Genomic DNA, 56,192 nt, shown 5'->3' with positions numbered 1-56,192 from the left:
GACACCCCATCGCGCGCCACGCTCCGCCACCGAGCAGGCGCTTGCCGCGATCTGGGCCGAGCTGCTCGGCCACGACACGATCGGCATCGACGACAATTTCTTCGCGCTCGGCGGCGATTCCATCACCAGCATCCAGATGGTGACGCGCGCGCGACGCGCCGGGCTCGTGATCACGCCGCGCGACGTGTTCCAGCAGGGCACGATCGCGAAGCTCGCGAGCGTTGCAACCGCGGCCCAGCAGGTCACCGCCGACGATCGCGCGGACGGCGGCCCCATTCCGCTGACGCCGATCATGCGCTGGCTGCTCGAGCGCGGCAGGAATGTCGACCGCTTCAGCCAGAGCATGACCGTGCGGCTGCCGCGCGGCCTGACGTCGCAGCAACTGATCGCCCTGCTCGATGCCACGTTGTCGCGCCATGCCATGCTGCGGTCCCGCCTCGCATTCGATCCGATCGATGGCAGGCCGTCGCTGCACATCGCGCCCTCCGACACAGCGCTGGCGCGGCGCCGGCTGCGCCAGATCGATGTCGCCGCGTTGACGCCGGAGCAGCGCGCGCAGCGGATCAGCCAGGAGATCGGCGCTGCCGAGGCGCGTCTCGATCCCGCAGGCGGCGTGATGCTGCAGGCGGTTCAATTCACGGCCAGCGTAGCTGATAACGACGCGCTGCTGCTCGTACTGCATCATCTCGCCGTCGACGGCGTGTCGTGGCGGATCCTGATCGAGGAGCTCGCAGCGTCGTGGCACGCTACGACGGCCGGCCAGCCGGCTCAGTTACCTGCGCTCGGCACCAGCTTCGGGCAGTGGTCGCGGCTGCTTCAAGCGCGGTCGCGACATTCCTCCGTGCAGGCAGAGCTGCCGCATTGGCAGCGAACATTGGCGGCAAGCGCCGCTCCCCTGCGGCTGACGCCGCCCCGCCAGCCCGTTGCGAACAGCGTCAAGCATCTGACGCTGACCTTGCCGGCAGCGGTGACTGCGCGCGTGATGAGCGAGGCGCCGCGACGGCTCGGTGCGCGGGTGCTCGACATCCTGCTTGCGGCTTTCGTCACGACGCTCGCCGATGGCGATGCGGCAGCGCAGACCATCGTGATCGACCTCGAAGGCCACGGCCGCAACGAATTCGACCCTGCCATCGACCTGTCGCGCACCGTGGGCTGGTTCACGAGCCTCTATCCCGTTCGCTTCGACCTTCCCGCCGGAGATTCCACGACCACCGCCGGCGACGCCGAACGCCTGCTCGGCGCGCTGCACGCCGTGCAGTCCGGTCTCGCCGACGTCCATGACGACGGGCTCGGCTTCGGCCTGCTGCGCTACCTGGACGAGGACGCGGCGCGGACGCTCGCCCGCCTGCCGACGCCGCAGGCGGGCTTCAACTATCTCGGCCGTTTCTCGACCGATCATGTTGCGGATTGGAGCATCATCCCGACGGCACTGCCCGGCGACCTCGTCGAGCAGGCCGAGTTGCGTCCGGCCCATGCGATCGAATTGAACACGGTGGTGATCGGCCAGGGCGCCGACGCCCGCCTCAGCGCCATCTGGTCCAGCGACCGAAGCCTCGTCGATGACGACGTCGTGCAGGTGCTCGCGACGCGCTGGTTCGCCCTGCTCGAGCGCCTTGCCGAACTGACGCCGGCCGCGCCGCATCCGGCCGCAAAGCCGTCGGTCCGTCAGCTCCGGCTGTCGCCGTTGCAGCGCGGCCTGCTCTACGAGAACCTGTCCGATCCCGTCCGTGCCGACGTCTATGTCGTCCAGCTCGAAGTGGAGTTTGCAGGTGAGCTCGATCGCGACCGGCTGCGCGGCGCGATCGCCGCGCTGATCGCGCGGCACGACAATCTGCGCGCGGCGTTCCGGGCCGACGACAGCAGCGGCTTCACACAGAGCGTCGTGTCGGCGGTCGATCTGCCCTGGCGTCAACTGACGGTCGACGCTGATAGGAACTTGCAGGCGGCTCTGGATCAAGTCCGCCACGACGACCTGACGCGCCGCTTTGACCTGGCGGCTCCGCCCTTGCTGCGCAGCAGCCTGGTCAGCGCCGGCGCGACCAACGTGCTGATCCTGACGCTGCATCACATTTTGATCGACGGCTGGTCGATGCCGATCGTGCTGCGCGAGCTGATGCAGCTCTATCACGGGAAGGCCGAGCTGCAGCCGGCGGTGCCGTTCAGCCGCTATCTCGACTGGCTCGACCGTCAGGATCGCGCCGCGGCGCTGGCGGCCTGGCGCGCGGCCTTCGACGGCTGGAGCGGACCGCTGCTGGTCGCGCCGAACCTGTCGGGCCATGGCAACGCAACGCAGACCGACGTCGCGCTCGACGAGCACGAGACCCAGCGGCTGGTCGCGGCCGCGCGCTCGCTCGGGATCACGCTGGCCACCTTGATGCAGGGCGCCTGGGCGCTGTGGCTCGCGGCGCGCGCCCATCGCGACGACGTCGTGTTCGGCATCACCGTCGCCGGGCGTGACGCCGCGCTCGACGGCGCCGACCAGATCGTCGGCCTGCTTGCCAACACCGTCCCCTTGCGCGCACGCGTGTCGCCCGCGCGCACGATCAAGGCATTCCTCGGCGAGTTGCAGGACCGTCAGGCCGCGCTGATCGCCCATCAGCATCTCAGCCTCGGCGAGATTCAGCAGATGCTCGGCACCGACGCGTTGTTCGATACGCTGCTGGCGTTCGAGAACTATCCGGTTTCGGCTGATGCCATCGACAATGCCGAAGCGTTGCGCATCACCCGGGTGCAGGGGCGCGACGCCAACCACTATCCGCTGAGCCTGGCGGTGCTGCCCGGACCGCGGTTGACGCTGCGGCTTCACGTCCGGCCCGGTCTGTTCGACGGCGCGTCCGCGACCGAGCTGATTGCGGAGCTGCGCAGGCTGCTCATGGCTCTCGCTGACGATGGCGACATGCCGATCGGCCGCGTGCTGGGAGCCCACGCGAGCCGCGATCCGCGGATTGCGGCCTGGAATATGACCGCGCAGCCGGAGCCGGCGGGCCACCTCCTGGATGGCTTCCTGTGGCAGGCCCGCATCGCGCCGTCCGCACCCGGCCTGATCTGGCGCAACGAGACGTTCGACTATGCGCGGCTGGATGCGATGTCCGGCCGGCTCGCCGGCCAGCTTGCGGCGCGCGGCATCGGCGCCGACGATCTCGTCGCGCTGCATCTGCCGCGCTCCCCCGCGCTGCTGATCGCGATCCTCGCGGTGCTGCGGATCGGTGCGGCCTACCTGCCGATCGATCCATCGCTGCCGCGCGATCGCATCGGCTACATGCTGGATGACGCCCGGCCCGCGCTTGCCATCACTGCCGACGCGTCGGCGGATCTGCCAGCCCCGGTACCAGTCCTCGCGATCGATCTCGGCGCTGCGGCTGCCGCGCCCGCCTTGCATCAGGCGAATCCGCTCCAGACCGCCTACCTGCTCTACACATCCGGCACGACCGGCCGGCCCAAGGGCGTGACCGTCACCTATCGCGGCTTGGGCAACCTGCTGGCGGCCGTACAGTCGGAGCTCAAGCTCACGCCCGACGATCGCTTCGCCGCCACCACCACGGCGGCGTTCGACATCTCGATCGTGGAATTGCTGCTGCCGCTCGTCACCGGCGGCTGCGTCGTGCTGGCGGCCGAGGACGAGGCCACCGCTCCCGACCGGCTGGCGGCGCTGATCGCCGCGGCCGGCGTCACCGCGATGCAGGCGACGCCGACGGTCTGGAACATGCTGACCACCGCAGTGCCCGGCGTACTCGCCGGGCTGAGGGTCGTGAGTGCCGGCGAAGCGCTGACCGAGGCGACATTGCGCCGTCTCGCCACCTGCCGCGTTGCCAGCGTTCATAACTACTACGGCCCGACCGAGACCACGATCTATTCGACCATGATGCGGTTCTCGGCCGACGACGGCGGACGGCCGCCGATCGGCGCGCCGATCACCAACACCGTCATCCGCATCCTCGACGACTGGCTGGCGGACGTCCCGGCCGGCGTCGAAGGCGAGATCTACATCGGCGGCGTCGGGCTCGCGCGCGGCTATTGCAACCGGCCCGGTCTCACGGCCGAACGCTTCATCGCCGATCCCGGCGGCCCGCCCGGCGCGCGGCTCTATCGCACCGGCGACCGCGGCCGCTGGCGCGACGATGGCGTGCTCGAATGCTTCGGCCGCGTCGATCACCAGATCAAGATCCGCGGCCTTCGGATCGAGCCCGGCGAGATCGAGCACGCGTTGCAGCGTCATCCGGAGATCGCCGACGCCTGCGTGATGGTGCGCGAAGCCCGCGGCAATCCGCAGCTCGTCGCCTATGTGGTGCCGCGACACGGCGACTGCCCTTCGCTCGACGCGTTGCGCGGCCATCTCACCTCGTTCCTGCCGGACTACATGGTGCCGTCGCGCATCATCAATCTGCCGGCGCTGCCGCGCAGCCGCAGCGGCAAGGTCGACCGCGCCGCGCTGCCCTGGTCCGAAGCGGAAGCGGCCGAGCGCGCGCGCCGTGCGCCGGACACCGTCACCGAGAAACGCCTCGCGGAGATCTGGGCGTCAGTCCTCGATCAGGATCACATCGGCATCGACGAGGATTTCTTTGCGCTCGGCGGCGATTCCATCCTCGCCATCCAGGTGGTGATGCGCGCGCGCCAGGCCGGCCTCGTCTTCAGTGCGCGCGACATCTTCCGGCAGCCGACGGTCGAGCGCCTGGCGGCCCATGTGCAACATCAGGCCGCAGCGGCGCCGGCGGTCCGCACGCCGGATATTTCGTGGCCAGAGACGGAAGAGCTGCAGCTCACACCGTTGCAGCTCGGCCTGCTGCGCCACAGCCTCGATGACGACGCGGCCGGCGCCTATCGCATGCAGACCGCGATGATCATCACGGGCAGCCTCGATGAAGCGGTCCTCCACGCCGCCTGGAAGGCGGTCGTGGCCCGCCATGCCGTGCTGCGGACGACGATCGGCGAGCGTGACGGCCGCTACGTCATGGTTATCAGGCCCGATGCCGAGGCACCATGGCAGACGCGCGATCTCAGCACTGACGACGATCCCGAGCAGACGCTGCGCGATCTCCTGGCGCATGACATGACGACGCCGTTCCGGTTCGACGGCACGCCGCTGCTGCGGCTGATGCTGCTGCGCCTCGCGCCGGATCGCCACGCCCTGGTGATCAACAATCATCACGTGCTGCTCGATGGCTGGTCATTGTCGCTCGTGCTCGAAGACCTGTTCGTTGCGCGCGCGGCCCTTGCCGCCGGCCGTATCGAGGCGCTGCCGCCGCGCGCGCCGTTTGCCGCGTTCGTCCATTGGCTCGCCCAACGGGATCGCGAGGAGAGCGCGAGCTTCTGGCGCCAGCACCTTGCCGGCGCGACGACGATGGCCCGCATCTCGCTGCCGACGCCAGCCCGAGGCAGCGGCCAGCGCGCCTTGAAGCGGATGCTCGGCGAGGACAGGTCGACCGCGTTGCGCCATGCGGCACGGCGGCACCATGTCAGCGCCAACACGCTGCTCCAGGGCGCCTGGGCGATGATGCTGTCGCGCCTGTGCTCGTCCGAGGATCTGGTGTTCGGGACCACGATCGCCTTGCGCCCGCCGGAAGTGGAGGGCATCGCGCGGATGGCGGGGCTGCTGATCAACACGGTCCCGGCGCGGATCAGGCTCACGGAGCAGGCGAGCGCCGGCGAGTGGCTGGCGCGGCTTCATGCCGAGCAGGCGGAACGGATGAGCTACGCATATGCTGGCCTCGGCGACATCATGCGCTGGACCGAGCGCGCGGAGGGCGAGCTGTTCGAGACCCTGATGGTGTTCGAGAACCAGCCGGCCACGTCGATGGACGGGATGCTCGACGATCTCTCCATTCGCGCGCTGCCCGTGGAACAGCATACGCATTATCCCCTGGCCGTCGCCGTCGTGCCGGGCGACTCCTATGAGCTCGCGTTCAGCTACGAGGCCGGCCGGTTCGCGGCGGAGGATATCGCGCGACTGGCCGACGACTTCATCGCCGTCATCGAGCGCCTGGCCGCGGCGGATCGCGATCTGCCGCTGCATCGCCTGCTCGGTGCCGACGCCAGGGATCTGCAGCAGATCGCGGCCTGGAACGCGACCGCGCCGGTGGTCCTTGCCGAGGAGACGCTGACCGAGCTGCTCGACGAAGCCGCCCGGGACCATGCCGACGAGCCGGCGCTGATCGGCGATTTCGGCCACCTGACCTATCGTGAGCTGCACGACGCCGCCGATCGCCTGGCCGGCCGGCTGCGCGATGACGGCGCGCGCCCGGGTGAGTTCATCGGCATCGCCTGCGAACGCCGGGCCGGCTTCGTGACCGCCGCGCTGGCAGCTCTCAAGGCCGGACTCGCTTACGTGCCGCTGGATCCGTCCTATCCGCCCGACCGCCTCGGCTTCATCATCACTGACAGCCGCGTGCAGCGCGTGCTGACCGATGGCGCGGCGGCCTGGCTCCCTCCGGCAGTCCGCCGCATCGGCATCGACGAACAGGACGTGCCTGCTGCGACCGGCAATAAGCCGCGCCAGCCGCGGCCCGCGATCTCGGCCGACGACCTTGCCTACGTGATCTACACGTCCGGCTCGACCGGACGGCCGAAGGGCGTCATGGTTCCGCATCGCGGCGCCGCTAACCTGATTCGCGCCCAGCGCGCCGCGTTTGGCGCAGGGCCTGGCGATCGCGTGCTGCAATTTGCCTCGCCCAATTTCGACGCCTCGGTGTGGGAGATCTGCATGGCGCTCGGCAGCGGCGCCGCACTCGTCGTTGGCACGCCCGATGACCTGTTGCCGGGTGACGCTCTCGTCGACTTCGCCCGGCGGCACGGCGTCAGCCACGCCACCCTGCCGCAGAGCGCGCTCGGCGTCATGGCACCGCGCGATCTCGACGGCTGCCGCGTGCTGGTGGTTGCCGGCGAGGCCTGCCCGGCCGAGACGGCACGGCTGTGGGCTCCCGGCCGGACCTTCATCAACGGCTATGGTCCGACCGAAACGACAGTGTGCGCCTCGCTCAGCGCTCCGCTCGCCGGCGACCGCACGCCGCCGATCGGCCGCCCGATCCTCGGCCTGCGCTGCCACGTGCTCGACGACAGGCTCACTCCGCTGCCGATCGGCGCCGCAGGCGAGCTCTACGTCGCCGGCCGCGGCCTTGCGCGCGGCTATCTCGATCGACCGGGCCTGACCGCCGAACGCTTCATCGCCGACCCGTTCGGCCGACCGGGCGAGCGGCTGTACCGGACCGGCGATCGCGCGCGTTGGCTTCCCGACGGCAACCTCGAATTCCTCGGCCGCAGCGACGCTCAGATCAAGCTGCGCGGCTTCCGCATCGAGCCGGGCGAGATCGAGGAGGTCTTGCGCCGGCACGCGATGGTGGAAGCCGCAGCCGTCGGTCTCGAGGCCGCCCGCGGCGATCAGCGTCTGGTGTGCTGGTGGTCAGCGAAAAGCGGTATGGATGCAGCACCGTCCGAGCTCCGCCGTCATCTCGCCACGCACCTGCCGTCCTACATGCTGCCGGCACAGTTTATCCGGCTCGACAGCCTGCCGCTCAGCCCGGCCGGAAAGATCGACCGGCGTGCGCTGGCGACGATGCACGGACCGGATGTCCCATCCGATAGTCGCACCATCGCGCCCCGCGACGCCGTCGAGTTCCGGCTGCAGGCGATCTGGCAGGAGCTGCTGCAGACGCCGTCGATCGATGTCACCGCGAGCTTCTTCGAGCTGGGCGGCGACTCGCTGATGCTGATCCAACTGATCGCGCGCTGCCGCAGCGAGTTCGGCCTCAAGCTGCGGGTCGCCGACATCGCCGCCGATCCGACCATCCAAGGCACGGCGCGGCTCTTGCGCGGCACGGTCCCGGCGCAGCCGGCGAAGGCGCTGGTGACGCTGCGCGGCAGCGGCGCGGCAGCACCGCTGTTCTGCATTCATCCGGCGACCGGAACGGTGTTCTGCTATCTCGACATCGTCTCGCGCCTGTCGGTCCCGCGCCCGGTCTACGGACTACAGGACGTCACCGGCCGCAACGCGGGGCCGGCGAGCCTCGTCGATCAGGCGCAGAGCTATCTGCGGGAGATCCGCAGCGTTCAGCCGCACGGCCCCTATCATCTCATGGGCTGGTCCTTCGGTGGCGTGGCGGCCTTCGAAATCGCCCGCCAGCTCGCGGCGGAGGGAGAGACGGTGGCGTCGCTGCTGCTGCTCGACGCGCCGGTCAAGCCCGCGGGCGGATGGGAGGTCAGCAAGGCGGAGATCATTGCCGACCTCACGGGCGAGGCCTCCGACGACGCGACGCTCGACTATGCGAGAGCCGCCGCGGTGCTGAGCCGCAGCGGCGAGTTTCCGCCGGACATCACCGCCGCCCAGGTGGAGGAGATCGTCGAGGCTTATGTCCGCTGCGGAAAGCTGCTCGGCACCTATCAGCCCACGCCCACCATGGGACACGCCACCTTCTTCCACGCGCGCGTGCGCGGCAATCCGGCTGCGCCTGCGGGCTGGCGCGAGCTGATCGGCGGAGAGTTCGAGCTGATCGAGCTCGATTGCGATCATGATGGTCTGATGCGCGGCCTTCATGCCGAGCGCGTGGCCCGGCGGGTGGATCAGTCATGACCGAGCATCGTTCCTCACCACTGTCGCATGTGACGATCGAGGCGCCGATCCTCCAACGCCTGCAGCGCGCCGTGGCCGAGCAGCGCATTCCCGCACCGAGCCCAACCTACGATGAGGCGCGGGCCTGGTTCGCCATCGACACCGGGGCGGATCAGTCGGGCATCGTGGTTCGCGCGGCCCGCGAAACCGATCTCGCCGGCCTTGTCGCACTGGATACGGCCTGCTGGCCGGAGCCGCTGCGCAGCCGGCCGGAACGCCTCCTGCGGCGCATCCACCAGGCTTCTGGCGATCATATCGTGGTGCTGCGGCAGGAGCGCATCATCGGTGCGATCTACACGCAGCGGATCGCAGATGCGCGGGCGTTGCGCGATCTGCCCGCGGAACAGTTCGAGACGCTGCACGCGCCCGACGGCACGGTTGCGCAACTGCTCGGAGTCTGCGTCGATCCTGATCACGCCCAGACCGGCCTCGGCGAGGCGCTGGTGCAGTTGGCGCTGCGGCTCGCCCGCGCCGCCGGCGCGACGACGATCGTCGGCGTGACGCTGTGCCGGGACTTCGCCGCCTCTGACGACGACATCATCGCCGCCTATGTCGCCCGCCGCGATGCCAACGGGCTGCCGGTCGACGCGATTCTGCGTTTCCATGCCGCACGCGGCGCTCGCATCGTCGACGTGCTGCCCGGCGCCTTCCCCGGCTACGCCGCAGGCGGCGAGGCCGGCGTGCTGATCGAATACGACGCGGACCGCCTGGATGCGATCACCACGAGCAGCGCCGGCCAGCCCATCGTCAGCGCGCGCGATCTGCCCGAGATCGTCGCCGCTACCTTGCGCGATGTGCTGGGGCCGGCGCGCGCGAAAGATTTCGCGCCTGGACGCACCTTGCATGCGATGGGGCTGGACTCGCTCGACCTGCACAGCCTGAGGGCCGGGCTGAACCGCGCGCTCGGCACCGCGATCGATGCCACCTTCTTCTTCCGTCATCCGACGCCGGAGCAGATCGTCAACGGCCTGATCGCGCCATCCTCTGCGCCGAAACGTGCGGCCGCCCCGCGCGGCAGCGCCTCATCATCGACCGCTCGCCAACAGCAGACAGGCCAGACCGCGGCGCCGGTGGCGATCATCGGGATGGCGTGCCGCTTCCCGGGCAACGTAACCAGCCCGGAGGAGTTCTGGACGCTGCTCAGCGAAGGCCGCGATGGCATCACCGATGTCCCGGCCACGCGCTGGAATGCGGACGTTCTCTGCAATCCCGCCGGCGGTCCCGGACGCATCACGACGAGGCGCGGTGGGTTCATCGCCGATGTCGATCAGTTCGATCCCGGATTCTTCGGGCTGTCGCCGCGCGAGGCGGCGGCGATGGATCCGCAGCAGCGCCTGCTGCTCGAATGCAGCTGGGAGGCGCTGGAGCATGGCGGCATCGATCCCACCGCCCTCGCCGGTTCGGACACGCAGGTCCTGATTGGCCTGTTCGGACACGACTATGAGCGCATCGCCGGCGCCGCCGGACGGCTCGACGGCCACTACGGCACAGGCAACGCCGGATCGATCGCCTCGGGGCGCATCGCCTATACGCTGGGGCTGCAGGGCGCGGCGCTGTCGGTCGACACCGCCTGCTCTGCCGGCCTCGTTGCCGTGCATCTCGCGGTCAAGGCGCTGCGCGCCGGCGATTGCCGGATGGCACTGGCAGGCGCCGTCAACCTGATCCTCGGCCCCGAGCTCAGCATCGCCTTCTCGCAGGCCAGCATGCTGGCACCCGACGGACGCTGCAAGCCGTTCTCCGCCGAGGCTAACGGCTATGTGCGCAGCGAGGGCTGCGCCGTGCTCGCGCTCAAGCGGCTCGACGACGCGCTGGTCGATGGCGACCCCGTGCTCGCTGTGATCGAAGGCAGCGCCGTCAACAATGACGGCCCGAGCAACGGCCTCACCGCGCCGAACGGCCTGGCGCAGCAGGCTGTCATCCGCCGCGCGCTCGACGATGCCGGCATCGCCGCGTCCGACATCGACTATGTCGAAGCGCATGGCACCGGCACGCCGCTCGGCGACCCCATCGAGTTCAACGCGCTGGCCGCCGTGCATGGCGGCCGCGAGCATCCGCTGCTGATCGGCTCGGTGAAGAGCAATATCGGCCACACCGAGGCGGCCGCGGGCCTCGCCGGGTTGATGAAGGCGGTGCTTGCGCTTTGCCATGGCGCCGTCCCGCCGCAACTGCATCTCGGCGCCATCAACCCGCTGCTCGAGCTCGCCGCGATTCCGGCCAGCATTCCAACGCAACTGCAAGCCTGGGAGCGGCGTGATGGCCGGCGCCGCCGCGCCGCCGTGAGCTCGTTCGGCTTCTCCGGCACCAACGCGCACGTCGTCCTCGCCGAAGCGCCGCGGCCGGACGACCGTCCCGACGATCCGCGGCAGCACCATCTGCTCGTCCTCTCGGCGCGCTCGCCCGCGGCGCTGCACGAGCTCGCGCGCCGCTACCTCGATCATTTCGCATCCGTCGTCGGCACGCAGACGCCGGGCGACATCGCCGCGACTGCGGCCGCCGGCCGCAGCGCGCAGCCGCATCGGCTCGCGATCGTCGGCAGTGGCCCGGGCGACTGGCAACGCGAGCTGAGCAGCCATCTCGCAGGAGAGCCGTATTCCGACGTGATGGCGGGCACGGCCGGCAAGGCGCCCGTGGTCGCCTTCCTGTTCACCGGACAGGGCTCGCAATATCCGGGGATGGCCGAGGAGCTCGCCGGCAGCCATCCGGGTTTTGCTGCCGCATTGCACGAATGCGCTGAGCTGTTTGCGCCGTTCCTCGACAGGCCGCTGCTGGAGATCATGAACCCCGCCCCCGGCGAGCCGGACATGATCGCGCAGATGCGCTACGCGCAGCCCGCGCTGTTCGCGCTCGAATATGCCCTCGCGCGGCTGTGGATCGACTCCGGCATCACGCCGGCCGTGGTGATGGGTCACAGCCTCGGCGAAGTGACGGCGGCGTGCATCGCCGGGGCGCTCGACCTTGCCGAGGCCGTCGAGCTCGTCGCGATGCGCGGACGGCTGATGCAGGCGACGCCTGACGGCGCGATGGGCGTCGTGTTGGCCGACGCCGCCTTCGTCGAGCGCCGCGTGGCCGGCCAGGAGGTCGTGATCGCGGCCTACAACAGCCCGCAGAATTGCGTGATCTCGGGCGCGCCGGCCGCGGTCGAAGCCGCGCTCGCCGATTTCGCCCGCGAGGGCATCGAGGTCCACCGGCTGCATGTCTCGCGCGCGGGTCACTCGCCGCTGATGGACAGCATGCTGGCGCCGTTCGGCGACACCTGCCGCAAGCTGCATCCGCGGCGGCCGCGGATCAGCATCGTCTCCAACGTCACCGGACGATCGATCGATGACGAGCTGATGGACCCCTTGTACTGGGTGCGCCATGTGCGCCAGCCGGTCCGCTTCCGCGACGGCATCGCGACGGCCGCTGCGCTCGGCGCCAATGTGTTCATCGAGATCGGGCCGCGGCCGGTGCTCACCGGTGTCGCCCGCGATTGCCTTGCCGACAATGCGGTCGCGCTGCTGCCGAGCCTGGTGCCGACGGAGTCCGCGTGGCAGACCCTGTCGCGGGCGGCAGGCGAGCTGTTTGTGCGGGGCGCTGAGATCAATTGGCGCAGCCTCGATTGCCGGCCGCCGCGGCGCGTCGCACTGCCGACCACGCCGTTCGAGCGCAAGCGCTACTGGATCGACCCGAGCTCGGACGCAGAACCGCAATCATCCCCACGCGTCGAAGTGCCGACACCCGATCCGGCCACCCTGATCGGTCCGATGATCCCGCTCGCGCTGGACGGAGCGGTTCATGCCACTAGGCTCGGCGGCGGCCGGTGGCCGGCCCTGGAGACGCACCGCATCGGCGAGAGCGCGACGCTGTCGGCGGCGGCGATGCTCGCGATGATGATCGAGGCGCATGGCAGCGGCCCCGGCGGAGCCTGCCCGATCAGCCTCGCGCCGCTGCGCCTGTCGTCGCTGGTCTTTCATCGGCCGCTGCATCTGCCGGATCACGGCGTCGACGTGCAGACCGTGCTGCTGCCGCAGGGCGCCGGGACGAGCCGCGTGCGGATCGCAAGCCGTAACGCTGCAGCGAGCTGGACGGTTCATGCCGAAGCCGAGATCGGCGACGTCGTCGTGGACGGGCTTGGCACGGCGACGGCAGAGCTCGACGCGCTCCGGCATGAACTAACAGACGACACGATCGATCGACTCGCCGAATCGCTGCGTGCCCAAGGCTGCGAGCCGGGCATCTCGATCGCGAGTCTCGCGGCTCTTACGACCGGCCGAGGCGAGGCGCTCGGGCAGATCGGCGCCGCCGACGTGCCGCCAGCGCTCGCCGGTGCGATACGGCTGGACGCGGCGCTGCTGGTCGCACAGGCCGCGCTGCCGGTTGCCATCCCTTGCGGCATTCCGGCCGGATGCGAGCGCATCGACCTGCTCGGGGACATAGGGACCATCGCCTGGTCGCACGCGCGGCTGCGCAGCGTCACGGCCGACGGCAGGGCCGCCGTGGTGAACCTCGATGCCTCCACGGCCGATGGCGCACCGGTGCTGCGCATCAGCGGCCTGACCTTCGTCCGTGCCGTCTCGGCGCGTCCGGCCGAGACCCTCACACGCAACTTGCACGTGGTCGAATGGATCGACGCGCCGCAGCGCAAGCTCCCGCCGCGCCCCGCCGCGTCGATGGTACGGCCGTGGCTGCTGCTGGCCGATCACGCCGCGCAGGCTCTACTGCTCGCGACATCGCTCGGCCGCCGCGGCGTCCGCTGCATCGTCGCGACCGACGATGTCGACGGCTTCCGCCATCTCGACGACGGCGTCGAGGCCGTGATCGATATGCGGGCGTCGTCCGCCGAATTCACGGCCGAAAGCACGCCGGCCGAGCGGCTGACGACGATGGGACCACGCCTGCTCGCATTGTTGCAGCGGCTGACCCGGCTCGCGCGACCGCCGAGGCGGCTGTTCTCGCTCAGCCGAAGCACCATGGCGGCCAGCGCAGAGGACCGGGTCGACGTCGCGCTCGCCGCTTTGCAGGGCCTCCCTCTCGTACTCGGCCGTGAGCAGACCTGGCTCGGCATGAGGCTGGTCGACATCGACGCCTCGGCCCTGAGCGACGCCGCCTTTGCCGACTGGCTGATCGGCGACCTCACCGACAGCGCAGCGGCGGAGTGGCGCATGGCATGGCGCAACGGTCGAGCGCGCGTGCCACGGCTGCGCGCGTCCGGCGCAACGGCCGCGACGAGGCCACTGGATCTTACCGGGCGAACCCAGCTGATCGCCGGCGGCGGCGCGCTCGGCGCCGCACTCGCCCGCTGGCTCGCCACCAGCGGCGCCACCCACATCGTGATCGCGAGCCGCTCGGCCGAGACGGCAGCGCGCGCGCTTGCCGATGAGCTGCGGGCGCAGAACGTCACGGTGATGCTGCGCTCGACCGACCTCGGCCGGCGTGACGAGGTCGCCGCATTGCTCGATGCATGCAGCCGCGAAATGCCGCCGCTCGGCGGCGTCTTCCACACCGCCGGCAGCCATGATGACGGCGTGATCGAGACCCAGAGCTGGGATCGCATCCGCGCGGTGCTTGCGGCCAAGCTCGACGGCGCCTGGCATCTGCACGAGCTGACCCGCAGCCAGCCGCTCGACCATTTCGTGCTGTTCTCCTCGGCATTCGGACTGCTGGGTGCTCCCGGCCTCGCCGGCTATGTCGCCGCCAATGCCGGACTGGACGCGCTCGCCCAGCATCGGCGCGCGGCGGGGCTGCCGGCGCTCAGCATCAATTGGGGACCGTGGTCCGGCCTCGGCATGGTCGGCGCCGGCGAGCGGGCGACGCGGCGTGAGTGGACCCGGCAGGGCTTGCGCGAGATGCCGGGTGAAATCTGTCTCGCGGCGCTCGGCGAACTCATCAGGACCGATCTGCCGCAGGCCGCGGTGCTGGACGTCGACTGGGCGCAGTTCGCCAGCGCCTGCGCCGACGCGCCGCCTGCCCTGGTCGATGCGTTCGTGGCGCCGCAGCCCAAGGCGGCCGCGACGGCCGGCGCCGTGCCGTTGCGCGTGGTCCGGCCGGAGCCTTCGGCGGACGATCGGTTGCGGATGGAGCTTGCGCGCCTGCCCGCACGCCGCCGCCGTGCTGCGCTCGCCGACCATCTTGCCGGCCTGGTCGCCGCGGTGCTCGGCTTCGCCGGTGCTGCCGAGATCGATCGCACGCGCGGCTTCTTCGCGCTCGGCATGGACTCGCTCGCCACGCTGGACCTGCGCAACCGCATCCGCGCCAGCCTTGGCCACCGCATCGAGCAGACCACGCTGTTCAGGCACGGCTCCGTGGACCAGCTCGCAACCTTCCTCGACGCCGAGCTGTTCGATCGGCCGTCAGAGCTGACCGGAGTGCGGGCATGACGCGACGACGCGCCCCCATTGCCATCATCGGCGCCGGCTGCCGCCTGCCGGGAGGCATTGCCGACCTCGACACCTATTGGGATCTGCTCCGCTCCGGCCGCGATGCCATCGGCGAACTGCCGGCGGGCCGCTGGGACAATGACGCTCTGTTCGATCCCGATCGCCGCGCGCCCGGCCGCACCTATGTGCGGCGCGGCGCCTTTCTCGACGATGTCGACGGCTTCGATCCAGAATTCTTCAACATCAATCCGCGTGAGGCGGCCTCGCTGGACCCGCAGCAGCGGCTGCTGCTGGAGGTCGCATGGGAGGCGATCGAGAATGCCGGCGTGCCCATCGGCACGCTGCGGGGCAGCCGCACCGGCGTGTTCGTCGGCATCGGCCAGCCGCAATATGGACCGCGCGAGCTCTACGGCGCCGATCCGGCGTGCATCGGTCCCTATTCCGGCACGGGCGCCCTGCTCTGCTTCGCGTCGGGACGGCTGTCGCACGAGCTCGGGCTGAACGGACCGAGCCTGTCGCTCGACACCGCCTGCTCCTCCTCGCTGGTGGCGCTGCATCTGGCCTGCCAGAGCCTGGAGAACCGCGAGTGCGACCTCGCACTGGTCGCCGGTGTGCATCTGCATCTGACGCCCCAGGTCACGCTGTTCCTGTCGCGCACCGGCGTGCTCGCGCCGGATGGCCGCAGCAAGGTGTTCTCTGCCGACGCCGACGGCTTCGGCCGCGGCGAGGGCTGCGTCGTGCTCGTGCTGCGCCGGCTGGAGGACGCTGCCGCAGACGACGTGCTCGGCGTGGTGCGCGGCGCCGCGGTCAATCACGACGGACCGGCCAGCGGGCTCACGGTGCCCAACGCAATCGCGCAGGAGCAGGTCATCCGTGATGCCCTGACGGCGGCGGATGTACCACCGGAGGCGGTCGGCTATGTCGAGACCCACGGCACCGGCACGCGGCTCGGCGACCCGATCGAGCTTGAGTCGCTCGCCGCCGTGTTCAACACGCCGCAGCGCACGACGGAGCTTCCGCTCGGATCGGTCAAGAGCAGCATCGGCCATCTCGAAGCCGCGGCCGGCCTTGCCGGGGTCGTGAAGACGCTGCTGATCCTGAAGCATCAGCAGCTGCCGCCGCAGCCGGGTGTCGGCACGCCGAACCCCGACATTCCCTGGCACGCCCTGCCATTCACGCTGCCATCGCGTCTCGAGGACGCGCGCGATGAGTTGCGCTTTGCCGGCATCAGCTCATTCGGCATGAGCGGCACCAATGCGCATGTCGTCGTGGAGCGTTCAGATCCCAGGTCGGAAGCGGAGCCCGTCTCAGTTGCGCATGCGTCGACGCTGCTGTTGTCGGCGCAAGGACCGCAAGGGCTGACGCTGCTGGCCGGTGCGATGCGCGACCGGCTCCAGGGCGTCAACCAGAATGAATTCGCCGGCATTTGTTCGAGTATGCTTCGGCACAGGACGCCATTGCGGCACCGGCTCGCCATCGTCACTGATCAGCCTGACCAGGCGCGAGCCGCGCTCGATGCAGCCGTCTCGGGCAGTCGGCATCCGGCGCTGCTGATCGGCGAGGCCAGCCGCCGCAGCGGAGGCGCGGTCGCGTTCCTCTTCACCGGCCAGGGCGCGCAGCGCCCGGCGATGGCGCGCGCGCTGCACGCCTCCGAGCCGGTGTTCCGCGACAGCATCGAACGCTCGATCGCGCTGACCGCGCGCGAGTTCGACGTGCCGCTGCGTGATCTCCTGCTCGGCGACGTCGATCCCGGACAACTGCGCCGCACCGGATGGGCGCAGCCGGCGCTGTTTGCATTTGGACTTGCATTGGCCGAGCTGTGGCGCGCCTGGGGCGTGGTACCGGATGTCGTGCTCGGCCATAGCCTGGGCGAGTACACTGCGGCCTGCGTCGCCGGCGCCTTCAGCCCTGAAGACGGTTTGCGCCTGGTGTGCCGGCGCGCGGCCCTGATGCAGTCGCTGCCCGAGGGCGGCGCCATGGCGGCGGTGCGCGCCGATGCCGGGCGGCTCGGCGCGCTGGTGCAGCGCTACGGCGGCGAGGTCGAGATCACGGCGACGAATGCGCCGCGCAGCGTGACCATCGCGGGGCCGACGCGGGCGATCGAGGATGTCATCGCGCGCTGCGGCCGCGACGGCTTGGCCGCGCAACGCCTCGACGTCTCCCACGCCTTCCATTCGCAGGCGATGGAGCCGATCCTGCCGGCGCTGCGGCAAGCGGTGGCGGAGGTCCGGTTCATGACGCCGACCGTCGAGCTGATCAGCAATCTCACCGGCGCCGCCGTGAACGCCGACGACATCGCTGATCCCGAGCGCTGGTGCCGACACACGCGCGAGCGCGTGCGTTTCGAGGACAGCCTGCGGCAGCTCGCGGAGCGCGACGTCACGGCCGTCATCGAGATCGGCCCGCAGCCGGCCCTGATCGGACTCGGCCGCCAGACCCTGCCCGATGCGGACATCTTGTGGCTGCCGAGCGTTGCGCCCGGCGCCGCCGATGCCTGGCAGATGCGCCATTCGCTGGCCGCGCTCGCGGTCGACGGATCGGCGGCCGATGTCGCAGCCAGCCAGCCTCCGGCGCCACGCGTGCCGCTGCCCAACACGCCGTTCAACCGGCGGCCGATCCGCCTGGCGCCCGCGGCCGCGCCGGCCACGCCGGCACCGAACAACACGCGGGTGATCGGCCGCAGGCTCGCGCTGCCACAGTCGCATGGCGAGGCGCGGTTCGAGACGGAGCTCGCCGGACGCGATCCGTTCCTCATCGAGCACCGCGTGTTCGGCGAGGTCATCGTGCCCGCCGCCTGGCATCTCGCCATGATCTTCACCGGCCTGCGGACACTGTCCGCAGCCGGCCCGCTGACCTTGCGCGACGTGACCCTGGTGCAGGCCGCGCATCTGCCACCGCAGGGCATCGTCATGCAGCTCGTGCTGACGCCGGAGCCTGGCGGCCATCGCATCCGCCTCATCAGCCGGCGCGCGGATTCCGATCCGTTCGACGACGAGGCCTGGACCACCCACGTCACCGGTCGCGCCGATCTGCCTCTCAGCGCTCCCCGCGATTGGGAGCGGCACGGCGGCGCGCCAGCTCGATCCGGCGCGCTCGATGGTAGAGCATTCTACGACGACCTCGTGGCACAGGGCTTCGACCTCGGACCGTCGTTTCAATGGGCCGATGCGATCCACTGCGATGGCCGCGAGCTGACAGCCGAGCTGCGGCGTCCCGCGCATCTGGTCGATGTCACGGATGCCATCATTCATCCCGGGCTGCTGGACAGCTCGTTCCAACTGCTCAGCCGCTTCTGGGACCGCCGCGACACCGACATCGCGCATCTGCCCTTCCGCATCGACCAGCTCCGCCTCTGGCCACACCGCATCGAGGCATCGCTTGCATGCGTCGCCTGGCGCGAAGACGGTCCGAACGCTCAGGGAAATTCTCCGGCGGCGAACGTGCAATTGATGATGGGCGACACGCCGCTGCTCGAAGCCAGTGGCTTCGTGTTCCGCGCCGCCAGCCGGCGCGTGCTGACCGGCGATACCGCGGCCGCATCCGGCAGAGCACCAATCAAGGCTGCGTCCCCGACATCAGCGATGATCTCCGTTGCGGGGCGCCATGCCACCGACCGCAGCCGCGCCGCGATCGAGCGGCATCTGCGCGAGCTGCTCGGCCATGTTCTTGGACTGGCCGATGCCGATACGATCGCGCCGCGGACGCGGCTGTTCGATCTCGGCCTGGACTCTCTTGCCGCCCTGGAGCTGCGCGAAGATCTCGGCGAGCGGCTGGGGGCGCCGCTGCATGCCACCCTGCTGTTCGACTATCCGACCATCGAGGCGCTGCTCGACCATCTCGGCGGCCTGTTTGTGGATCCCGCTGCACAGTCCGCACCTGCCATGCCTCAACCGGTCGCGACGGCCGAGATCGACGATCTGTCCGAGGAAGAGGCCGAGCTGTTGCTGCGTCAGGAACTGGAGCGACTGCAATGACGTCATCTCGCCATGATCAGCCGGTGATCGCGACCTATGATGCCGCCGATCTGCCCGCACGCCGGGACGAATTGCTCGAGCGCCGCCAGCCGGCGGTCATCTCCGGCCTGTTCAAGGGACAATTGCTCGGCGAGCTGACCGACGCGCAGAAGGTGCGCGAGGCGCTCGGCGACCTCCAGGTCATGATCGGCGTCAACTACATCGATGCGCATCTCGCCAACATCCGCAACTTCGTGCAGGGCAGCAGCGCCCCGATCGCAATCGACAAGAAGCCGGGCCTGCTGCGCGACTATCTCGATCTGATCGAGCGCGAGCCCACGACGCGCGCGCTCACCAGCGAGCAGCCGACGCCCGAGAGAATCCTGGACGATTGCAATCTCGGTGCGGTCGGAATCGAGAAAGTGCATGGCGGCTACGGCAATCCGCTCGCGCAGCGCAGCGCGAGCGAGGCGCATTCGCTGATGTTCGTCGCCAATGCCGGCAACGCCTCCGATCTCCACACCGACTGGGACGGCCGCGACGTCCTGCTGCATCAGGTGTTCGGCCGCAAGCGCATCGTGCTGTTTCCGCCGAAATCCGGCTTCAAGCTGTTTCCCATCGACATCTTCTCGACCGTCGCGGTCAACGCGATGGACGATGCCGAGCGTGCGGCGCTGATCGCCTATGCCGGCGGCGTCGAGGTCGTGGTCGAGGCCGGCGAGACCATCCTGATGCCGGCGTTCTGGTGGCATCACGTCGGCTATGTCGATGCCGCGATGTCGGTGAGCTTCCGTTTCGGCGGCGTAACCGATCCCGACGCGGTCGCCCTGATCGGCAGCGTGCACCGCGATTGCCACATCCAGAACATCGTCGCCGGCACGTTGGATCCACGCCGTGCGGAGGCGAGCAAGGCCGCCGCGCGGCGGCTGCGCGCGGCTGCGGCCGAACCGGCGCCGAGCGCACGCGAGAAGTACCGTGCGATGCGCATACTCGCCGCCGAATGCTATCGCAGCACGCTGCTTCCGGGCGAGCAGGCACCGGCCGAGCCGGTGATCACCGCCGAGGACTTCCTCGACGGCGCGCTGTGCGCCTTCTACCGGCGCCCGCCCAAGGGCCCGGCTTGGCGCCAGCGCATCTGGCAGAAGCGCGAGGCGTTCAACGAGGCCGTCCGCCGCTTCGGCCGGCGGCTGGCCTATCAGGCCTGACGTAGCGATGGTCATGAGCAGTCCAGAGCCCAAGGACCCGTCCCTCATCAAGCAGGCGCTGCTGACGATCCGCCGCCTCGAGGCGGAGATCGCGCGCCTCAAGACGCCGGCGCCGATCGCGATTGTCGGCATGGCCTGCCGCCTGCCCGGCGCCGGTACGCCCGCGGAGCTGTGGGACAGTCTCGCCAATGGACGTGACGCAGTGACCGAGACGCCACGGGATCGCTGGGACAACGCCCGCCTCGTCGATCCGGATCCCGCCACGCCGGGGCACATGACCGCGCGCCACGGCGCGTTCTGCGCAGGCGTCGATCGCTTCGATGCCGACTTCTTCAACATCGCGCCGCGCGAAGCCCACGCCATGGATCCGCAGCAGCGTGTCCTGCTCGAAGTGAGCTGGGAGGCGCTGGAGCGCGCCAACCAGGATCCGACCGCGCTCTACGGCAGCGCCGCCGGCGTGTTCGTGGGTCTCGGCACTTTCGACTACGCAACGCTGCAGGCGGCGCCCGAGGATCGCGACCGCGTCGGGCCCTATCATGTCAGCGGCACGGTGCTCAGCGTGGCCGCCGGCCGCCTGTCCTATGCCCTCGGCCTCACCGGTCCGAGCATGACCATCGACACCGCCTGCTCGTCGTCGCTGGTCGCGATCCACCAGGCCTGCCGCAGCCTGCAGCAGAACGAATGCAGCCTCGCGCTCGCCGGCGGCGTCGGACTGATCCTCAGCCCAATCCCGAGCATCGCCTTCTCCAAGGCGCACATGCTGTCGCCGCGCGGGCGCTGCCGCACCTTCGACGCCGGCGCCGACGGCTATGTCCGTGGCGAGGGCTGCGGCGTCGTGGTGCTGAAGCGTCTCGCCGATGCCGAGGCCGACGGCGACACCATCCTCGGCATCATCAGAGGCAGCGCCGTCAACCAGGACGGCGCCAGCGGCGGCCTGACCGTGCCGAGCGGAGCGGCGCAGGAAGCCGTCATGCGCGAAGCGCTCAGCCGCGCCGGCCTCGCTGCGTCGGACGTCGCCTATGTCGAGGCTCATGGCACCGGCACCCCGCTCGGTGATCCCATCGAGCTGCGGGCGATCGGCCGTGTCTATGCCACCGAGCGCAACGAGCCGCTGCTTGTTGGATCGCTGAAGACCAATTTCGGGCATCTGGAAGCCGCGGCCGGCGTTGCCGGGCTGATGAAGACCCTTCTCAGTCTGCGGAACGGCATCGTGCCGCCGCATCTGCACTTCGAGACACCCAATCCGAACATCGACTGGGATCACTACCGGCTTGCAGTGCCGCGCAAGCCGACGCCCTTGCCGCCGGGCCGACGCGTCGCCGCCGTCAGCGCCTTCGGCTTCTCCGGCACCAACGCCCATCTCGTCATCGAGGTGCCCGTGCCCGCGGATGTGCCGGCCATTCCGGCGCCTTGCGGCGACGAGCTGCTGGTGATCTCGGCAAAGTCCGCCGCGGCGCTGCGCGAGCAGGCCGAGCAGCACGCGGGTCTGCTGGACGCATTGCCGGCGGCCGAGCTCCGCGATTATTGTGCGACCGCCGCGACCTGCCGCGGCGCGTTCGGGCATCGCCTCACGGCTATCGCATCCGAGCCCAGCGAGTTCGCGCGGCAGCTACGCGCCTTTGCACGCGGTGACGCCACCTCGCAGGCCGCTTCCGCGGTCGCTCGCAGCGTGAGTGGCGACGGCGAACGAACAACCGACCGCCACGCCGCCGCTGCGGCGTTTCTCGCTGGCCGCAGCGTCGACTGGTCGATGCTCTGGCCACGGCAGAGCTGGCGCAAGCGCGATGTCGCCACCACGGCGTTCCAGCGGCAGCGTTATTGGTTCGACCTCGCAAGCGGCACGCCCCGCTCTCCGATCGGCGCTCTCGTCCGCTCGGCCGCGCTCGACGCGACCTTGTTTCATTTCCGGCTTGGCCCTTCGCTGCAGCCGCTGCTTGACGATCACGAGGTGCAGGGCGCGATCGTTGTCGCCGGCGCCGTATGGATTGCGGCCGCCCGCGAGGCGGCCATGCGCCTCGGCGTCAGCGACCTCAGCGACATCAGGCTGCCACAGCCCCTCACGCTGCCGCGTGGCGCTGACGTGGAGGTGGAAATCGCCGTCACTGATGGCGATGCCGATGGCGGCCAGCTCAAACTGATGGGCCGTGCCGCTAATGAGTCGGCATGGCGGCGGTGCCTGACAGCGCGCTTGCAGGACGTCAGCGGGGCTGCACCCGCGAGCGATCTCGCTGCGCTCCGCGGCGCTTGCCCCGACGCGCTCGATGTCGTCGCGCTCTATGCGCGCGCCCGCCGGTTCGGGATCGCGCTCGGCCCGCGCTTTCGCCATCTGCAGCAGGTCTGGCGCGGCCGAGACCAGGCCCTGGCGCGCTGCGCGCCACTCGATCATCTCACCGCGGATGAAGCAGGTCCGCTGCATCCTGGCTTGATCGATGCGGGCTTTCAATTGCTGCTCGCGGCGCTCGGCGACGACTACAATGCGCCGATCGTCCCGGTGCGTTGCGCCGGCCTGCGATGGACGGGTGGTCCGGACCAGGCGACCGGCTGGTGGCACATGCGCCTGACGCGCCGCGATGCCGACAGCGTCACCGCCGACCTGCGCCTGCTCTCGGACACGGGCGATACGCGGCTCGTGATCGAAGGCTTCGAAGCGCGCGCCATGCCGGCCGACTGGCTGGCCCACGCGGATGCCGCGCCCGACGCCTGGTTCATCGCCGAGCATTGGCGCGCGCAGCGGCTGCACCGGCCCGCCGTCCGCAAGATCGCGGCATCGGTTGCCGCGACAGGCGAACGTCTCGCGGCAACGCCGGCCTACGTCGCCTATCGCGACGGCCAACGGCTGCTCGATGAGGTCAGCCTTTGCTATGCCGCCGGCGCGCTCCATGCGCTCGGCTGGCGCCGTCACCTCGCGCTCGACGGCTCGGTGGAGACGATCGCGGCGCGCTTCGGCATTGCTTCGAACCAGCGCGCCCTGCTCGCGCGCATGCTGTCGATGTTGGCGGAGGCCGGCCTCATCGCCACGACATCCACCGGCTTTGTCGATCGGCCCGACCGGCCGCTGCCGCCGCGCGCGCCCGCCAATTTGCCCGACATCTCGATCGCCGCCGAGTGGCGGCTGCTGTCGCGTTGCGGACCCCGGCTGCACGAGGTGCTCACCGGCAAGCTCGATCCGCTCGAATTGCTGTCGCCCGCCGGCGATCCGCGCCAGCTCGCTGAGCTCTATTCTGAGCCGTTGCCGACGCGCTGTATGAACACGCTGCTGAAGCAGGCGCTGGCGTCCTGGGCCGAACAGGCAGCCCCCGGTCAGATCCAGGTCCTGGAGATCGGTGCCGGGACCGGAGCGACCACGGCCGCTGTGCTCGATGCGCTGCCCAGAGATGCCACACGCTACGTGTTCACCGACATCGGCACCGTGTTCCTGACCGATGCACGCGACCGCTTCGGCGAGCAGATCGAGACGAAGCGTCTCGATATCGAAGCGGAGCCAGCGAGCCAGGGTCTCACGCTGCGAAGCTTCGACATCGTGGTCGCCGCCAACGTGCTGCATGCGACGCGAGACCTTGCCGTCACGCTCGCCCACGCGCGCCAGTTGCTGGCGCCTGGCGGTCTGCTGGTGCTCGTCGAAGCGGTGACGCCGCAGCGCTGGCTCGATCTGACCTTCGGCATGACCGACGGCTGGTGGCGCTTCGATGACGACCGGCGCAAGACCGGCCATGCTTTGCTCGACATCGCCGGCTGGGGCCGGATGCTCACACGACACGGCTTCGACGAGATCTCACCGCTGCTTGGCGCAGAGCCGTTCGGTCAGACCGTCATCCTCGCGCGCGCCGGCCATGTCGTTGCCGAAAGCGAATGGCTTCTCGTGGCCGACGAGGGAGGTGAGGCGGCACGGCTGGCGCAGGTGCTGGCCGAAGCCGGCGCGCAATGCAGCCTGCTGCAACCACCCGAGCTGCATCGCCGTGCGGCCGAAGCGACGGGCCGCGTTCACGTTGTCGACTGCACGGCGCTGGATGCGGCCGGCGCTCCCGACGTCGCAGTCGAAACCATGCGCGCGGCGATCCTCGACACGACGGCGCGCAGTCTCGCCACCTTGCAGCTTGCTGCAAGCCTGTCCTCGCCCGCGCGCGTCAGCATCCTGACCCGCGGTGCGATCGCTGCATCACCGGGCGACCAGGTCGATGGTCTGGTCGCAGCCTCGCTGCCGGGGCTGATGAAAGTGGCAGCGCTCGAGCTGCCGAATCTGGCCGCACGACTGATCGATATCGACGCCAGCACGACCAGCGCCGATCTGCTGGCCGCGCTCGATTGCGACGAGGGCGAAACGCTTAAGGCGGTCCGCAACGGGCGCCGTTTCGTGCCGCGGATTGCGCCAGCCCCGCCGAAGCGGACCGAGGGTTCGCCCGCCACACTTTCGTTCGACGGCATCCAACTGATCACCGGCGGCTATGGCGGTCTTGGCCTGGCGCTCGCGGAAGCGCTGATCGCGAAGGGCGCGCGCAACATCGCGCTGCTTGGTCGCCGCCCGCCCGATGAGACCATTGCGCGGCGTCTCGCAGGCTGGAGCGCCGCGGGAATCCAGATCCATGCGCTGGTGGCCGACGTCGCGAGCGAGCATGCAATGCAGTCGGTGCTCTCTTCATTGCCCGCCGACGTCCCCATCCGCGGCGTGTTTCACGCGGCCGGCGTGCTCGACGATGCGCTGTTGACTGAACAGTCGCCGGGGCGGCTGGCCCTGGCGTTCGATCCCAAAGTGGCCGGCGCGTTGGTGCTGCATCGGCTGTTTGCGCAGCATGACCTCGGCTGCTTCGTACTGTTCTCCTCCGCCGCATCGCTGCTCGGCTCGGCCGGACAGGCCAGCCATGCTGCCGCCAATGCCTGGCTCGATGCGCTGGCCGCCCATCGGCGTGCGCGTGGGCTTGCCGCAATCAGCATCAACTGGGGCGCCTGGTCGGAGACCGGCGTCGTGGCCGGACACGACCATCAAGGCAATCTGCAGCGCCTCGGCATCGGCGGGATCCGCACCGCGCAAGGTCTCGACGCGCTCTGGCGCATCCTGAAAGCCAATCCGGCGCAGATCGGCGTGGTGCCGCTCGACGTCGATCGCTTCCTGGAGCGCCGCCCGGCGGCGCCTCAACTCGCGGAGCTGCGCGCCGGCCGCGAGCGGCACGTTCCAGCAAAGGCTCGGACGGAGATCGCGGAGCCACGTCCTTCGGATGAGACGCTGCTTGCCAGGGTCCTGGCCGATCTCGCCCGGTCGCTCGGGCGTGATGCAGGCGATGGCATCGATCCCGACCGGCGCTTCGCGGAGCTTGGCCTGGACTCCCTGAGCGGCCTCGACCTGCGCAACCGCCTGCAGGGCCGCACCGGCATCCGCCTGCCGGCCACCGTGATCTTCGACCATCCGACACCGCGGCTGCTCGCATCGCATCTCGAAACGATGCGGGCGGATGCGCCTTCCGCCGAGCCCGTTCCGGCAGGCGACACGCCAATCCTGTCCGACGGCGAGCTCGATGCCCTGTCGGAGGACGAACTCGATGCGCTGATCGACATGCTCGCTGCGGAGGGCACCGGCCGTGACTGACAACAATGCCATCAGACTGAGCCCGTCGCGGACCGGGACCGGGATGCCGGATCAGCCTTGCGGACCACAGCTCCATCTGTCCACCCGTGCCGTTCAAGCAACCGCAGAGCGGCAGACTCCGCAGCCCGCGATCCAGCCAGCCTCGACGGTGTTCTTCGACACTGTCGAGACCCTGCACGAAGCCGAGGCCAATCCGTTCGACGTGTTCTTCTATGGCGGCATGGGCACGCCCGCCGTCAGCAGGATCGAGACGGCGGTCGCCCAGCTCGAGCTCGGCGAACGCGCCATCCTGGTGTCGAGCGGCAGCGCCGCGGTGACCGCGGCCCTGATCGCCTTCGCCCGCGCCGGCCAGCATCTCCTCGTCGCCGACACCGTCGCGTCGAGCACCCGCCGGTTCTGCGAGACCGTGCTGCGCGGCCTTGGCGTCGAGATCGAGTTCTACGATCCGGCCGCCGGCGCCGACATCGCCCGGCTGCTGCGGCCGGGGACCTGCGCGGTCTATATGGAATCGCCGGGCTCGCTGTCGCTGGAGATGCAGGACGTACCCGCCATCGCGGCTGCGGCGCGATCGCACGGCGTCATCACCATTCTCGACAACAGCTGGGGCGCGTTCGGCGCGTTCCGGCCGTTCGAGCACGGTGTCGACGTGGTCGTGGTGTCGCTCGGCAAGCAGGCGGCGGGCCATGCCGACCTGATGCTCGGCGCCCTCGTCACCTCGCACCGCCATGCCGCGCGGCTGAAGGACATCGCCGTGCAGCTCGGGCACGTACCCGGCGCGCTGGAGTCGTATCTGGCGCTGCGCGGCCTGCGCAGCCTGCCATTGCGCGGCGAGCGCCAGCTACGCACCACGATCGAGCTCGGCCGCTGGTTCGCCGCACGCGCGGACGTGCGCCGCGTGCTGTGCCCGGCACTGCCTGGCGCGCCGGGGCACGAGCTGTGGCGGCGCGACTGCAGGAGCGCAGCCGGACTGCTGACGATCGCCTTCGCCGCCGAGGCCCGCGACGACGTCATCGCCGCCATCAACCGCCTCGCTCTGAGCCGGCTCGGCTTCGGATGGGGCGGCGCCGAGAGCCTCGTGCTGCCGATCCTGGAGCCGCCGCCGCGGCAGTTCGCCAAACAGCCGGCGGATGAATTCTGGGTGCGGCTCTCGACCGGCCTCGAGGAGGCTGCCGATCTGATCGCCGACTGGTCGCGCGCACTCGATGGAGACGCGTAGCGGTCACGCGCCGAGGTCGGCAAGGCTGCCGCCCTGCTCGAAATGATCGAGGAAGATGCCGCCGAGCACGCGCGTGGTGGTCATCGCCGTCAGCGAGAACACCGCGATCCCGTACAGGTTGGCGCCGGGCACCACACGACTCAGCGCCGCCGTGGTCAGGCCGCCCGCCACCACAGGCGCCGCAGCCGCCATCAGGCTGGCAACGATCGGGCGCGCCTGATCGTATTGGAACGGCACGCTGTACTCCTCGGCGAGCTTCTTCAGCATATGCAGCACGATCAGCCCGACCCCGACGGGGCCGGCGAAGGGAATCGGGATCAGCCCACCCGCGGCGGCATAGGCGGCATAGCGCTCGACGATCAGCTGGCCGCGCTGCCGGTGCGACGGCACGACCGCCGACGACACGCCGGGCACCAGCGCCGGCGCGATCACCTCGTCGACCGGGTCCGAACCGGCATCCGCAGGCGCCGCCTTGGCCTTCACGCTCTTGCCCTCGGCGACCTGCGCGTCGTCGCCATCAGCAGCGCCGGTGCCGCGCATCTCCCCCATGGTCCGGCCGACCGCCTTCGGCAGCTTGCGGCTCATGCCGCGGCCTCGTGGAGGAACAGACGATCAATCTCGTCGGCGATCGCCGCGATGTCCTGCGCCGCGCGCCCCCCCTCGTCGATCAGATCCGGCGTGGCGCCATACAGCGCCGCCTCGGGATAGGCGACGCGGTTCTGCATCTCGCTGTCGAGCAGCGGAAAACCGGCCTTCATGATCTCCACGCGAATGTGCTTGGCGATCACCGACTCCCGCGTCGTCTGCGTCAGCAGGCAACGGAACAGCGGCCGCCAGCCCTTGATGCCGTTGACCAGGATCGCAAGCGTGTCGAGCATGGCATCGACATCCAGCGGCGACGGCTTCACCGGAACGATCACGAGATCGGCAGCGGCCAAGGCGCCGAGCGTCGAGGGCGTGCGGAACCCCGGCGTGTCGATGATCACCAGCGCCGATTTTGCGAGCTCCTTGGCGGTGCGCCAAACGCCTTCGGTGGCATCCTCGACGACGCGCAGGCCGGCGAGCGCACGCTCCCGCTCGGCGAGCCGCACCACCGATCGCTGCGGATCGGCATCGACCAGCACCACCCTGCGCCCGGCGAGGTGCCAATGCACCGCTAGGCAGGTCGCAACCGTACTCTTGCCGCTCCCACCCTTCAGCGTGGCCAGCGTGATGATCCGATTGGTCATGTCAGCTCACCCCGGGAGCCCATGCGCGTATCAGGATAGGAGCATAATGCGATGCAAGTCGATTCTGCCATAACTCCTCGGCTTGTCCAACGCGCCCCCTGCCGCTGTCCCCCGCCCCATGCATCGCCTGGCCGAAATGCGCGCCAACGGGCAGCTTTCGCTTGACGGCGGCGGGCTGCGACGGGACTTATCCAGTCCCTCCGTCCGTCGAAGAAGTGCGTTGCCATGGCCGCCGATCCGCTCTCGATCCTCAAGACCGTGTTCGGCTATGACAGTTTTCGCGGACGGCAGCGCGACATCGTCGAGCACGTGATCGCCGGCCATAACGCCTTCGTGCTGATGCCAACCGGCGGCGGCAAGTCGTTGTGCTACCAGATTCCGGCGCTGGCGCGTCCCGGCCTCGGGCTGATCATCTCGCCGCTGATCGCGCTGATGGAGGACCAGGTCGCGGCGCTCCGGCAGGCCGGCGTGAAGGCCGCGGCGCTCAACTCGCGGCTCTGGGGCGCGGAGAAGGATCTGCTGTGGCAGGACATCGAGCGCGGCGAGCTCGACCTGCTCTACATGGCGCCGGAGACGCTGCTCAAGCCCGAGAACCTCGAGCGCCTCAAAACCGCGCAATTGTCGCTGATCGCGATCGACGAGGCGCATTGCGTTTCGCAATGGGGCCATGACTTCCGGCCCGAATACCGCGCCCTCGACTGCCTCGCCGGGCTGTTCCCCACCATACCGCGCATCGCGCTCACCGCCACGGCCGATGCGCCGACCCGCGCCGAGATCGTCGAGCATCTCGCCATCGGCGACGGCAACAGCTTCATCGCCGGCTTCGACCGGCCGAACATCCGCTATGGCGCGGCCGAGAAGGTCAACAGCATGCAGCAGATGCTGGCCTTCCTCAAATCGCGCGAGGGCGAGAGCGGTATCGTCTATTGTCTGTCGAAGCGCAAGACCGAGGAGGTCGCGGCCTCGCTCAGCGATCACGGCTTCCCGGCGCTGCCCTATCATGCCGGCATGGAGATGAAGGCGCGGGAGAAGAATCAGCGCCGCTTCCAGCTCGAGCAGGGCCTGATCATGGTTGCCACCATCGCCTTCGGCATGGGCATCGACAAGCCCGACGTGCGCTTCGTTGTTCATGCCGACCTGCCCTCCAGCATCGAGGCCTACTATCAGGAGACCGGCCGCGCCGGGCGCGACGGCCTGCCCTCCGAGACTCTGATGCTGTACGGGGCGGAGGACATCGCGCTGCGCCGCCGCTTCATCGACGAGTCCGACGCGCCCGATGCGCGCAAGCGCACCGAGCGCCGCAAGCTCGATGCGCTGCTCGGCTTCGCCGAGACCTGCCAGTGCCGCCGCCAGGTGCTGCTGCGCTATTTCGGCGACGATTGCGCGCCGTGCGGCAATTGCGATATCTGCCTCGATCCGCCGGAGACCTTCGACGGCACCATCGCCGCGCAGAAGCTCCTGTCCTGCATCCACCGCACCGGAGAGCGCTTCGGCCAGGCGCATGTCGTCGCGGTGCTGCTCGGCGAGAGCGACGAGCGCATCGAGCGGCTCGGCCATGACAAGCTCTCGACCTTCGGCATCGGCAAGGAGCACGACCGCAACGCCTGGCGCTCGATCGTGCGCCAGCTCGTCGCCCACGGCCTGATCAGCGTCGACGTCGCCGGCCATGGCGGCCTGTCGATCTCGCCCGAAGGCCGCCAGTTCCTGCGCGACAGGCCGCAGCTCAGCCTGCGCGTGCTGAAGAAGGCCCGGCGCGACCGCAAGGCCCGGGAGCGGCAGACCACGACGGAATTTCCCGACCTCGACCGCGACTTGTTCGAAAAGCTGCGCATCCGCCGGATGGAGCTCGCCAAGGCGCAGAACGTCCCGCCCTACGTCATCTTCCACGACAAGACGCTGGCCGAGATGGCGGCCCGCCATCCACGCTCCGTCGCGGAGCTCGCCAGCATCCCCGGCGCCGGCACGGTCAAGCTCGCGCGCTACGGCGAGGCCTTCGTGGCGGTCATCAACGCGCATGATGCGGGCGATTGAGACCGGCGGCACGTTCGCTGGGCGCGCGCAAGGTTCCTCTTTACCAAGTTCACGGCGGCATTCGAGGTTGCGCAGGGATGGTCATGGTCAGATGCGCCGCTGCATCGACGCGGGTTGGAGATCCTGCTCGCAGCGACAGCTCTTCTGCGCCCTCTCCCGCAGGATCTGCGAAACCATCCGCTCCGTCCCGGTCAGGCCAGTCAGGATCGTCGCACCGACCGCCATGCCCGATCTCAATCCGGCGGGCATCGCCGCCCTCGGCAGGCGGATCTTCAGCGCGATCCGGTCCTCGTCGTCCGAGCCGGACGACGCGCCGATCAGCTCGGCGTCCGCAACATGTCCATACAGTCGGATGGAAGGCAGGCCCGGCACGTCGATCGTGACCGCCTGTCCGATCGCGACATAGGTGATCTCGGAGACCGCGAGGGCAGCGATGATGTCGGGCTCGCCCGGCGTGACCACGGCCATCAACGACCGATCTGCCGTCACGACGTCCCCGACATGGAGACCGCCTGCGGCCACGACGCCGGCGACGGGAGCGATGACGTCGTTCAGCGCGACCGTCGCGGCGCGCTCGTCCCGGTGCTCGATCCGTGCCAGAACCTGTCCCGCAACGATCTCCTGATTGTCGGTCACGAGCAGGTCCCTGACCCGGCCGGACACCGCCGACCTGACCGGGACTTCGTTCATCCTGACATAGGCGTCATCGGTGTGGACGAGATACTGGCCGACGGTCACATATTCGACCATCCATGGCAGCGCGACGAGCATTCCGATCATCAGGCCGAGCCCGGCGAGCGGCCACAGCGCACGTCCAGCGGCCCCCCTGGGTGTGGCGCGCGGGTCCGCCGGCGAACGCTCCTTATGCACAATGCCCGGCCGGGATCCGCCCGGCGCTTGCTGTCCGTCCACCGTTCGCTCCTCACGACCACGGCATCGGGCGCGTTTGCTGCCTCGGCGCCGTCCTCGTGACGTGAGGGTCGCGCCCACCGGATGCTCGTGACGCCGATGTGGCGGCTCGCAGGCCGGTTGATAATGGCGCCTGGACCGAATTGGGTCTTCAATTTCTCGAAACAATGCCCGCATCGACGGCACCGCGACGCCACCTCACAGCTCGACACGAGACGGCTCTGACGGCCGCGGCGGAAGCGACCGGCGCAATCCACGATTTCCGACAGGCGTGTCGCCTTCCCTAATCGTCCGAGTGAGGCAGCATGCGAAGCAGCGTCCGGTCCCGGAAGATCCAGTGATGGATCAGCGCAGCGGCTGCATGCATTGCGGCCACGATGACAAGGGTGTGGGCGAGAATTTCATGCACTTCCTTGACGTTGTGAGCAAACGCGCGATCCTTGGGCCAGGGCGACGCGATCTCGGCGATGCCAAACAGCGGCAAGGACTCACCGCGCGCAAACTGCAACACGATGCCAATGACGGGCACGGCAAAGAGCAGCGCATAGAGAACGTAGTGCGCGAAACGCGCGGCCGGATCCTGCCACTTTCCCATCCATGTGGCGAATTCGGTCGCTTCCGGCGGCGGAGATGGGTCGGCCAGCCGCCAAGCCAGGCGCACCACCAGAAGCATGAGGATCGCGATCCCGGCCGTCACATGGACGAGCAGGCCGGACTCGCGCGGCGCGCCCTTGGGCAGCACGTCACCGAACACCCCAAGCGCCCAGGCGACGGCCACGAGAACGACCGTCAGCCAATGCAGCGTCTGCGGAATCGCGCCGTAGTCCCTCGTCGAGTTGAAGAGCTGCATCTCAGACCTCTGTTAGCAAAAGATGCTCCTGGCGCGACCGTCCCTCGTTGATGTGGATCAAGCCCTTGCAGGTCTGGGTGCTCAGACCGGCGGGACGAGTGCCAGCTCTGCATCGGCCATGACATAGCGGACGTAGCGGTAGTCGCGGATGAAGCTGATCTTGCCGTCGCGCCAGCTCAGCCACATGAAGTAGCTGGGCTGCGGATCGCCCGGGCGTTCGAACACGGCGATCACTTCCCGGCCCTCCAGCCGGGCCGGCGCCAGCCAGACGCCGTCCATCCCGGCATAGATGCTGAAGAACATCCCGACATCGGCCGAGCCGACACGGACGGGATGAGTGGACTGGTGCAGTTTGACGTCGTGCGCCAGCAGCGCACGCAGGCCGTCCCAATCACGCCGGTTGAACAGGCTGACATAGCGTGTCACCGCATCGGAGGCGGGTCTCGCCGCCGGCCGTGCCTCGGCCAGAGCGTTGATCTCGGAGAGCCGCGCCCGGGCGCGGGCGAGATGCGCCTTCACCGAGTCCACCGTCAGGCCGAGCAGCGCCGCGATGTCGGCGAGCGGCTCGTCGAGCACATCCTTCAGAACGAGGACGCTGCGCTGAGTGATCGGAAGCTCCGCGAAGCGCGACACCGCGGTCCGCACCGCCTCCTCGCGCATCATCATCTCCATGGCATCGGGCACGGTGTCGTCGGCGACGCCGTCGGCCGCCTCCATCGGTTCGGCAGCCCGGATCACACGGCTGCGCAGCAAGTCGAGCGCCCGGTTGTGCGCGACCCGGAACAGCCAGGCGCGCAGCATCGCGACGTCGCGCATCTCGTTCACCGCGACGAGCGCTTTTGTCAGTGTGTCCTGCACGACGTCCTCGCCGTCGATCACAGAGCCCATCAGGCGCGCGCAATAGCGATGCAGCTCCGGCCGCAGCTGCTCTGCCAGGGCCACGAGCTCGGCGCTGCGCACGCCGGGCGAAGCATGTCCGCCGTCACTCAAGCTGCCGCTCCTTCCATCACCGTCACGCCGTCGTCGCCATTCAGACCGAACACGACACCATCGGCGAAGCGCTGGTCCTCCAGCACGGAGACGACGCGGTCGCCGAACGCGCGCGGCGGCATCGGCGCGCCGAAACGGGCAACGAACGCTTCCGGCGTGATGCCCATCGCGCCCGCATAGGCGCCCGCGGCCGTATCCCCCACTCCCGTGCCGAGGATCATCATGCGCGGCACGATCGCCTGGAAGCGGATGCCGAGCCTGTCGTCCTGCGACACGCCGTTGGCGTATTTCGCCATGAACCAGAGCATGCGCTTGGCGCCGCCATAGCCGCCTGACATCTGTGAACCGCCCACCGCCGCGCCGCTCGATCCGACCAGGACGCGGCTTCCTGGTTTCAGGGGGAGCTTGAGCGCCGCCTGGATCCAGTACAAGCCCGCCTTGACGTCCGTGTCCCAGGCAACCGAGAAATCCCTCCAGGTCAGCCGATCCAGCCGGTCCATGTGCGGCGTCGTTCCGGCGTTCAAGATCAGGATGTCGGGGCGGATATCGCCGACGATGCGATGCGCGGCGGCCTCGTCGGTGACGTCGGCCGCGATCGTGGCCACGCCGAGGCGGGCGGCGACGGCATTCAACGCGCCGGTTCCACGTGCGACGACGGTCACCTTGGCACCGCGATCGACGAGGGCCTCCACGACTCCCAGGCCGAGGCCGCGGCTTCCGCCGGTGACGACGATCGTCTTGTCTTTCAGGCTCATGATGATGCTCCAATGTCGAGATGACATGAAGACGATCGAGGCATCGGAAAAGAGTCAGGCGGCGAAACCAATGCGAGCCCTCTTGCGCAACCGGCCGCCCGGCTGGATGCTCCGGGCACATCGTTCATCATGGGAATCGCTTCATGTCCGTCGACACCGCCGCCGCCACCGATCGTCTGATGCGTTTTCTCGCCGTGCAGGGCGTGACCGGACAGGAAAAGGCGATCGGGCGCGAGATCATGGCGGCGCTGAAGCAGGCGGGGGTCCCGGCCAAGGCGATGCGGCTCGATGATGCCAACACCCGGATTCCGCTGCCGACCGAGACCGGCAACCTGATCGTCGAGCTGCCCGGCCGCGGCACGATGCACAACCAGCCGCGCGTCATGTTCATGACCCACATGGACACCGTGCCGCTGTGCGCCGGCGCGCAGCCGAAGATCTCCGGCCGCAAGATCGTCAATCAGGCCAGGACCGCGCTCGGCGGCGACAATCGCTGCGGCTGCGGCATTCTCGTCACCCTCGCGGCCGAGCTGATCCGCGAGAGGCTCGATCATCCGCCGATCACCCTGCTGTTCTGCGTGCGCGAGGAGAGCGGGCTCTATGGCGCGCGGCACGTCAACACCGACGACCTCGGCGGGCCCGAGATGGCGTTCAACTTCGACGGCAGCTCCGCCTCCGCCGTCACGATCGGGGCCGTCGGTGCCGACCGCTGGGAGGTCGAGATCTTCGGACGCGCCTCGCATGCCGGCGTCGCGCCTGAGCGCGGCATCAGCGCCACCATGATCCTGGCGCTCGCGCTCGCCGACGTCAAAGCCGGCGGCTGGTTCGGCAAGGTGGTGAAGGGCAAGGGCAAGGCCGCGAGGCTTGGCACCAGCAATGTCGGCCCGGTCACCGGCGGCGAAGGCCGCCCCGCGGGCGACGCCACCAACGTCGTGACCGACTACGTCCACGTCCGCGGCGAATGCCGCAGCCACGATGCCAAATTCATCCGCGAGATCACCAAGGCCTACAAGACGGCTTTCGAGAAGGCGGCCAAGCAGGTCACCAACAGCGAGGGCAAGTCCGGCCGCGTCAAGTTCAAGGCCGAGACCGACTATCATCCGTTCCGGATGAAGGAGACCCTGCCCGTCGTCAAGCGCGCCACCGCGGCCGTCGCCGACATCGGCGCCACGCCTACCTTGCGCGCCGGCAATGGCGGCCTCGACGCCAACTGGATGGTCCGCCACGGCATCCCGACCGTGACCTTCGGCACCGGCCAGAACGAGCCGCACACGACAGACGAATGGATCAACCTCGACGAATACGACCGCGCCTGCGCGCTGGCGCTGCGGCTCGCGACGATGGGCTGACACGACGCCGATGCAGGAAGCCTGCGCAACGCCGGCGCGGGACATCGTCACCACCACTTCCCTCCTTCGGGCGATCGATCTGCAGACAAGGCCGAGCGATCTCGCGGCGGCGTACGCCCGAGTTTTGCATGGAGCTGACCTCTCCTACGAAGAAGAGGCGCAGGGAAGACCGGGTATCGGCTGATACCCGCGGTCCGCGTGCAACAAGAAGCACGCGGCAGAACCACAGGTTCAGCCCAATATCCGGCCTTCCCTGCGCGACGGTTTGACAGCTTATACGTGCTCTCCTCGGGGAACGGCTGTCTTGCCCCCGTCGCCTGCGGATCATCACCGCCGGCTTGGCATCAGCACCGCGATGCCAGGACCACACGATTTCGCCGTCGCATCGCTCCGTTCGTCGGCCCGGCTGTGACACCCGGCTGCGGAGCAACACGCCCATCGCATCTTCCGGCTCGACGCTCGTGACGATCGCGAAACGTCCCTCTTCAGCGAGCCGGGATGTCCGGAAATGTGGAGGTGATTTGCCCGACGTGACAAGGGAGAAGTCCGCGACAATCTGGCACGACGGGCAGTTGGCGCATGGAAGGCATGCGAGGATTGCCCGCCGTGCAGATCGCCTGCGCCCGGCACGACCAGACGATTCCGTTCGGCCCATGTCAGACAGCGGTAAGCTTGATGACGTTCACATAACATGGCGCAAGGCGCAGAGGCAGCTTTGGAGCGAGGAGAGCCTTTGACTCATGACATCGGCGAAAGCCGCGTGACACTCGAGATCGCGGACAACCGGAATCTGCAGGACTTCAAGAGAGAGTTGCAGGAGGCCTTCTCGGCCGCCGTGATGGACGAGGTCGGCTCGGTCCCGGACCAATCGATCCCCTCCGACGACGATATCGAACAGTCATTCAACGCGGCGGGCGCCGTGACGTATCATATCCTGTTGGATGGCACACCCGTCGGCGGCGTCGTTCTGACCATCGATCCGATCTCGCATCACAATTCGCTCGATCTGTTCTACATCTCGATCCGGCAGCATGGCCGCGGCATCGGGCAAAGGGCCTGGCACGCGATCGAGGCGCGCTATCCGGACACCAAGGTCTGGCAGACCTTCACGCCCTATTTCGAGAAGCGCAACATTCATTTCTATGTCAACAAATGCGGATTCAAGATCGTCGAGTACTACAATGCCTTCAACCCGCTGCCGCACCAGCCGCCCCCGCAAGGCATGCCTGACGAAGGTGACTTCTTCCGCTTCGAAAAGCTCATGCAGGACGGTCGGTGAGCGGATGGAGCACGTTGGCGCTGAGCGATCGATCAGTTGTCTTGCGCACGGTATTTCGGCCGTCAACGCATGCTTTGCGTGGGGGCCGCCGGTGTTGCGGCGACCCGTCGCTTCATCCTCACGGCGCAGGCAAGCGGGCCGGTGCCCCGGCAAGCCCATCGCACGTGTCGCGCAAGCTCATCTAAACGCGCATCTGTTCATGGACGAGCGCTCGTGGTCGGGTCGTCAGCTCTTTCGCTCGAGCGTCGAGACGACTTCGTAGAGGCCAGGGTCGGCCTGGCCGAAAGCGTTGTTGCCCTGGATCAGGCCGCGCGCCATGAGGCGCTCGATGACGCGCGCTGCGGCGTCTTGATCCGCGCTTTGCGCGTAGTTCACCACGCGCGTCCCATCCAGGCTGCGATGCAGGCTCGCGGATATCCACCCGTCCACCTCTCGAGCCGCTTCGGCGGCCCTTGCGAGATGGTCGATCAGTGGCTGCTGCTGACGCCGGAGACGTAACGCCGAGGTTCCAGGAAGTCAATCCGCCGACAGGCCCACCTCCACGGCGATTCGACGACGCGCACAAGTTCGGTCGGCGACCCGGAACTCCAAAGGGCAGCAGCGGTTCTAATGCGGTGGACCCTGACATTCACTTTGGGAGCGCCGCTGGCACCTGAAGCGAAGTCGGATCCAGCACGGCAACTGATCATCCGTCTACCGGCATGCCCCGCTTATGACAGTCGTCAACAGTTCTCGGCAGAGCCGGACACCTCAAGACATCCGCCGATCACGGCGCACTTCACTGGAGGCCTGACATGTCGACCAAGAAATCTCTGCTCGGCCGCACGGCCGCAATCGCTTCATTGACCGCGCTCGCCATCGGCGCCTTGACCCCGACCAGCGCCGACGCTCGGAATGGGCGCTGGCACGGCGGTGGTGGCGCTGCCGTCGGCGCGGCGCTGGCGGCCGGAGCCATCGGCACCGGTCTTGCGATCGCAGCAAGCCGCGACGCCTATGATTACTACGATGGTCCGGTCTATGGCGGCCCGGCCTATTACGAGGCTCCCGCCTACTATGGCGTGAACCCGCACGCCTATGGCTACTACCGCAAGGGCGAATACCCCTATCAGGTCTATGGCGGCGACAGCCCGAACGCGGTCTGCGCGCAGGGCACGACCTGGAATTGCCGCTGAGGCCGCTTCTGATTGAAACCTCGGCGCGGCACCGGGCGAGGTCTCGTGGCGCTCGCCCGGCGCTGGACTCCCTTTTCTGCCGTCGTGACCAGTCCCGTAGCCGCCATGAGCGCAGCGACATGCAAGACTGACCTCTCGCCGGGGCGCTTCCCCTGACGCCCATTGAGCCGCGGCGGGCGCGACGCGTCGAACGCGAAGCGGATGACCGATCGCGACCTACTGGCATGCACACCCCTGCCCAGATGCGGCGCGCCAGCCCGCATCGTGATCGCTATGCGCCATCCAGCGGGATGACGCCCTTGCTGAAGATGAAGCAGCCGTAGAACCGGCGCTCGCCGGTCGCGATCACGCAGTAGGCGCTCCTGGCCATTTCATAGAATGCGTAGCGCTCGACGCCGACCAGCGGCCACGGCCTGCCTTCGGCGCTGTTGGTCACCGCCTGGACCTCCTGCTGCACCGGCGTCACCTCCTCCGGCTTGCCGACGACCTCCATCCGGATGGCGGCATCGTCGATGAAGGTGTCGAGCGGAAGCACCGACAGCACCGCCTGGACGGCCCTGGCCGCACTCACATTGTCGATGCGCAGCAACTCGCCGAAGACGGTCTGCCGCGCGATCGCATCCGCCGGAAAGTTGGTGTCGCAGATCACGAGACGGTCGCCATGCCCCATCGCTCTGAGCGCGTAGAGCACGTCGGCATTGAGCAGCGGATCGATCCCCTTGAGCATGTGGTCTCCCTGTCAGTTTTCATGGACGGACCATGTCGGCAGTTGCGACCGCAGCCATCGCATTGCGGGCTACGCTCGCCCCTCGCCGACCAGCCGAAGATCGATGCTGCCAATCAGGTCCGCGCGCAGCGTTTCAGCGGCAGCCATCGCCGCCATGGTCTGTCGCAAGGTGCTCACGTTCGATCCGAGCGAAACGATGCCGCCGAGCACCGCGGCAATCGCCCCGAGGACGACGACCGCATTGGACCCGAGCAGGCCCAGTACCGCCCCGAGCAGCAATGCGGCGCCGCCGGATATCACGATCTTCGAGGCCAGGATGATCTTTCGACACCGCTCGGCCATTTCGGCAAGCTGTTCGATCCGCCGCTCGATGAGGGAGATTTGATCGCTCGGGTCGTCCTCATCCATCAGACCAACTGTTCTCCACGGTGTTTGCTTTGGGCGAATTCCGTCCCGCCCACCAACGTACGGCCATTGACCGGACATTCCAAGAGATGGTTTGCAGCCGTGAGGAATCGACCTTGATGAAGCTCGCGATCATCCGACATGGTACGGTGTTGGATCACGCCAACACATGACATTTGGCTTTGCCACGGCGCGACCAAGGCGAGGAGACTCTCGAGGCTAGGCCGGCACGGGAACCCCGGCCTTCTTCTCCAGCGCGGCCACCCGGTCGCGAAGGCTGCGGATCTCCGCGACCAGGTCGAGGACGTCCGGCGCGGGTTGATGCCCGATCATCCCGACATGGGTCGTGGTCACACGAATGGTCGACGAGTTGATCTCCATGCTGGTGTGGGAGCTTGCAACTGGACCCGGTTGCAGTGCAGGCGTTGCGGGGACTGCGATCGTAACGCCACCGGCCACAATTCCGTCTGGAGCGGCAACAGTTTTCTCGAACCGCGCGGCGCCTTTGACGGTCACGTCTTCGAGTTTCGCAGCACCGTGAATCGAAACGCCCCCCGCGTAATGCTTGCCATCGTTGAGAACAAGCTCGTCTGCCTGGGAGTGCGAGAGCGCCGCGCGCGCCGCCGGGGGCACTTTCGGGCTCTGGAGCTGCACCGTCTCGACGTTGCATACCATCATCGCTCGCCCCAGCCAGGCCGGAGCCAGCAAGAGACGCCCCGCGTGGGCCTCCGCGCCGTCAAACTCGATTCTGAGCATGCCGGGATAGCCCTGCGCGTCGACGGGAATCCTGACGTTGCCGCTCTGCAGCACAGTCGTTGATCCTTCCAGGATGACCGACGTGTCGGTGAGTTTGATGTCGCTCGTCATGTTCGCCGCCTCCCGTTAAAGATGTAGCTTAAAATATCGTCAACTCGGCCGCCGCGGGTTGATTCACGTCAACGCTCCATCGGCTGGCGCCTGCGACCGTTAGCTATCAAGTAGGATGTTCTGGCGCGCGACAGGCCGCGCTCAGAACATGCGAACTGGCGGGGTCTTGAAATGCCCAATGATCTGCACACCGTCCTGAGCGGCATTCACGGATTGAAGGTCGACGCAGTCGAGAGGTCGGTTCCGGCCTGCGCAGACCATGCCTTTGCCTGGGCAGGCAAGCTGCTCGCCGCCCCCCATCCTCGCGCCCGCGCCGATTTCAGCTCGGCTCATCAGCGGGCCTGGCTCGAGGCCATGAGCAATCTAAGTGCATGGAAGACGCGGCAGATCGATCTGAACCTGCCGGCATCGGAGAAGCTGCTGATTGTCGGATGGTACTTCCCGGAGCTCGCGAGCCTGCTCGGCACTGCGAAAGAAAAGCATGTGGTCGTTCTGGTATCGAATGATGCTCCCTGGCTCTCCGAGCTGAAGGACGCGGGCACCACACTGAACTTCCGGGCCGAAGGCGGTGCGTCGGCGCTCGCCGCGTACATGCACGAAGGCCGCAACGTGTTCGCGATGATGGACAACATTCATCCGGGCACCGAGTTCATCCGCAGCCCATTCTTCGGGCGCCCCGCCAAGACCCCGGCCGCCATTCTGAGGCTTGCGATCCGCAACGGCTACACGCTGGCGCTGATAGCGCCCAGGGACAACCGTGTGGAGGTGGTGGCGACACTGCCCACCGCCGGCAAGCAGCCGGAGGATCTTGCTGCCTGGGTGAACCAGAAGATCGAACAGGAGGTCAGACGGGCGCCGGAACGCTGGCTGTCCTGGCCGACGCTTGCCTACCGCTTCCAGGCAAGCTGATTCACCAGTCAGGAGGACGCGCGCATGCCCACCACGTCGTTCAATCAGCTCGCGCAGCAGGCCGACGCACTTCACCCGCCGCAATCGCTGCACAGCCTCTTGTCCAGGCTGCGCTACCCCGGAGCGGCACCGGGAACGACCCTGCCGACGGCTTCGTTCGCCGACGCAGCTTGGCGCCTGTCGGGCCCCTCCACGACACGAATTTCATTCTTGCACTACAACATCTGGTGCCTGCGCGCGAAGATCGGACTGAAGGAGATCGTCGCCGCTGCCGGGGGAGTGGGCCACTTCGCGGCTTGTCTCGGGGTCTCGTCGGCCGAGTTCATCGGCAAGGCACTGGAGATGGTCGGGGCCGACATCGGAGATGTCTGCGACCGCATCTTCCCACCGATCGTGGAAGTCTGCGGCGTTTCCGTCAACCCGCTGAACGATGCCTGCAAGCTGGTGGGCGACTGCCTCTCGCTCGGCGGATACATCATCGAACATCTCAGTTCCGACCTCGACTGGCTGATAAGCCTCTTCTCGATCCCGGAGGAGGTCGTATTCGAGCTGCTGATGCAGATGGTCGCGCCGGTACTTGGCGTGTTCGAAGTGAGCGCCATGGAGAAGCCGGTTATCCCCGAGCGCGCCGACGAAATCGGCCGGAGGGTGTTCGCCTACGACCTCGTATCGCTGGTCGAGGCTTGGGACCAGGATACGAGGGATAAGATCCTGGCACATGGCACCGCGCAGCATGTCGAGGGACCGACCGGCTCCCTCGCCTACAAGCAGCTGCAGAGTGGGATTCTCGTACTCAGCCCGACGCGGACGATCGAGAATGGCGGCGGGCATGTCTATGCCGCGGACGGCGTGTCGCGAGTCATGCCCGGCGGATGCGAGATGAGCTACATGTTCGATTCCGACAAATGGGCGAACAAGGGGGTGCAGCTCACGCGTATCCCGGTTGGCTTTGGTGCGATCGAGCTATATTCGACGCACGTTTATGCCGGCGACGGCGGCCTTCTGTCGCCCGGCCCGACCGACGCGGAGAAGATCGACGTCAGGCGCAGGCAGATTGACGAGTTGATTGCCTTCATCAAGGCGACGCACCTTCCATCCAACGTGGCCATTGTCGCCGGAGATTTCAACATCGGCGCGGACACCGACGAATACCACAATCTGGTCGCGGCGATGGAGCAGGCCGGCTTTTATGACCTGTGGACCGTCCCGTTCGATACGATGAAAAGCGATGGTTTGACCGACCGTCACGGCGAGGGCGACGAGCCGATCTACAACGACTTCAATACCAACTGTAAGGTCTATCGCGCCAGCGAGGCATATCGGCAAGCCTACGATCCGGCCCTTGCCACGCCAACGATGTCGGACGATGTCGATTACTACTGCGACGACATGCAGCCGGACGACGCGAATCCCACCGGATCCAGGATCGACTACCTGTTCATGGAACGTGCGACTGCATTTCACGGCTTCAATCTCGACGTCTCGCGTGTGCGCCGGCGCGCTTTCAAGTCACGCATTCGCTGGGTCGTCACCCCCGGCCCGCAGGACTATCTCTCGGACCACATCGGATTGGAGACGACTTTGTTCGCCAGCCCAAGGCACTGACCCAAGATGCGTTTCGGCGGAAGCGCATCATGATCTCATCCCTTTGTTGGAGCATGATCTCCGCGGAAAACATATTTTTGATTTTCCGAATTACATTCCAGCTGGAGCCGAGCAGGCTCGCGTGCGCCGAGCTGATATCGCGCGATTGCACGGCCCGCTTGTCTCAGGGCAGCTCGGCAGCACGGTGGCACGCAACGTAATGATGTGATCCGATCGCATCCAGAACGGGGAGACGCTGCGAGCATTCGTCGATCGCCATCGGGCAGCGCTGCGCGAAACGGCAGCCGGGCGGCGGATCGACCGGGCTCGGCGGATCGCCCTTGACGAGATAGCGGCGCTTCAGGTCCTCACGCATCGGGCCGGGCGGCGCGGCGGCCGCAATCAGCGACCACGTATAGGGATGACGGGGCGCGGCGAAGATGTCGGCCGCCGGCGCCTGCTCGACGATCTTGCCGAGATACATCACCGCGACCTCATCGCAGAATTTCTGGATCACGCCGAGATCGTGCGAGATGAAGATGTAAGTGAGATCACGCTCGCGCTGCAGCCGCTTCAACAGATTGAGGATCTGCGCCTGGATCGCCACGTCGAGCGCGGACACCGCCTCGTCGCAGACGATCAGGTCGGGCTCTGGCGCCATCGCCCGAGCGATGCACAAACGCTGGCGCTGGCCGCCGGAAAACTGATGCGGAAACAGGTCGGCGGCTTGCGGCGGCAATCCAACCTCGGCCAGCAGCCTGCGCACCCGCTCGTCGCGCTCGCTGCGCGTCCCGATTCCGAGCAGGTCGAGGGGCTCGCGGATCTGATCGCCCGCGCGGCGGCGCGGATTGAGCGCCGAGAACGGGTCCTGGAACACGATCTGCAGATGCCGCCGCACCTCGCGCAGCGGCTGGCCGGTGAGGCCCGCAATGTCGCGGTTGCCGAACACGATCTGGCCGGATGTCGCCGGCACCAGCCGCATCACGGCCTGCGCGGTGGTCGACTTGCCCGAGCCGCTCTCGCCGACGATGCCGAAGGTGGTGCCGCGGCGAACGCGAAAGCTGACGCCGTCGACCGCGTGCACGAAGGACGGCTTGCCATGGCGGCGGCCGGCCGGAAAATGCACGACGAGGTCGTTGACGTCGAGCAGCACCTCTTGGGCGCCTGTCCCGCGGATGGCTTCCGCCATGCTCATGCCGCGATCTCCGTCCTGCGCCAACACGACACTGCGTGCCCCGGGGCAATCGGCTCGAGCGCAGGCTGCAGCTTCGCACGGCAGATGTCGCGGGCCTGCGCGCATCTTGCGAGAAAGGCGCAATCGGCACCGCGCGCGCCGAGTGGCGGCACCATGCCGGGGATCTCGCCGAGATCGACCCAGGGCCGCGGCGGCTCGCCAAGGGCGAGGTGCGGAACACAGTTCAGCAGACCCCGCGTATAGGGATGACGCGGCGCTGTCGCGATCGCGTCCGCGGCCCCCGCCTCGATGCAGCGTCCGGCATAGAGCACCAGCATCTCGTCCGCGAGCTCTGCGACCGCGCCGAGATCGTGGGTGATCAGCAGGATCGCCGTGCCGGTGCTGCGTTGCAGCTCGGCCAGCAGGTCGAAGATCTGCGCCTGCACGGTGACGTCGAGCGCGGTGGTCGGCTCATCGGCGATCAAGAGCTTCGGCCGCCCGGCCAGCGCCATTGCGATCATCACGCGCTGGCGCATGCCTCCCGAGAGCTGGTGAGGATAGGCATCGATCCGCTGCCCGGCCGCCGGAATCTGCACGGCGCGGAGCAGCTCGATGGCGCGCGAGCGCGCCGCCGCGCGATCGAGCCCCTGGTGCCAGCGCAGCACCTCTCCGATCTGATCACCCACGGTGAACAGCGGATTGAGCGCCGTCATCGGCTCCTGGAAGATCATCGACATGGCGCTGCCGCGCAAGCCCCGCATCTCCTTCGGCGGCAAGGCCAGCACGTCCCTGCCCTCCAGCACGATGCGGCCCGAGGTAACGACGAAATCCTCCGGCAGCAGCCGCATCAGGGCCAGCGCCGTCATGCTCTTGCCGCAGCCGGATTCACCGACCAGCGCCAGGGTCCGCCCCGGTGCGACCGTGAACGACAGGTTCTCGATCACCGGGACGAGGCGGCCGGCCCCGTTGCGCATGCTGACGTTGAGATCATCCACTTCGAGCAGCGCACTCATCACGACCTCCGCCGCAGACGCGGATTGATCGCGTCGTTGAGACCGTCGCCGACCAGGCTGATCGCGAGCACCGCAAGGAAGATCGCCGCTCCCGGGAACATCACCGCCCACCAGGCATCGAGAATGTAGTTGCGGTTCTGGCCCAGCATCAGCCCCCAGCTCATGACGTTCGGGTCGCCCAGACCCAGGAAGCTCAGCCCGCCCTCGAACAGGATCGCGACACCGATCGCCAGCGTCGCCGACACGATCACCGCGGGCAGCGCATTGGGCAGCAGCACGCGCAGGATCAAGTTCGCGTTGGAGGCGCCCGCCGCGCGCGACGCCTTGACAAAATCGAGATCGCGCAGCCGCATGAATTCCGCCCGCGTCAGCCGCGCCACAGAGGTCCAGCTCACGCCGCCGATCGCAAGCGTGATCGTGGTCAGCTTCGGCCCGAACAGTGTCACCAGCACCATCGCGAACAGCAATGGCGGCAGGATCTGGAAGAACTCGGTGATCTTGACCATGGTGGCATCGATGGCGCCGCCGAAAAAGCCGCCGACCGCGCCGATCACGAGTCCGATTGCGATCGTGATGAGCGCCGCGACGGCGCCGACGGCGAGCGTCGCGCGCCCACCATGGATGAGGCCGGCCAGGACGTCGCGTCCGAGATAGTCGGTGCCAAACCAGGCATCAGCATCCGGCGGCATGAACGGGGCGCCGACGAGATCGAGCGGATCGACCGGATACAGCGATGGCCCGACCACGGCCACCAGAATGATCAGGATCAGCATGCAGGCGCCGGCGACGCCCGACGGGCTCTTCATGAACTGCCGCAGCGCCAGGCGGCCCGGCGACGCGGCGGTTCGCGCGGGCAGATCGGCCGGCGACGTCGACGCCTGCGAGGTGCTCTCGATCACCGTCATCGCCGTCCTGTCCGAATTCGCGGGTCAACGAGGCGGTAGACCACGTCAGTCAGAATGTTGGCGGTCATCACCATCAGCGCAGAGAAGAACAGCACCGCCATCAGGGTCGGATAGTCGCGACGCAGGATGGAATCGAACACCAGCCGGCCCATGCCGGGCCAGCTGAACACGGTCTCGACCAGCACGGCGCCGGCGAACAGATTGCCGAACTGATGGCCGGCGACGGTGACAATCGGGATCAGCGTATTGCGCAACGCGTGTTTGCCGACGACCAGCCATTCCGGGAGCCCCTTGGCACGGGCGGTTCTGACATAGTCGGCCGACAGCGCCTCGATCATGTTCACCCGCGCCAGCCGGCTGTATTGCGCGATGAACACGAGCGCGAGCGTCAGCGAAGGCAACACCAGATGGCGGCCGACATCGAGCGCGTAGGCGAAGCCCTGCTTGGGATTCACCACGTCGGTCATTCCGACCACGGGGAGGATCGGCCATACCGAGCCGAACAGCAGCAGCAACATCAGCCCGGTCCAGAAGATCGGCGCGGCATAGCCCGCCAGCGAGACCACGGTGACGGCGTGGCTGAAGGGGCCGTTCGGCCGCCGCGCGCTGACCACCCCGAGCAATGTGCCGATCGCGAGCGCACCGGAAAGGGCGCACAGGGTCAGATAGAGCGTCGCCGGCAGCCGCTGCAGGATCAGGCCGAGCACGGGCTGGTTGAAGTAGTAGGAGTAGCCGAAATCGCCGACGGCGACGTTCGCGAGATAGATGGACAGCTGCTGCAACAGGCTCTGGTCGAGGCCGTATTTGGCCCGCAGTGCCGCGACGACCTCCGCCGATGCGCCGCCCATCTCGCCGGCGATCACCTGGACGGGATCGCCGGGAGCAAGATGGATCAGGCAGAAGTTGAGCACCAGCACGGCGATCAGCAGCGCGACAGCATTGATGATCTGCCGGGCCAGATGGGTGGCGAATGCCATGGTGCAGCAAGTCTCCTCGTGGCTCTCACGAAACCGGGGATAGCTCCGCCTCAGGTCTTCGGCGGCGTTTCCCAGTAGAGCTCGTCGAGCGGCGACATCATGCCCCAGATCGAGTTCGGGAGATTGCCGAGCCCCTTGGCGAAGGCATTGTAGTACGGGCTGACGTTGATGAAGTAGATCGGCACATCCGAGACGACGATCTTCTGGAACTCCGAGTACAGCGCCTTGCGCTTCTCGGGCGAGGTTTCGACCGCCGCCGCCTGCAACAGCTCGTCCACCTTGGGATTGGAGTATTGCTGCGTGTTCGACCAGATGACGCCCTTGCGGATGTTCGACGTCAGATAGGTGCGGTTGACGCCGATCACCGGGTCACCCCAGTTGTAGACGGTGTCCATGGTGAGGTCGAAATCGAAGTTCGAGACGCGCTGCGCCCAGGTCGGGAAATCCGGCGCGGCGCGCACCTCGAGATTGATGCCGACCCGCTTGAGCTGCGAGCGCAGGTACTCGGCGACGTTGCGCTGTTGCTCGTCGCCGCCCGGAATGTAGTCGATGGTCAGCGAGAAGCGCGAGCCGTCCGCCCCCTTGGCGTAGCCGGCAGCATCCAGCAGCGCGGCCGATTTGGCGTAGTCGACCTTGTAGGGTTCGACGGCGGCTTCGGCGAGCGGCGAATCCGGTGCAATTGGCCCCAGCGACGGCGTGGCCTTGCCGCCCATCAGCTTGGAGACGATGAAGTCGCGATTGGCCGCATAGGCGATGGCCTGGCGCACGCGGACATCATCGAGCGGCTTCTTTTTGGTATTGAAGGCAAGCCAGTTGAGCGGGCCGACGCCCGCCATGCCCTTGTCGGTCACGACAAGGTTCGGCGACTTTTGCAGACGATCGATGTCGCGCGCGCCTGCGATGAAGGGAAACGCGTTGAAATCGCCGCGTTCCAGCGAGACGACGGCCGCATTCTGATCCGACACCAGCCTGACCACGATCTTGTCGAGCTTGGGCCGGCCAGGGATGAAGAACTTGTCGAATTTCTCCAGCGTGTAGTATTCGCCCTGCTTGTACTCGGTCAGCTTGAACGGGCCGGACCCGATCGGCTTCAGATTGGCCGGATGCGTCTTGAGGTCCTGGCCGTCGCCATAGATGTGCTTGGGAAGGATCGGCATCAGCGCCGGCGACATCGCCAGGAGCAGCGACGGGCTCGGGTTTTTCAGACGGAGGATGGCGGTCGCGGGATCAGGCGTCTCGACCTTGTCGACCGCCGCCAGCATCGTCTGGAACGGATGGTTGGCCTTGATGGCCATGATCGAAAACGCGACGTCCTCGGACGTCACGGGGTGGCCGTCGTGGAAGACGGCGTCCTTCACCAAGTGAAGCGTGACTGAAAGCCCGTCAGCCGCGACCTCCCAGGACTGCGCCAGATAAGGTTGCGGATTCCACTTGTCGTCATAGCGCAGCGGGCTCGCGAAGATCTGGGCGGTCGGCATGGCCGTCGCCATGCCCGACTGCACGGCGCCGTTGAAATGCCGCGGCACCTGCGTGGTCGCGACCACCAAGGTGTTGCCGCCGGATGACTGCGCCTGCGCCGCGGGGGATGCGGCCGTGGCCGCGACGAGACCGAGAGCTCCGAGCACAAAATGTCGTCTGATCAACATGGCTATCCCGCTTCCTGATTCACGACCGGGTGGATGATGAGAAACTGGCGTGGTGGTCCAATGGGCTCTGATGTCATTGCGTCACGCTGCGGTAGACAGGGCATGGTCGAGGATCGCGTCGAGCTCCTGATCCGATGGCAGATCCGCGGTCCCCACGCCGGCGAGCGTGATCGTCTCCGACGCGGTCGCCGGACCATCCTCGGCCGGCGTCAGCGACCAGTTGCGCGACACCAGTTGGAACACCTGCGCGCGGCCGTCGCCGTCGACCCGGCAAATTCCCTTCAGCCGCAGCAATTCGCGCGGCAGGGCGCCCACCGCGGCGGCCAGCCTGTCGCGATTGAAACGTCCGGCCCGCTGATAGGTCCAGCGACGGAAGTCGTTCTCGTGGTCGACCGTCTCCGCGACCAGATCGGCGCGGAAACGCGCCGCCCGCCCCCGCCCGAAGACCGCCTGATGCACAGGCGTCAGGGTCGACAATTGTTCGATCGGCACATTCGGCCGGATGGCGCCGATGGCGGCGCACGCCGCCTTGCGCTGGCTCTCGCTGGCCAGATCGCATCTGCTCAGCAGCACCACGTCGCATTTGGCGAACTGATTGCGGATGGTCTCGCCGATGTGCCGGTCCTCGCACTGCACCGTGATGCGGGTTGCATCGGCCAGCACGACGACGCCGTCGAGCTGCAGCGACGGCTCGACCAGCGCGATCTCCGCGATGCGCCAGGGATCGCCGACGCCGCTGGCCTCGATCACCACGCGATCGAAGCGCCCGATATCGTCGAGCAGCCGCGCCAGCGTATCGAGAAAGCCCGTCCCGATGCTGCAGCAGACGCAGCCATTGGTGAGCGACATCGTCGTGCCGTCGTGGCTGCGGATCAGCGCGGCATCAACATTGATCTCGCCGAAATCGTTCACCAGCACGGCGCAGCGCTCGGTGCTAGCCGACAGCAGACGGTTGAGCAGCGTCGTCTTTCCGGCGCCGAGAAAGCCGCCGATCACGGTGAACGGAATGGACGCGGATGCCGTCATGCGCGCGGCGCTTCCTTGACGATGCCGCCGACGACAGTGCCCCAGACCGCAACGTCCTTCAATGTCTCCGGCGTAACCGTCAATGGATCCTGCTCCAGGACCGCGAAGTCCGCGTACTTGCCGGTCTCGATACTGCCGATGAGATGATCGAGCTTGAGCGTGTAGGCTGCGCCGATCGTGATGGCACTCAGCGCCTGCTCCACGCTCAGCGCCTCGGTCTCGGCACCGAGCTTGCGGCCCGACGAGGAGACGCGGTTCACGGCGCACCACGCGGTGAACAGCGGCGACAGCGGTGTGACCGGCGCATCTGAGTGGATCGAGTAGGGAACGCCGATCCGCTGTGCCGTGCCTGTCGCATCGAGGCGGTTCGCCCGCTCTGGTCCCATCGTCAGCTCGTAGTGGGAATCGCCCCAGTAGAAGACGTGATTGGCAAACAGGTTGACGCAAAGACCGAGCGCCTTCATGCGGCGGAACTGCGCGGCGTCGGCCATCTGGCAGTGCTGCAGCGTGTGACGATGATCCAGCCGCGGGTGAGCGGTCTGCGCCTTTTCCACGGCGTCCAGCGCAAGCTCGGTCGCCTCGTCGCCATTGGTGTGGATGTGAAGCTGGATGCCGGCCTTGTGGTAGAGCTCGACCAGGCGCGGCAGCTCCTCCGGCGCGATGTACCAGAGGCCGTTCGGCGCGCCGTTGTGATATCCAGGCCACCGTAGGCGGGCCGTGAAGCCCTGGATCGACCCGTCGACGACCAGCTTGACAATGCCGTAATGCAGCTTGTCGTTGCCGGACTCGCGCAGCGCCGCGATCTTTTCGATGGCCTTGTCCGGAGGATGCGTGGCCGAGGCCAGCGCCGGTACCAGGCGCACACCGAACTCCGCCTGCTGCGTCGCGGAGCGATAAAGGTCCAACGTGTTGTCGGTGAGATCGTTGTGCAGATCGGTGATCGTGGTGACGCCCTGCACGCAGGCCGATGACGCGTAGCGCTGCACGTCGGACATGGTCAGCAGCTCCGACAGCGGATTGCCCACCAAGCGGAACGCCCGCAGCCGGGCTGCGATACCCTGCAGTTCGCCGCTGGCCAGACCGCCGGCTCCGGCGACGACACCGGAGATGTCGGTGGCATGCAGAAGCTGCGTGCGCTCCAGCACCAGCGTGTTGACCACACTGATATGGAAGCTGGCGTGGATCACCATGATCGGCCGCGTCGTCGAGACCCGGTCCAGTGCTTCGCGCGTCAGCTTCTCACCACCGATATGCAGCGGATCGAAACCCCATGCGAACAGCGTTGCGTTCGGATCAGCCATGCCGGCTTCGGCCTCGCGGAGGCGTGCTACGATCGCATCGATGTTGGGAACGCCGGCGACCGCCCTGCCCTCCGGCGAGCGCCGTTCGAAGGCCCCGACATAGGGCAGCGACCACATCATGCCTTCCATGATGTGGCTGTGGCCCTCGACGAACCCAGGTAACAGCACCTTGTCGCGGAAGCGCGTGTCGATCCGACCATCAGGAGCGAATTGCGCGATCTCCGCTTCACTGCCAACGGCAACGATCCGCCCCTCCCGCACCGCAACGTGCGTCGCAAACGGGCGTGACGGATTCATCGTCACGATCCTGCGGGCCGCGTAGACGACGGTATCTGAGCTCACCGCGAACTCCCTCAACTTCCCAAGCCGTTGTCGAAACCTGCGGTGTCGGATGGGTCCAGGCCAGCGCCAGATGCCATGCACAAATGGAGCCAGCCCATGCGAGCCACGCCCGCAATCATTCCGCTATGGCGCGGTTTTTGCTTTAGTTTGAGCGCCTCACGGCTTTCAGGACCAAATACCTCGATGGCAAAATTCGCGCCCCTGCGGCGATCCCAAGCGACCGGACCGGCTGTTCCGATCCATGACGTGCTGTTCTGGATCTCGCTGTTCGACGGCCTGGACCGCGGCGGCACCTTCCTGCAGCTTCAGATCCGGCAGATGATCGTGACCGCGATCGAGGACGGCCGTCTGCCGCTCGGCGTCCGCATGCCGTCGAGCCGCGATCTCGCAGCCCTCCTGAAGGTATCGCGCAACACCATCGTCATCGCCTATGAGCAGCTGGTCGACCAGAACTTCCTGGTGTCGCGCGAGCGCAGCGGCTACTTCGTGGCCGGCCTGCCCAAGCACATCGGCGAAGCCCGGCAGCCTGCGACGGAGGTCTACAGCCGGCGCTGGACCGAGCGGTTCGCGCTGCAGCCGTCGGCGCTTCGCAATATCGTCAAGCCGCTCGACTGGCAGACCTATCCGTATCCCTTCATCTTCGGGCAGTTCGACCCGAGCCTGTTTCCGACCAACGACTGGCGCGAGAGCGCGCGCGCGGCGCTCAGCGTCCCCGAGATCAACAACTGGGCGCGCGACATGATCGACGGCGACGATCCGGCGCTGATCGAACAATTGCAGCGGCAGGTGCTGCCGCGCCGCGGCATTCGCGCCCGTGCCGACGAGATCATGCTCACGATCGGAGCACAGCACGCCCTCTATTTGATTGCGAAGCTGTTCCTGCAGCCCGACACCCCGATCGGCATCGAAGATCCCGGCTATCCCGACGCACGCAACATCTTCGGCATGATGACGTCGCAGGTTGTGCCGCTTCGGCTGGACGATCAGGGCCTGGTCCCTGACGAGGCGTTCGCGCGCTGCGCGCTGGCCTATGTCACGGCGAGCCACCAATGCCCGACCACGACCGCGATGTCGCGGGCGCGGCGCGAGGAGATTCTCCAGGTCGCTCGCGAGCGCGACATCGTCCTGATCGAGGATGATTATGAAAGCGATCTGATGCCGGAGGGCAGCAGCCTGCCGCCGCTGATGAGCCTGGACCGCGACCAGAGCGTGCTCTACGTCGGCAGCCTGTCGAAGGCCTTGGCCCCCGGCCTGCGGCTCGGCTACGTCGTGGCGCCTGCGCCCGTCATCCGCGAGTTGCGCGCGTTGCGCCGGCTGATGCTGCGCCATCCGCCGCTGAACAACCAGCGCGTCGCGGCCTTGTTCATCGGTCTCGGGCACTACCGCTCCCATCTGCAGCAGGTCGGCCGCGTGCTGCTCGAACGCGCCACCCTGCTCGACGCGCTGTTGCCGCAGGCGCTGCCGGGCTGCACCTGGTCGCGCGGCCCGGGCAGCACCAGCTACTGGATCACCTGCCCTGCGGGAACGGATACGATCAAGCTGTCAGAGGTCGCACGCGCCGAAGGCGTGGTCATCGAGCCCGGCGACGTGTTCTCGATCAACCCGGAGGCGACGCGCAACTGCTTCCGTCTCGGCTTCTCCTCGATCCGCACGGACCGGATCGCGCCGGGAATTGCCAAGCTGGGCCAGATCTTCACGCGGTACATGTCGTCGCAAACGACCTGAGCGGCTACAGCAGGTCGCTCAGCCCCTTGAGCGCACTACCGAGTGCGACCACCGCGAGACTTGCGATCGACACCCGACGACGCAGCGTGTCGCTGCCGCGATGAAAGCCGAGATCGCCGAGCCAGGTGCCGACCAGCATCACAGGAATGCCGAGCGCGGTCAGGACCGCAATGTGCAGGTCCAGGAGATCGAACCAGGCGAGGCTGGCGGTCGCAACGATAGAGGAGACCAGGAAGAACACCATCATCGACGCGCGGGCGGCAGCCCGGTCGAATGCGCCCGCGTTGTAATAGACGATCACAGGTGGCCCGGGCATGCCTGCAAGGCCGTTGAACAGACCGGCGGCGAGGCCGACCAGCGCCGTGATCCAGCGCGCTGGCGCCGCCGTCAGCCGAAACCCCGCATTGAGCAGCACGACCGCGCCGACGGTGATCAGCGCGATGACAACGCGTGCCACTGAGGCGGATACCAGACTCAGGACCAGCACACCGGTCGGTGAGCCGATCAGGCCTCCGAGAGTCAGCCAGCGCAGAGACGACCAGTCGCAGACCCGCGAGGCGCGCGGCAGATCGCCGAGCCCGATCAGAAGCTGTAGACAGACTGCAACCGGCACCGATTGCGTCGGCGGCATGAACAGGCCGAGCAGCGGCACGGCCGTCAGCGCAAAACCGAAGCCCGTGAAGCCGCGCACGAGCGCCGCGGCAAAGATCGACAGCGCCGCAGCGAGCACCAGGGCCGGGCTCGGCAGCGATGTGGCGGCGATGTCATGGACCGCGACGGCCAGTTCCTGCAGGGCCATCGTCAGCGTGGGGCGTGAGAGCACAAAGGCGGCATCATCCGGCCAGTCAGCAACTCCGCCATGGTGATGAAAGGGCCAGCCGGCGCCCCACCATCGGGCCAGTTCTGGCCGCAGAGGTCGCGCGCTCTGGTTCTAGGGCCTCCAGCCGATCGCGTGGCACATGCGAGCCAAGCTCCAGCCGCGGCGCGATGCGCAAGGACATGACATGGCCGATCTCGAAACCGTCCGCAGCGAACTGCTCGATAATCTGTTCGCCGCCTTCAACCGGCACGATGGCGCAGGCGTGATGGCCTGCATGACCGACGACATCGTGTTCGACGCGGCCGCAGGGCCCGACAGCTGCGGCCGTCGCATCAGCGGCGCAGCCGATGTGCGCGCCGCGTTCGAAGCGACCTGGGGCGGCATGCCCGACGTCAGCTGGGAGTGCACGCGCCATACGGTGTTCGGCGATCGGGCCCTGTCCGAATGGATCTTCCGTGGAACTGCACCGGACGGCCGGCGCATCGAGGTGCAGGGCTGCGACCTGTTCGGCTTCCGCGGCGACAAAATCTGTACGAAGAGCGCCTTCCGCAAGGACCGCCCGCCGCAGCCGGCCACGAGCGCGAGTGCCGCGCGATGAACATGCATGCTTTGCCCACGGCTGCGTATGATCCCCATTACGACCCGCTGGTCGCCGACGGCCCGGGTCGCAACCGCGACTACGCTCCGACCTACTGGATCGCAACGGCTGGCACCCCTCCGGAGAGCGACGGTCCGATCACGACCGACACGACGGCCGATGTCGCCATCATCGGCTCGGGCTATACCGGTCTTGCCTGCGCGATCTTCCTGGCGCGCGAGCACGGCATCAAGGCGATCGTGCTCGAGGCCAACCGCGTGGCCTGGGGCTGCAGCACGCGCAATGGCGGCCAGGCACAGAATGCCTCGGGCCGCCTGACGCGCTCGCAATGGATCCGGCGCTGGGGCCTCGACGTCGCCAAGCGCATGCATGCCGAGGTGTCCGAAGGGTTCGAGGCCTTCGAGGAGCTGGTGCGATCGAGCCCTGTCGATGTCGAGCCGCAGCGCGGTGGGCACCTCTACGTCGCTCACCGCCAGCGCAATCTCGACAAGATCGCGGCGGAGTCGAAGGTGCTGAATGACGTGTTCGGCTACGCCTCGCGCGTCATCTCGCGCGAGGAATTGGCAAGCGACTTCGTCAACGAGGCCGAGGCCGTCGGCGCGGTGCACGAGCCGCTCGGAACCGGCGTGCATCCGGCCAAGCTCGCCTTCGGCTATTTGCAGATGGCGCGCGCGCTCGGCGTGCGGGTTCATACCGCAAGCCCCGTGACACGCATCGAGCAGTCCAACGGCAGATTCGTTCTGCATACGCCCGGCGGCGCCGTCAGCGTGAACGGCGTCGGCATCGCCACGGGGGCCTATACGTCGCTCGGGCTGACGCCGGAATTGTCGGGCCGCTGCATGCCGATCCTGTCGAATTCATTGGTGACGCGGCCACTCTCCGCGGCCGAGCTTGCTGCGACCGGCTTCAAGACGCGGCAGGTGATCACGGACACGCGCACCTTGCGCTTCTACTACCGGCTGCTGCCGGACGACCGGGTTCAGATCGGCAGCCGAAGCGCCATCACCGGCGCCGATGCCACGCATGACCGGCACCTCCAGCTCCTGATCGACGGCCTGCACCGCAAGTTTCCCGCACTCACGGGCATCGAGATCGATTACTCCTGGTGGGGCTGGGTCGATGTCAGCCACGACATGATGCCGCGCATCGTGCGTCCCGATCCCAAGGCGAAGCTGGTCTATGCGCTCGGCTATGGCGGCAACGGCGTATCCTATTCGGCGCAGGCTGGCCGCCGCATGGCGCAGATGCTGGCGGGCCAATCGTTCAAGGGACAGGACCTGCCGATCTTCACCTCGCCGCTGCCGACGCATCCCTTCGCGCCGTTCCGACGCATCGGCCAGCGCCTGCTCTATCGCTGGTATCACCTGCGCGACGAAGCAAGTTGAGCCTCTCAAGCTTGATGCAACATCGATCAAGCGAGCTTGCGAGCAGAATTGACAGCTTTCATGGCACAGAGGCCTGCCTGATCTCCACGCGGATTGGTGTCGGATCGAAACCGTTGCAGGGATTGTTGACCTGCGGACAATTCGAGATCACGAACAACACGTCCATCTCCGCAGTGACGTCGACGTAGTTGCCGGCCGCCGAGGGGCCGTCCAGCACGGTGAAATTGCCGTTTGGGTCGATCGGCACGTTCATGAAGAAGTTCAGGTTGGAGACGATGTCGCGCTTGGTCAGGCCGTAGCGCGACAGCTCCAGGATGAAGTTCTCCCGACAGGCGTGCAGGTAGCGGGTCGCCTCGCCGAAGCGGACGGCATTGCTCTCGCACGAACAGCAGCCCGCCGAGGTGTCATGGCGGCCGCAGGTGTCGGCGGTGATCCGCGCCATCACCCGGCCGCGGTTGGAGATCAGCCGCGTCCCGAGCTCGAGATAGGCCGAGCCCTGGACGCGCAACGTGTCCTGCGCGCTGTAGCGCTCGGCGGTGTCATCGGCGGCATACATCAGCGCGTCCACCGCCTGCTCGCCCTCGCTGTCGATGATGCGCAGCGTCTGGCCCTTGTTCAGCACCCGTGACCAGGGCTGCTCGGCGGGAATGTCGAAGACATAGACGATGCGGTCCGGATCGGTCGGCGACATGAGCGCTCCTCAGGCGAACAGCTGATCGGTGAAGGCGTAGGCGCGCGACGCTTCCGCTGACGCCGTGCGGCAGACGTCATCGGCCGCGGGCGGCGGCAGCCGATGCCGGATCAGGGTGATCGGCGCGCTCGCCACCGGCCGTGCCGGATCGAGCGGATGGGCGCAGTTGGAGACCGCGACGATCAGGTTCATCTCGGCGCGCAGATCGACGAAATCGCCGGGTCGCTTGCGCGCGGCGTGCCAGACGAACCGCCCGGTCACGTCCGTCGTCACGGGCGCAAAGAAGGTCACGCAGGGCGGGATGTCGCGCACGCCCAGTCCGATCTTGGCAGCGGCGGAGATGAAGTTCGCCTGCGTGTTGCGCGTCACCTCGCCATAGGCCGCGAGCGTCGAGTCCGCGGTCGAGCCGCCGACCAGAAGATCGTGCGCACCTGAGGTATCCTCGATCACCGACAGCAGCACCCGTCCCATGTCCGACAGGATCATCCGGCCCTTCGACAGCGCTGCGCTCCATTGTACCTTCACGGTGTCGGCGCAGTTGATCCGTTCGCTCGGATCCTCGGCGCGCCATGCCAGCAGCGATACGCTCGAGCGCCCCTGATCATCGATGATGCGCAACGCCTCGC

At 67.8% G+C, this 56,192-nt stretch carries 35 protein-coding genes (1 of these 35 running past the window's edge); 15 read left to right on the top strand and 20 right to left on the bottom strand.

Going from position 1 to position 56,192, the window contains the following annotated elements; all coding sequences use genetic code 11:
• The 6 genes from QX010_RS25865 to QX010_RS25840 all read left to right on the top strand — a co-directional run.
• The coding region (locus QX010_RS25865) for a non-ribosomal peptide synthetase (RefSeq protein WP_316182731.1) at positions 1–8,560 on the top strand (8,560 nt) is incomplete at its 5' end.
• Positions 8,557–14,955, top strand: coding sequence for an SDR family NAD(P)-dependent oxidoreductase (locus QX010_RS25860; RefSeq protein ID WP_316182730.1), 6,399 nt, complete (start codon positions 8,557–8,559; stop codon positions 14,953–14,955). The genes QX010_RS25865 and QX010_RS25860, both read left to right, overlap by 4 nt.
• Positions 14,952–18,929, top strand: a complete 3,978-nt coding sequence (locus tag QX010_RS25855; protein ID WP_316182729.1) for a type I polyketide synthase — start codon at positions 14,952–14,954, stop codon at positions 18,927–18,929. Before QX010_RS25860 ends, QX010_RS25855 begins: the two co-directional genes overlap by 4 nt.
• A complete protein-coding gene (locus QX010_RS25850; RefSeq protein ID WP_316182728.1) occupies positions 18,926–20,113 on the top strand; it encodes a cupin-like domain-containing protein in 1,188 nt (395 codons plus the stop codon). Before QX010_RS25855 ends, QX010_RS25850 begins: the two co-directional genes overlap by 4 nt.
• A 13-nt stretch (positions 20,114–20,126) precedes the next feature.
• Positions 20,127–25,691, top strand: a complete 5,565-nt coding sequence (locus QX010_RS25845) for a type I polyketide synthase (RefSeq protein ID WP_316182727.1) — start codon at positions 20,127–20,129, stop codon at positions 25,689–25,691.
• Positions 25,684–26,907, top strand: a complete 1,224-nt coding sequence (locus tag QX010_RS25840; protein WP_315804974.1) for a trans-sulfuration enzyme family protein — start codon at positions 25,684–25,686, stop codon at positions 26,905–26,907. The genes QX010_RS25845 and QX010_RS25840 overlap by 8 nt, the downstream gene beginning before the upstream one ends.
• Before the next feature lie 3 nt (positions 26,908–26,910).
• Here the strand turns inward: QX010_RS25840 and QX010_RS25835 are convergent, their stop codons facing one another.
• Positions 26,911–27,492, bottom strand: coding sequence for a hypothetical protein (locus tag QX010_RS25835; RefSeq protein WP_315804975.1), 582 nt, complete (start codon positions 27,490–27,492; stop codon positions 26,911–26,913).
• The gene (locus QX010_RS25830; protein ID WP_316182726.1) at positions 27,489–28,136 is read right to left on the bottom strand and encodes a ParA family protein; all 648 of its coding nucleotides are present in this window, start codon (positions 28,134–28,136) and stop codon (positions 27,489–27,491) included. Before QX010_RS25830 ends, QX010_RS25835 begins: the two co-directional genes overlap by 4 nt.
• A 225-nt stretch (positions 28,137–28,361) precedes the next feature.
• Here QX010_RS25830 and recQ point away from each other — a divergent pair, with 225 nt between their 5' ends.
• On the top strand, positions 28,362–30,167 hold the full coding sequence (gene recQ / locus QX010_RS25825; protein ID WP_316182725.1) for a DNA helicase RecQ: 1,806 nt from the start codon (positions 28,362–28,364) through the stop codon (positions 30,165–30,167).
• 87 nt (positions 30,168–30,254) lie between these two features.
• Here the strand turns inward: recQ and QX010_RS25820 are convergent, their stop codons facing one another.
• The 4 genes from QX010_RS25820 to QX010_RS25805 form a co-directional block, all read right to left on the bottom strand.
• Positions 30,255–31,157 (bottom strand): biotin/lipoyl-binding protein, encoded by a 903-nt coding sequence (locus tag QX010_RS25820; RefSeq protein WP_316182724.1) that lies wholly within the window; start codon positions 31,155–31,157, stop codon positions 30,255–30,257.
• A gap of 202 nt (positions 31,158–31,359) precedes the next feature.
• Positions 31,360–31,926, bottom strand: coding sequence for a cytochrome b (locus QX010_RS25815; RefSeq protein ID WP_315804979.1), 567 nt, complete (start codon positions 31,924–31,926; stop codon positions 31,360–31,362).
• 81 nt (positions 31,927–32,007) lie between these two features.
• Complete coding sequence (locus QX010_RS25810) at positions 32,008–32,916, bottom strand: sigma-70 family RNA polymerase sigma factor (protein ID WP_316182723.1); 909 nt, start codon at positions 32,914–32,916, stop codon at positions 32,008–32,010.
• Complete coding sequence (locus tag QX010_RS25805) at positions 32,913–33,671, bottom strand: SDR family oxidoreductase (protein WP_316182722.1); 759 nt, start codon at positions 33,669–33,671, stop codon at positions 32,913–32,915. The genes QX010_RS25810 and QX010_RS25805 overlap by 4 nt, the downstream gene beginning before the upstream one ends.
• 143 nt (positions 33,672–33,814) lie before the next feature.
• Between QX010_RS25805 and QX010_RS25800 the strand changes: the two genes are divergently transcribed.
• Both QX010_RS25800 and QX010_RS25795 read left to right on the top strand, forming a co-directional pair.
• Complete coding sequence (locus QX010_RS25800) at positions 33,815–35,020, top strand: M20/M25/M40 family metallo-hydrolase (RefSeq protein WP_315804982.1); 1,206 nt, start codon at positions 33,815–33,817, stop codon at positions 35,018–35,020.
• A gap of 760 nt (positions 35,021–35,780) precedes the next feature.
• Positions 35,781–36,299, top strand: coding sequence for a GNAT family N-acetyltransferase (locus tag QX010_RS25795; protein WP_316182720.1), 519 nt, complete (start codon positions 35,781–35,783; stop codon positions 36,297–36,299).
• 225 nt (positions 36,300–36,524) lie between these two features.
• Here QX010_RS25795 and QX010_RS25790 read toward each other — a convergent pair whose 3' ends face one another.
• Positions 36,525–36,677: a hypothetical protein gene (locus QX010_RS25790; RefSeq protein ID WP_316182718.1), complete on the bottom strand. Its 153-nt coding sequence runs from the start codon at positions 36,675–36,677 to the stop codon at positions 36,525–36,527.
• Between the two features lie 416 nt (positions 36,678–37,093).
• On the opposite strand from QX010_RS25790, the gene QX010_RS25785 reads away from it, so the two are divergent.
• Complete coding sequence (locus tag QX010_RS25785) at positions 37,094–37,471, top strand: hypothetical protein (protein WP_315804984.1); 378 nt, start codon at positions 37,094–37,096, stop codon at positions 37,469–37,471.
• Positions 37,472–37,742: 271 nt separating this feature from the next.
• Here the strand turns inward: QX010_RS25785 and QX010_RS25780 are convergent, their stop codons facing one another.
• The 3 genes from QX010_RS25780 to QX010_RS25770 form a co-directional block, all read right to left on the bottom strand.
• Complete coding sequence (locus QX010_RS25780; RefSeq protein WP_316182716.1) at positions 37,743–38,198, bottom strand: RbsD/FucU family protein; 456 nt, start codon at positions 38,196–38,198, stop codon at positions 37,743–37,745.
• Positions 38,199–38,267: 69 nt separating this feature from the next.
• Positions 38,268–38,606 carry a hypothetical protein gene (locus QX010_RS25775; RefSeq protein WP_315804986.1) on the bottom strand — a complete coding sequence of 113 codons (339 nt, stop codon included), beginning with the start codon at positions 38,604–38,606 and terminating at the stop codon, positions 38,268–38,270.
• Positions 38,607–38,822: 216 nt separating this feature from the next.
• On the bottom strand, positions 38,823–39,470 hold the full coding sequence (locus QX010_RS25770; protein ID WP_315804987.1) for a hypothetical protein: 648 nt from the start codon (positions 39,468–39,470) through the stop codon (positions 38,823–38,825).
• Positions 39,471–39,641: 171 nt separating this feature from the next.
• Between QX010_RS25770 and QX010_RS25765 the strand changes: the two genes are divergently transcribed.
• A complete protein-coding gene (locus QX010_RS25765; RefSeq protein ID WP_316182713.1) occupies positions 39,642–40,379 on the top strand; it encodes a hypothetical protein in 738 nt (245 codons plus the stop codon).
• A gap of 24 nt (positions 40,380–40,403) precedes the next feature.
• Entirely contained in the window at positions 40,404–41,984 is a 1,581-nt protein-coding gene (locus QX010_RS25760; protein WP_315804989.1) for an endonuclease/exonuclease/phosphatase family protein, read from the top strand.
• 163 nt (positions 41,985–42,147) lie between these two features.
• Here QX010_RS25760 and QX010_RS25755 read toward each other — a convergent pair whose 3' ends face one another.
• The 7 genes from QX010_RS25755 to QX010_RS25725 all read right to left on the bottom strand — a co-directional run bounded on the left by QX010_RS25755 (position 42,148) and on the right by QX010_RS25725 (position 50,347).
• Positions 42,148–43,158, bottom strand: coding sequence for an ABC transporter ATP-binding protein (locus QX010_RS25755; protein ID WP_315805006.1), 1,011 nt, complete (start codon positions 43,156–43,158; stop codon positions 42,148–42,150).
• Positions 43,155–44,150 (bottom strand): ABC transporter ATP-binding protein, encoded by a 996-nt coding sequence (locus tag QX010_RS25750; RefSeq protein ID WP_316182710.1) that lies wholly within the window; start codon positions 44,148–44,150, stop codon positions 43,155–43,157. The genes QX010_RS25755 and QX010_RS25750 overlap by 4 nt, the downstream gene beginning before the upstream one ends.
• Complete coding sequence (locus QX010_RS25745) at positions 44,150–45,055, bottom strand: ABC transporter permease (RefSeq protein WP_316182708.1); 906 nt, start codon at positions 45,053–45,055, stop codon at positions 44,150–44,152. The genes QX010_RS25750 and QX010_RS25745 overlap by 1 nt, the downstream gene beginning before the upstream one ends.
• A complete protein-coding gene (locus QX010_RS25740; protein WP_316182707.1) occupies positions 45,052–46,032 on the bottom strand; it encodes an ABC transporter permease in 981 nt (326 codons plus the stop codon). The genes QX010_RS25745 and QX010_RS25740 overlap by 4 nt, the downstream gene beginning before the upstream one ends.
• Positions 46,033–46,082: 50 nt before the next feature.
• Positions 46,083–47,678, bottom strand: coding sequence for an ABC transporter substrate-binding protein (locus tag QX010_RS25735; RefSeq protein WP_315805010.1), 1,596 nt, complete (start codon positions 47,676–47,678; stop codon positions 46,083–46,085).
• Between the two features lie 81 nt (positions 47,679–47,759).
• Entirely contained in the window at positions 47,760–48,704 is a 945-nt protein-coding gene (locus QX010_RS25730) for a GTP-binding protein (protein WP_316182705.1), read from the bottom strand.
• Positions 48,701–50,347 carry an amidohydrolase gene (locus QX010_RS25725; protein WP_315805012.1) on the bottom strand — a complete coding sequence of 549 codons (1,647 nt, stop codon included), beginning with the start codon at positions 50,345–50,347 and terminating at the stop codon, positions 48,701–48,703. The genes QX010_RS25730 and QX010_RS25725 overlap by 4 nt, the downstream gene beginning before the upstream one ends.
• A 183-nt stretch (positions 50,348–50,530) precedes the next feature.
• On the opposite strand from QX010_RS25725, the gene QX010_RS25720 reads away from it, so the two are divergent.
• The gene (locus tag QX010_RS25720; protein WP_316182703.1) at positions 50,531–52,072 is read left to right on the top strand and encodes a PLP-dependent aminotransferase family protein; all 1,542 of its coding nucleotides are present in this window, start codon (positions 50,531–50,533) and stop codon (positions 52,070–52,072) included.
• Positions 52,073–52,076: 4 nt separating this feature from the next.
• Here QX010_RS25720 and QX010_RS25715 read toward each other — a convergent pair whose 3' ends face one another.
• Positions 52,077–52,895: a sulfite exporter TauE/SafE family protein gene (locus tag QX010_RS25715; RefSeq protein ID WP_316182701.1), complete on the bottom strand. Its 819-nt coding sequence runs from the start codon at positions 52,893–52,895 to the stop codon at positions 52,077–52,079.
• Between the two features lie 181 nt (positions 52,896–53,076).
• On the opposite strand from QX010_RS25715, the gene QX010_RS25710 reads away from it, so the two are divergent.
• Both QX010_RS25710 and QX010_RS25705 read left to right on the top strand, forming a co-directional pair.
• Complete coding sequence (locus QX010_RS25710; RefSeq protein ID WP_315805015.1) at positions 53,077–53,490, top strand: nuclear transport factor 2 family protein; 414 nt, start codon at positions 53,077–53,079, stop codon at positions 53,488–53,490.
• On the top strand, positions 53,487–54,875 hold the full coding sequence (locus tag QX010_RS25705; protein WP_316182698.1) for an FAD-binding oxidoreductase: 1,389 nt from the start codon (positions 53,487–53,489) through the stop codon (positions 54,873–54,875). Before QX010_RS25710 ends, QX010_RS25705 begins: the two co-directional genes overlap by 4 nt.
• A gap of 58 nt (positions 54,876–54,933) precedes the next feature.
• On the opposite strand, the gene QX010_RS25700 is transcribed toward QX010_RS25705, so the two are convergent.
• Together QX010_RS25700 and QX010_RS25695 are read right to left on the bottom strand one after the other, a co-directional pair.
• The gene (locus QX010_RS25700) at positions 54,934–55,566 is read right to left on the bottom strand and encodes an urea amidolyase associated protein UAAP2 (RefSeq protein ID WP_316182696.1); all 633 of its coding nucleotides are present in this window, start codon (positions 55,564–55,566) and stop codon (positions 54,934–54,936) included.
• Positions 55,567–55,575: 9 nt separating this feature from the next.
• A protein-coding gene (locus QX010_RS25695) for an urea amidolyase associated protein UAAP1 (protein WP_316182694.1) crosses the window boundary here: on the bottom strand, positions 55,576–56,192 show its 3' portion. It continues 193 nt past the right edge of the window; 617 of the gene's 810 nt are visible here — the last part of the coding sequence; its start codon lies beyond the right edge, outside the window; it ends in the stop codon at positions 55,576–55,578.

The sequence above is a fragment of the Bradyrhizobium sp. SZCCHNRI1009 genome (genome assembly GCF_032487575.1).
GTDB lineage: Bacteria > Pseudomonadota > Alphaproteobacteria > Rhizobiales > Xanthobacteraceae > Bradyrhizobium.
Note: the sequence above shows the minus strand (reverse complement) of the source record. Positions and strands in the feature narration are given on the sequence as shown.

Coding starts and splice junctions, on each gene's coding strand:
- QX010_RS25750 (WP_316182710.1), bottom strand. CDS start 44,150: ATGAGTGCGCTGCTCGAAGTGGATGATCTCAACGTCAGCATGCGCAAC.
- QX010_RS25755 (WP_315805006.1), bottom strand. CDS start 43,158: ATGAGCATGGCGGAAGCCATCCGCGGGACAGGCGCCCAAGAGGTGCTG.
- QX010_RS25855 (WP_316182729.1), top strand. CDS start 14,952: ATGACGCGACGACGCGCCCCCATTGCCATCATCGGCGCCGGCTGCCGC.
- QX010_RS25700 (WP_316182696.1), bottom strand. CDS start 55,566: ATGTCGCCGACCGATCCGGACCGCATCGTCTATGTCTTCGACATTCCC.
- QX010_RS25815 (WP_315804979.1), bottom strand. CDS start 31,926: ATGCAGCTCTTCAACTCGACGAGGGACTACGGCGCGATTCCGCAGACG.
- QX010_RS25800 (WP_315804982.1), top strand. CDS start 33,815: ATGTCCGTCGACACCGCCGCCGCCACCGATCGTCTGATGCGTTTTCTC.
- QX010_RS25850 (WP_316182728.1), top strand. CDS start 18,926: ATGACGTCATCTCGCCATGATCAGCCGGTGATCGCGACCTATGATGCC.
- QX010_RS25745 (WP_316182708.1), bottom strand. CDS start 45,055: ATGACGGTGATCGAGAGCACCTCGCAGGCGTCGACGTCGCCGGCCGAT.
- QX010_RS25785 (WP_315804984.1), top strand. CDS start 37,094: ATGTCGACCAAGAAATCTCTGCTCGGCCGCACGGCCGCAATCGCTTCA.
- QX010_RS25860 (WP_316182730.1), top strand. CDS start 8,557: ATGACCGAGCATCGTTCCTCACCACTGTCGCATGTGACGATCGAGGCG.
- QX010_RS25735 (WP_315805010.1), bottom strand. CDS start 47,678: ATGTTGATCAGACGACATTTTGTGCTCGGAGCTCTCGGTCTCGTCGCG.
- recQ (WP_316182725.1), top strand. CDS start 28,362: ATGGCCGCCGATCCGCTCTCGATCCTCAAGACCGTGTTCGGCTATGAC.
- QX010_RS25845 (WP_316182727.1), top strand. CDS start 20,127: ATGAGCAGTCCAGAGCCCAAGGACCCGTCCCTCATCAAGCAGGCGCTG.
- QX010_RS25780 (WP_316182716.1), bottom strand. CDS start 38,198: ATGCTCAAGGGGATCGATCCGCTGCTCAATGCCGACGTGCTCTACGCG.
- QX010_RS25765 (WP_316182713.1), top strand. CDS start 39,642: ATGCCCAATGATCTGCACACCGTCCTGAGCGGCATTCACGGATTGAAG.
- QX010_RS25770 (WP_315804987.1), bottom strand. CDS start 39,470: ATGACGAGCGACATCAAACTCACCGACACGTCGGTCATCCTGGAAGGA.
- QX010_RS25710 (WP_315805015.1), top strand. CDS start 53,077: ATGGCCGATCTCGAAACCGTCCGCAGCGAACTGCTCGATAATCTGTTC.
- QX010_RS25805 (WP_316182722.1), bottom strand. CDS start 33,671: ATGAGCCTGAAAGACAAGACGATCGTCGTCACCGGCGGAAGCCGCGGC.
- QX010_RS25760 (WP_315804989.1), top strand. CDS start 40,404: ATGCCCACCACGTCGTTCAATCAGCTCGCGCAGCAGGCCGACGCACTT.
- QX010_RS25720 (WP_316182703.1), top strand. CDS start 50,531: ATGGCAAAATTCGCGCCCCTGCGGCGATCCCAAGCGACCGGACCGGCT.
- QX010_RS25835 (WP_315804975.1), bottom strand. CDS start 27,492: ATGAGCCGCAAGCTGCCGAAGGCGGTCGGCCGGACCATGGGGGAGATG.
- QX010_RS25740 (WP_316182707.1), bottom strand. CDS start 46,032: ATGGCATTCGCCACCCATCTGGCCCGGCAGATCATCAATGCTGTCGCG.
- QX010_RS25775 (WP_315804986.1), bottom strand. CDS start 38,606: ATGGATGAGGACGACCCGAGCGATCAAATCTCCCTCATCGAGCGGCGG.
- QX010_RS25730 (WP_316182705.1), bottom strand. CDS start 48,704: ATGACGGCATCCGCGTCCATTCCGTTCACCGTGATCGGCGGCTTTCTC.
- QX010_RS25705 (WP_316182698.1), top strand. CDS start 53,487: ATGAACATGCATGCTTTGCCCACGGCTGCGTATGATCCCCATTACGAC.
- QX010_RS25830 (WP_316182726.1), bottom strand. CDS start 28,136: ATGACCAATCGGATCATCACGCTGGCCACGCTGAAGGGTGGGAGCGGC.